Below are 56546 nucleotides of genomic sequence, written 5' to 3'. Positions count from 1 at the left end.
ACCGGCAGGTTCGAGATGTCGAACGCACCGATGAAGGGACCGAAGGGCTCCGCGAGCTTGAAGACCACGGTTTGCGCGTCGGGCGCGGTGATCGACTCGCAGCGCCCGAAGATCGCCTTGGCGCGCGGGTGCGTGAGCGGCAGGAATTCCTTCACCGTGTAGACCACGTCCTCGGAGGTGAGCGGCTTGCCGTCGTGCCACTTGGCGTTGGGCTCCAGCTTGAAGGTGTAGGTCTTGCCGTCGGGCGAGATGGTCCAGCTCTTGGCCAGGCTGGGCAGCGGCTTCAGGTTGACGTCGTAGGTCAGCAGGCTCAGGAAGATCTTGCCGGCCACCATCTGCGTGGGCGTGAGCTGGCTGATGGCCAGGTTCAGGATGGGCGGCTCGGGCTGCACGATCGAGTTCAGCGTGCCGCCGCGCGTCTCGCCGTGCGCGTGGGTGATGCCCAGGTTGAGCTCGAGCATGCCCATGGCGCCGGCGGCCATCAGGAACTTGTTGAAGTCGCGTTTCTGCATGAAGGGTCCTCGAAGGATGGTTTGAATTCAGGAGGTGGCGAGCCGCATGGCGGTGCCCCGAGATCGCTGAATTCAGTTTAGGGAAGGGCCCCCCGCGTGATTGCAGGGATCGAGCCGAGTTCTGTTCCGTGCGGGCCATCCGGACCGGCCGCGGCGCCGCGCGAAGCCGTGGCACATGTCTTGCATGCTGCGTTGTCCTGCCATCGGGGAAGCCCGATGGTCAAGCCCATCGGACGAGGCCACCATTCGAGCCTCCTCCAGCCGGCCAGGAACTGCATGATTCGAAGCAACACTTTCCACGCCTACCAGTCCATTCCGAGGCCGGTATCGATGATCGTGGTCGAGCATGACCCCGAGCCCTCGCTGATCGTGCCCTCCCACTCGCACCCGCGCGCACAGCTCGCGTATGCGGTCAAGGGCACCTTCACGCTGCACACGCCCACCGGCGCGTGGTTGGTACCGCCCAACCGCGCCGTGTGGGTGCCCGGCGGCGTGGTGCACGAAATGCACGCGCGCGGGCAAGCGGTGTCGAACCGATCGCTCTACATCCAGCCCGACGCGTCGCCCAACCTGCCCACCGAGTGCTGCGTGATCGAGGTGTCGCCGCTGATGCGCCAGCTGGTCATCGACGCCATCGGCATTCCGCTGCTGTACGACGAAGCGGGGCGCGACGGGCGCGTGATGCGGCTCATCCTCGACGAGATCTGCGCGGCGCCGAAGGTGCCGCTGCACGTGCCCATGCCGCAGGACCCGCGGCTGCTGCGCATCTGCCGCGCGCTGCTCGACGATCCGGGCAGCGACGGCGATCTCGAGCACTGGGCGCGCCACGGCGCGCTGGGCCGCCGCACGCTCACGCGCCTGTTCCGCGACGAGACCGGCATCACCTTCACCATGTGGCGCCAGCAGCTTCGCCTGATGGAGGCCTTGCGCCGGCTGGCCATGGACACGCCGGTGACCACCGTCGCGATGGACCTGGGCTACGAAAGCCCGAGCGCGTTCACTGCGATGTTCCGGCGCGTGATGGGCAAGACGCCCAAGCATTACCTCGGGCGTTGCGACGCCGACATGGCCTGACGCAGTGCCGCAACAGCGTGAAGTTCACAGCGCCAGCCGCGTCAACGACCACGCCACGGTACCGAGCTGCGCCGCGTTGAGCATCATCCCGGCGATATGGAGCTTGCGGAACTGCAGGATCGACGTGTCTGCAGCCGGAATGCTGCCGCGCAGCATGTCCATGCGCGGAATGATGATCCAGCGGCGCAGCGCGAACGCCAGGCCGGCAATGAAGGCCATGCCGACGGAAAAGACCGGCTTGCCCGACCACGCATAGCTGAGCGCCGCCGCGCTGGCCGTCAGCATCACGGCGACGTAGTACACGTTGAACAGCCCGCGGATGAAGCGCGAGTCCAGCGGGGTGTCGTGCTTGAGCACCAGCAGCGGCAGCGAGCCCATCATGAAGAACCCCATCCAGACGAGCAGGATGACCGTCGCTATGAGCGAAATGACGATGGGAAGCATCTGAACTCTCCGCAGTATCGAAGCGTGTCCTTGCGCCGGACCGCTGCGCGAAGCTGGCGCCGCGGCCGGCTAGGCGCGCGCCGTTGCAGCGGTCCTGCTGCCTGGCGAAGGATACGCGCCAAGGCGGGTGGAGAGGAAGTCCAGGAGCGCGCGCATGGCGGCGCTGTTGTGCCTGTTCTGGAGGTACACGGCCGACAGCCACATGTCGGTTCGCGCGTAAGCCTCCAGGCCCACCACGAGCTCGCCGCGGTCCACATGCGGCTGCACGAGCAAGGCCGGCAGGTACACCATGCCGTAGCCCTGCAGCGCGACCTGGATCAGCGGCGTGACGTCGGTGGATTCCATGCGGGGCTTGACCGGCACGTCGAGCACGTCGCCGTCGACGTCGAAGCTCCATTCGGGATGCGGCCCGGCGCCCGAGAGCGCCAGCGCGTGGTAGTCGCCGAGCTCCGAGGGATGCTCGGGCATGCCGTGCTTCTTCCAGTACGCGGGCGAAGCGCACAGCATCAGCGGCATCTGCCGCAGCTTGCGCACGATGAGGTTCTCGTCGGCAACGGGGCCGAAGCACAGGGCGAGGTCGATCGCTTCCTCGGCCAGGTCGACGGCGCGGCCGGTGAGCTGCAGGTTGACGGTGATGTCGGGGTAGTGGCCCATGAACTGCGCGAGCAGCAGCGGCAGCTCGCCATGGCCCATGCCGTTGGGCGCCGAGATGCACATTTTTCCCGAAGGCCGGCTCGCGCGTTCCTTGAGGTCGGCGCGGGCCAGCAGGATCATTTCGATGACGGGCGTGCTGCGCTCCAGCAGCAGGGCGCCCGCGTCGGTCATGCTCACGGCGCGGGTCGTGCGGTTGAGCAGGCGCACGCCGAAGCGCGTCTCGAGTTCGGCCACGTACTTGCTGACGCTGGCCTTCGACATGTCGAGCCTTGTGGCCGCGCGGGAAAAGCTGCCGACCGCGACAACCTCGTGGAAGGTGCGGATGAGGTCGAAGCTGTCCATGGTGGTTCCTGGCTGCGTGCGTTACGGGTCTGAGGGTTGGCGGATGGGCTTGTTCGGGGCAGGCATGCCCGAATCAGCGAGATTTCCTTGCCACGACTGGCCGCGATTTTTTCGGGGCCTTGGCCTTGGTGGCCGGGCGCGCCTTGCGCTTCGCGTTGCCCTGCACGTCACGGTCGATCGCAATGGCCCGAACGAACAGGGTGACCGCACTGGCCGCCCATTCAGTGAGTTGCGCCGACGACGGCCTGGCATTCGCGTGCGTCAGGCACCTGAGCTGCGCGTCGTTGCGAACGAGCGAGAGGAACAGCGTCGCGGCGATGCTCGGCGCCAATCCACCGAGATCGGCGTCTTTGGCGGCGACCGCCTGCACCAGCGCTTGCGCCACCGGCACGGCCATGGCCGCCGGCCCCGACACATAGAACTTGCTGGACAGATCGGGGAAGCGCCGCGCCTCCGCGATCGCGACCCGGCACAGCGCGAGGCTGTCTTCGGACAACACGATGCCGAGGTAGGTGCGCGCGAACGCCTGCAGCGTTTCCTTCAGCTTGCCGGGGCGATGGCTGATGTCGCGCATGGTTTGCATGGAGGCATCGATCTGCGCGGTGAGCACCGCGGCAAACAGCGCTTCCTTGTTCGCGTAGTGCGCGTAGACGGTGGCCTTGGAAACACCGGCTTCCTGCTGGATCATGTCCGTCGTCGCCGCGCTGAAGCCGTGGCTGAAGAAGACCTTGCGCGCGGCCTGCAGCACGGTGGTCGCCTTCGTGCGCGTTCCCGTTTCTTCTGAGCCTGGCGATGGCGCCTCGGGCGCCATGGCGCGGGCGGAGCGGGGGGTCCTGGATGGTGTGGGCATGGGGTGGAGAAGTCGCAGTCGGCGAACACGTTGCGTGCCAGAATCGTACCGTACCGCTCGGTTCAATGCAATCACCACCCCGCCTGCAAGGCTTAAGGCGGGGCCCTCTGGCTTCCCGCCGTTTTCAGGCGCGGCTCCACGCCACCAGGGGCTTCCAGGCGGCTTGCAACAGCACGCCCGCAATGCAGATGCAGGCGAACGCCGCGAGGATCACGAAGTAGTCGAGCGCGCCCGTGAACAGTGCCTCTTGCGAGACCAGCTGCGAGAGCCGCGCCAATGCCATCCGTGGCGCGAGGGCGGGGTCGCCGTGCGCCGAGAAATGCCGCGTGGCCTGGTCGAGCCACTGCTGCACCGGCGGCGACGTCATGGTCTCGCCGAAGCGCGTGTAGCGCACGGCGCTGCGCCATTGCAGGCAGAGCGTGGCCAATGCCGTGCCCGCGGCCACGCCGAACTGCCCGAGCATGTTCTTCACCTGGATGGCGTGCGAGAACGTGAGCGGGTCGTGCTGCACATTCCTGAAGGTCTGGATGGCGGTGGTCGGAAGAACGAGGATGACGAACGCGCCCATGCAGAAGAGGGCCGGCACGGCGCTGAGCCAGGGGTTGGCCGCTTCGCTCAGGCCGGCGAGGCGCACCGCGCCGATCACGAGCGCGACGAAGCCCGCAACGTAGTAGCGCGTCGGGCCCTGGTGGCCCTTGAGCAGGCGCGACAGCACGATCCAGGTGGCCACGCCGCCGAGCGCGCCGATGCCGATGAAGCTGGTGGCCCGCTCCAGCGGCACTTCGAAAGCCCGCTGCAGCAGCACCGGCAGCATGTAGTTGTCGGCACCGAGAACCAGGTACGCGAGCGCGAACATGGCCAGGCCCACGAGGTAGCGGGCAGTCAGCAGCGGGTTGAAATGGATCAACGAGCCGCGCGATCCGCGGCCGTTCCTTGCGAGGAAGATCGCAATGCCCGCCACCCCCGATGCAATCGCGGCCCACAGGCGGCCAGGCGATTCGAAGTAGTGGAACGCCGCCTGCTGCAGGCAATGCAGCACGACGAAGCTGCCGGCCATCAGCCCCGTCAGGCCGGCAGGATCGACTCGGGAGCGCGCATCCGGCGGCACGACGGACGCATCGTCGAGAACGAAGAAGGCCAGCAGCAGGAGCAGCGCCGCAGGCACCAGCAGCACCAGGAACGACAGGCGCCAGTTGTGCTGCGAGAGCGCGAACCCCACGAGAAAAGGGGCCAGCACCAGGCCCCACGCGATGCCGGCTGCGTAGAAACGGATGCCGGTGAACCGCCGCGGCGACGGCGGAATGCGGTCCACGATCAGGCGCCCCGCGGTCATGAAAGAGGCACAGCCCAACGCCATGGTCACGCGGCCCAGCAGGAACGCCGGCAGGCTGCCGCTGGTTCCGCAGACCAGCGCACCTGCCGCAAACGCGGCGGCCGACGACATCATCAGCGTGCGCCAGCCGAAGCGTTCGACCAGCCAGCGATGAAGACAGATGACACCGATGGCGACGACCGCGTAGGCCGTGGCGACCAGGCTGTACTCCTCGGGGCTCGCGCCGATGTCGCCCATCACCGGCGCGGCGCTGAAGGCCACCGTGCCGGTCTGCAGGAAATCGGCGAGCGGCAGGAGGCCGATGAGGGCATGGAGCCAGAAGCTTCGGCGTTGGGCTGCATGCATATCGGTCGTTTCTTCTCGCGGGCTACAAGACGGGTTTCCGGGTGCTTGTGGCGAGCGCTGGAATCAGGAATCTTGTTCGGTGGATCGGTGCTGGAAAGTCTGCGCGCGATTCGGCGCTGCACTCCGTCGGAATGGGAATCGCGCGGTTCGCGGCCTTGAAACAATCGGCGCGCGAGAAACGAAGCGCGGGGCCGTCGAATCTCGCCTTGCCGTTCAGGCTGCATGCGCCGCGCTTGGCGCCGCGTGCGGTCATTTCGTCGCACCCGGATAGCCTTCGACACGCCGGTGCGGCACAGTCGCACCCTCGACTTCATTGCCCGGAAGGAGCACCCGAATGATTCGCAAAGAACGCCTCACCGCCAAGCTGGAGGGAGACTTCGTGGTGTTCCTCATCGGCATGCGCATCAACCAGCCCTTGAAGGTCCACAAGTGGCTGCCGGTTGCGGCGGCCATGCCCCGCATGCTCAAGGAGCTCTACCGTCAGCCGGAGCGCGGCCTGCTGCATGCCGAGTTCTGGTTCTCGCGCACGATCGTCGTGCTGCAGTACTGGCGCTCCATGGAGCAGCTGCTGGCCTATGCGAAAGACAAGGAAGCGGAGCACCTGCCGGCCTGGCGCGCGTTCAACAAGTCCGTCGGCACCGATGGCTCGGTGGGCATCTGGCACGAGACCTATGCGGTCTCGCCGGGCACCTACGAGAACATCTACGTCAACATGCCGCCGTTCGGGCTCGGCCGCGCCGGAACGGCGCAGAGCGTGGTGGAAGCCAATCGCTCGGCGGCGGCTCGGCTGAAAGCCACGAGCGCGCAGGAGTGAACTGACACCCTCCTTGCGCCCCCACCCGCCGGCGCGGCCGGGGTTTTGTTAACTATCGGCGTACTTTTGGGTGCGGCTGCGCCCGTTCGAGACACAAGATGCCCAAGGCGCCGCTGGAGGCCGAGGAGATAATTGTGTCCCGATGAAACCGTGTCTTCATGCCCTCGATCACCCCGTCATCCGCCTCGCGATGACGGCGATCGGCATCGGCATCGGCACTGGTGTCAGCACTGGTGCCGGAATTGACATCGGCATCGGCATCGGCATCGGCATCGCCGGCGGCAAGGCGCCGCAGCCGATGCCCCCAGGCCCGGCGCGTTGAACCTCACCCATGAGGCCCGTCAGCAAAGCTTGTCGGCAAGGCGGCCGATGGATCGCAAGGCTGTGGCTGGCCTTGTCGCTCGCCGTGCTGGCTTGCGCGCACGCCAGCGAACCGCCGACAGCGGACACGGTGCCCCCGCACGATCGCGCACGCCACTTCACCCAGGCCGAGCTGCTGTCCGTTCCCGGCATCGGCTACGCCCTGCCTGCGCAACGCATCGAGGATGCGGCGTTGCCGAGCGAGGGCTGGAAAAAGGTCGATCTCCCATACACCGCCGGCCGTGAACTGGTCCCCAGCGCGGCGGGCGGCGAGCGGACCGTCACCGACTGGTACCGCATCGACCTGGCCGGACTGCCGCCCTCGACGCAGCCGCGCCTGCTCTATCTGCCGCGCTGGAAGACGCTCGGCCACATCGCGGTGTACGGCGACGGCGTGTTGCTCTACCAGTCGCATGGCAGCCCCATTCACAACGGCTACAACCATCCGCTGCTGCTGCCGCTGAACGCCACCGCCAATGCGCAGCCCCCTTCGTCGGTGCTGATTGGCGTCAATCGCCTGCGCAGCAGCGGCAGCGGTTTCTCGACCGTGTGGGTGGGCGACGAAGACGCGCTGAGCTGGCGCTACCAGGTGCGCCAGTTGCTGCAGGTGCAATTGCCGTTCATGGGCAGCGCCGCGTTCCTGGCGGTCGGCCTGTTCGCGTTCGCGGTGTGGCTGGGCAAGCGGCGCGAATCGCTCTACCTGCTGTTCTTCGCCATCTCCGCGCTGGCCTTCCTGCGCATGCTGCACTACTACGTGGGCGGCAGCTACATCCCGCTGTCGGACGACTGGTTCGAATGGATGACCGTGTCCAGCCTGCTCTGGCTGATCGTGGTCATCCACCTGTTCCTGCAGCGCCTGCACCAGCAGCCCTCTCGCTGGCTGACCCGCCTGGCGCTCGCGTTGACGCTGGCCTGCAATGTCGCGACGCTGCCGCACCTGTCGGCGTCGATCGTCAGCCTCTACCTGTTCACGCCGCTGCTCAACCTCATGGTGCTGCCGGTTGCGGTGCTGATCTTCGCGGTGAACCTGCGCAAGGCGCTGCGCGCGCAGTTGCCCGAAGGGCGCCTGGTGGCGGGCTGGACTGTCTTCGCGGTGGTGTTCACTTCCTACGACGGCCTGCTGCAGAACAACCTGGTGAGCCCGGAGGCCGTGTACACCTCGCCTTACGCCATCATCGGCCTGTTCTTCGTGTTCTCGTACATCATGTTCCAGCGCTACACCGACGCGTTCGCCGAGGTGGCGCGGCTGAACACCGGCCTGGCCCGGCGCCTGCAGGAGCGCGAGGCCGAGCTGGACCAGAGCTACCAGCGGCTGCGCGTCATCGAGAACCAGAACATGCTCAGCGCCGAACGCCGGCGCCTGATGCAGGACATGCACGACGGGCTGGGCTCCACGCTCATCAGCGCCATCCGCTCGGTGGAGCGCGGCGCCATGAGCGATGCAGAGATCTCCGTCGTGCTCAAGGGCTGCATGGAAGACCTGAAGCTGGTGATCGACTCCATGGAAAGCGTCGACGCCGACCTGCTGCTGCTGCTCGCCACCTTGCGTTTTCGGCTGGCGCCGCGCATCGAGAGCGCGGGCGTCACGCTGCGCTGGGAGGTGCAGCCCGTGCCTGCGTTGTCCTGGCTCGACCCGAACAGCGCGCTGCACATCCTGCGGATCATGCAGGAGTGCGTGGCCAACGTGCTGCGCCACACCCAGGCCACCACCATCGGCGTCAGCACCGCGACGGTGGACGGCGGCGTGTGCGTGCGGATCGAAGACAACGGCGCGGGCTTTTCGGTGGACGAGGCCTTGCGCCGCGGCGGCCGCGGTCTGCACAACCAGCACCGCCGCGCGCTGGCCATCGGCGGAACGGTGAGCTGGGAATCGGGGAGCGCCGGCACGCGCTTCACGCTGTGGTTGCCGATTCATCGCGAGCTCGACGCCGACAAGATCGTGCGCCGCTTCGGCTCCTGAGCGTCGCGATTCGCGACGATCTTGTTACTCCCTGCTTGCGCTCCCGCGCCCCTAAATTTGCCCCCACGCCACCCGGCGTTCGAACGACTTCGAAAGGGCAAGAAAAATGAGCCAGACCTACACCGGCGGTTGCGCATGCGGCGCGATCCGTTATGAAATTTCAGGCGAGCCGATCGTGCAGAACCACTGCCAGTGCCGCGACTGCCAGCACAAGAGTGGTACCGGCCATGGCTCGTACCTCACGTTCCCGCGCGGCGGCGTGAAGCACAGCGGGCAGGCGACGCTGTGGGACCTGGCCGGCGACAGCGGCAACACCAAGACCCGCGCGTTCTGCCCGGCCTGCGGCTCGCCCGTGTACATGACCTTCGCGGCGATGCCCGACATCTTCACCGTGCACGCCGCGAGCCTCGACGACGCGGCGCGTTTCCAGCCGCAGCTGGTCACGTACGCCGTTCGCGCCCATGCGTGGGATCTGCTGGACCCGGCGTTGCCGAAGTTCGACAGGATGCCGCCGATGTGAGCCCGCCGGAAGTCGGCCGGCGGTGTGGCCTCAGCCGATCTTGTTCACCCCGCACCACCGCGCCATGAACACCGCCAGCACCGCCGTCACCTGCATCACGCTGTCGATCGACACCCACTCGTCGATGCCGTGGATGTTGGCGCCGCCCGAGGGGCCGTAGCAGATGGCGGGCGTCTCGCCGTAGAGGTTGAAGAACTTCGCGTCGGTGGTGCCGGTGAAGGCGGTGGGGGTGAGCACCTTGCCGACGATGTCCTGGTGGCACTTCGACAGCGCCACGACGATGGGCGCGTCCGAGGGCACCTCGCAGCCGTCCGCCTGGAAGCCCTCGTACACGATCTTGTAGCTCAGCGCGGCATGGGCCGGGTGCGCCTCGTAGGCGGCGGCCAGCAGCGCCTCGACCTCGGCCTTCACCTTCTCCACCTTCATGTCGGGGTAGAAGCCCAGGCGCACGTCGGCGCGGCAGGCCGAGGGCACCGATGAGGCCCATTCGCCGCCGCTGATCTTGCCCAGGTTGAAGTTCACCGGGTGGTTGTGGTGCGCGAAGGTGCGGTAGCGCGCGCTCGGTGCGTTCCACTTGTCCTCGAGCTTCTTCAGCTCGTTGAAGAGGTACATGGTGAAGTCGATGGCGCCCACGCCGGTCTGCGCGATCGAGGCATGCACGGGCTTGCCCAGCACCTCGATGGCGAGCCACAGCACGCCCATCTGGCAGGTCATGACGCCGTCGGCCGCCACCGGCTCGGTGATGACGGCCGCGTCGGCGCGGTAGCCCTCCACCAGGCAGGCCAGCGCGCCGTTGCCCGTGCATTCCTCTTCGATCACCGACTGGAAGTACACCGGCGACGCAGGCTCCAGCCCCAGCGACTTCAGCGCCTTGTAGGCCATGGTGTACGCGATGATGCCGGCCTTCATGTCCGACGAGCCGCGCCCGTACAGCCGGTCGCCCTCGACCTTGCCGGAAAACGGCGGGTGCGTCCACAGCACCTCGGCGCCCGTGGGCACCACGTCGATGTGGCCGTTGAAGATCAGCGAGTTGCCCTTGAACGGACCGGTGGGGCGGTGGATGCCCACCACGTTCGTGCGGCCGTCGTACGAAACGATCGAGGGCGAATAGCCCGGGTGGGCGCGCAGCTTCTCCTCGTCGATCTGGAACTCGTCCACCTGCAGGCCGAGCGCGCCGAAGGCGTCCGCCATGAAGCGCTGTGCGCTCTGCTCGTGCCCGAGAAGGGAAGGGTGCGTGACCAGCTCGCTCAGCATGGTGACGGCTTCGTCGCGCAGGGCATGCGCAGCGGCAACGATGGCGGCTTCGTCGGCCTGGATGGGGGTGGCTTCTTTCATGAACCCATTCTTTCAGCGGGGCGCCGCGCGCACCGTTGGGAATGGGCCTCGGACTGTCGCGGATGCGCCGTTCTGAGGGCTGGCGCATCCGCGACGGTGGCACGCGCGGTCAGGCGGCCATGGCAGCCTGCCTCGGCGAGGCCTTGGGCGCCGAAGGGCCGGCGGTGTCGAGCTGCTTCACCAATGCCGCCCAGCGCACGCGCGCGGACACCACGCTTTCTTCCTTCACATGCCCGAAGCCGCGGATCTGCTCGGGCAGTCGCGCGAGCGACAGCGCGGTGTCGTAGTCGATGCGGTCGAATCGCGCGAGCAGGTCTTCGACCATCGCGCGGTAGTCGCAGATCAGCTGGCGCTCCATGCGGCGCTCGGCGGTGCGGCCGAACACGTCCAGCGCCGTGCCGCGCAGCCCGCGGAACCTGGCCAGCAGGCGGAACGCGCCCATCATCCAGGGCCCGAAGCTCGTCTTCACCGCGCGCCCTTGGGCATCGCGGCGGCCCAGCACCGGCGGTGCCAGGTGAAAGCGCAGCACGGGCTTGCCTTCGAACTGCTCGCCTAGCTTTTCCATGAAGCGCTTGTCGGTGTACAGGCGTGCGACTTCGTACTCGTCCTTGTAGGCCATGAGTTTGAACAGGCCCGACGCCACGGCCTTGGCAAGCAAGGCGGTGCCGCGCGTGCGTTGCTCCACGTCGCGTACGCGCTCGACCAGCTCGGTATAGCGCTGCGCATACGCGGCGTTCTGGTAAGACGTGAGGAACGCCGTGCGGTCGGCCACCAGTACCTCGAAGCTCTGCGGCCGCTGCAGGGCCACCACCTTTTGCGGCGTGGCCTCGCGCGTGACCGCCGCCAGGTCCAGCGCGGCCTTGCGGCCCCAGCGGAAGGCCGTCTGGTTCGCCTTCACGGCCACGCCGTTGATCTCGATGGCCTTGTTCAACGCCTCGGCCGACAGCGGCACAAAGCCTTTCTGAAATGCAAAGCCCAGCAGGAACAGGTTGGCCGCAATCGCGTCGCCCATGAGCCGCGTGGCCAGTTGCGTCGCGTCGATGAAGTCGGTGCGGCCTTCGACCGATTCCTCGATCAGCGCGCGCACCTGCGCCGCCGGAAACTCCCAGTCGGGCTGCTGCGCGAAATGCCCGGTCGGCTGCTCGAAGGTGTTGACCAGCGCATAGGTGCGCCCCGGCCGCATGCGCGCGATGGCGTCGGGCGCGCCGGCGGTGAGCATGTCGCAGCCGAGGATCAGGTCGGCCTCGCCGGTGGGAATGCGCTGCGCCTTCAGCTGCGCCGCGTCGCGCGCAATGCGCACGTGCGAGGTGACGGAGCCGTTCTTCTGCGACATGCCCGTCATGTCGAGCACGCTCACGCCCTTGCCCTCGAGGTGCGCCGCCATGCCGATCAGCGCACCGATGGTGATGACGCCCGTGCCGCCGATGCCGGTGATCAGGATGTTGTGCATGCCGTCGAGCGCGGCTTGCACGGGTTCGGGCAGCGGCGCCTCTTCGGCCGCGGCCTTGGCCGCCACCGGCGCCTGCTTGCGCGGCTTCACGCCTTCCACCGTCACGAAGCTCGGGCAGAAGCCCTTGATGCACGACTCGTCGGCGTTGCACGCGCTCTGGTCCACGCTGCGCTTCAGGCCCAGGTCGGTCTGCTTGGGCAACAGCGCGGTGCAGTTCGACTGCTCGCCGCAGTCGCCACAGCCTTCGCACACCGCGTCGTTGATGAACACGCGCCGCGCGGCCTGCGGGAACTCGCCCTTCTTGCGGCGGCGGCGCTTTTCCGCTGCGCACACCTGGTCGTAGATGAGCACGGACACGCCCTCGCACTCGCGCAGCTGGCGTTGCACCGCGTCCATGTCGTCGCGGTGGTGCACGCTGAGCACGAAGCCGTCGCGCTCCGGTGGCAGCACGCTGCGGTCGGCCCAGCGCGTCGGGTCTTCGGCCACCAGCGCCAGGCGCTTCACGCCTTCGGCGGCCACCTGGTGCGCGATGCGCGGCACGTTGATGGGGCCGTCGACCGGCTGGCCGCCCGTCATGGCCACCGCGTCGTTGTAGAGGATCTTGTAGGTGATGTTCACACCCGCCGCCACGGCCGCGCGAATGGCCAGCGAGCCCGAGTGGTAGTACGTGCCGTCGCCCAGGTTCGCGAACACATGCCGGCGCTTGGAGAACCACGCCTGCCCCAGCCACGGCGCGCCTTCGCCGCCCATGTGCGTGGTGGTCTTGTTGTGCTCGGGGTAGATGGCCGTGGCCATCACGTGGCAGCCGATGCCCGCGAGCGCCAGGCTGCCTTCAGGCACCTTGGTGGAGGTGTTGTGCGGGCAGCCCGAGCAGTACCAGGCCGGGCGCGACGGCGTGGCCCCGGCCTTGCCGAGCACCACGTCCTTCGCGTCGAGGATCGCGAGCCGCATGCGGATGCGGTCGCTGGTGTGAAAGCGCGCCACGCGCCCCGCGATGACCCGCGCGATCTGCGCCACCGAGAAATCGGCCGTGGCCGGCAACAGCCATTGGCCGCGCGGGTGCGCGCCCCATTCGCCTTCTTCGTTGAACTTGCCGATGACGCGCGGGCGCACGTTCTCGCGCCAGTTGTAGAGGTGCTCCTTGAGCTGGTACTCGACGATCTGGCGCTTCTCCTCGACCACCAGGATTTCTTCGAGCCCTTGCGCGAACTCGCGAATGGAGTCCGGCTCCAGCGGCCACGGCATCGACACCTTGAACAGGCGAATGCCGATGCGCGCGGCCTCGTCCGCGTCGATGCCCAGTTCTTCGAGCGCTTCGAGCACATCGCGGTACGACTTGCCCGAGGCCACGATGCCCAGCCGCGCCTTGGGCGAGTCGATGGTCACGCGGTTCAGGCGGTTGGCGCGCGCATAGGCAATGGCGGCGTAGATCTTGTAGTCCTGCATCAGCGCCTCCTGCTTGCGCGCCTGCACGCCCAGCGTGTCGGTCGACAACCGCGCATGCACGCCGCCGGGCGGAAACACGAAGTCCGCGGGCAGGCGCGTGTGCACGTCGAGCGCGCCGGCCGCGATGGAGCCCGACGACTCCACCGTGTCCGCCAGCGCCTTGAAGCCTACCGGCAGGCCGGCGAAGCGCGACATCGCAAAACCGTGCAGGCCCAGCTCGATGTATTCCTCCACGCTCTGCGGGTAGAGCATCGGGATCATCGAGGCCGCGAACAGGTGGTCGCTCTGGTTGGGCAGCGTGGAAGAAGACGCGCCGTGGTCGTCGCCCGCCACCAGCAGGATGCCGCCGTGGGGCGAGGTGCCCGCGTGGCTCATGTGCTTGAACACGTCGCCGCAGCGGTCCACGCCGGGCGCCTTGCCGTACCACATGGCAAACACGCCATCGACCGCGCTCTCGCCCGTGAGGTGCACCTGCTGCGTGCCCCACACGGCGGTGGCCGCCAGCTCCTCGTTCACGCCGGGCAAAAACTTGACCGCGTTGGCCTCCAGCTGCGGCTGCGCCTTCCACAGTGCTTCGTCCAGGCCGCCGAGCGGCGAGCCGCGGTAGCCCGAGACGAAGCCCGCGGTGTTCAGCCCCGCCTGCTGGTCGCGCCATTTCTGCACGAGCATGAGGCGCACCAGTGCCTGGATGCCGCTGAGGTAGATCCGGCCTTCGGTGGCCGTGTATTTGTCGTCCAGCGCAACGCTGGCCAGTTCGTGGGATGCCATGACTGAAAAAGACTCCGGGTAGGACTCGTGGGATGCGGGCGTGGCCCCGGTAAAGGGCCGGCCCGCCGGTTGCCGCGCCGGGGTAGACGGCGAAGCAGCAACGATTCTTCCGCTTTGCGACCGGAAAGTGCTTCTTCGTTTTGGCGGAACGGCGCGCTTTCCGGAAGATTCGTCTTTTGCGGATGCGATTGACCGAAAGTCTTTCGGCGCCGATCGCCGCGCCTGCCGGGGCGACCCGCTGGCCTGACAATGGCGGCCCCCGCAGAACCCGGAGACGCCAGAGACCCATGAGACCCGACCTCGATTCGCTGGCGCTTTTCCTGCGCGCCATTGAGCACGGCAGCCTGTCGAAGGCCGCAGCCGAGAGCCACATGGTGCTGTCGGCCGCCAGCCGGCGCCTGGCCATCCTGGAAGGCCACCTGGGCGTGGCGCTGCTCAACCGCACCTCGAAGGGCGTGACGCCCACCGGCGCGGGCGAGTCGCTGGCGATGCATGCGCGCCAGATCCTGCGCGACGTCGACCGCATGCGCGCGGACCTGTCCGACTACGCGCAGGGCGCCACGGGCCGCGTGCGGCTGCATGCCAACGCATCGGCCATGGGCCAGTTCCTGCCTGACGACGTGGCGAGCTTCAGGCAGCGCTACCCAGAGATCCGCGTGAGCGTGGAAGAGCACCGCAGCGTGTACATCGTGCAGGCCATTCGCGACCGGCAGGCGGACGTGGGCGTGATCACCAGCGAGGCCGCCGACCCCGCGCTCAACTTCATTCCCTACCGCACCGACCGCCTGGTGGCCATCGTGCGGCAGAAGCATCCGTGGCGTGGGCGCGAGGTGTCTTTCGAGGAACTGCTGGACTTCGATTTCGTGGGGCTCGAAGACGACTCGGCCATTTCGCGCACGATGGAAGACGCGGCGATGAGCGCGCGCAAGGTGCTGCGTTTGCGTGTGCGCGTGAAGAGCTTCGAGGCGGTGTGCCGGATGATCGAAGCGGGGATGGGCGTGGGCATCCTGCCCGAAGGGGCGGCGGTGACTTACCGCAAGGAGATGAAGTTGCGCTTCATCAACCTGACGGACGCTTGGGCTTCACGTCGCATGTATTTGTGCACGCGACAGGAGGCGTTGAGTTTTCCGCAGCGCCGGTTGGTCGATCATCTGCTGGCGCGTGGGATGCCGTAGGGGTCGGGTGCGGGTGCGGGTGCGGGTGCGGGTTCATTCGGGGCGGCGCTCACGCCGACGGGGTACCTTGCTCCGCGAATGTCCCCCGGCCTGCGGCCTCCTCCTTTATTTCGCTGCGCAAGGCACCCCATCGACGTGAGCTTTCAGCTCAGCGGAGGAACGCCGCGCACGTTGCGCTTCGCGTGATCGGCCGGCGACGATGCTGTTTCGGCTGCCGCGCCATCGCACTTCGCGTTCTCTGATTTCGCCTCGCTGAAGTCGCTGGCGTGCGCTGGCCTGGATGCGTGCCGAGTCTGGATTTTTGTGTCTTGCTCGGAAGCAAATGTGGCCTTGCGTGACGCGCTCGCACAGCGCCCACGAGGCCGCGCGCGGCGCATTGCGGAAGCTGCATTTGTTGGCGGTTGCAGAGACTTCCATGTCGCATGGAACGGCTACTTCGCAGGGCGCTTCACTAAAGTGAATGCCCCTGTCACTCAATACCCCAACAAGGGAACAAGGAAGGAGCAAAACACAACCACTGAGACGTTTGAAGGCTGCTTGCCTCGCGGCAGGTTGTCGGTGCGAAAGCAGCGATGCAAATGCGAGGTATCAAAAGGCGACGGCCGAGGTGCTCGTAACACCTCGACCGTCTGACCAAAGACGTGCATTCACCTGTAAAGGACCGCACAAAAATGGCTACCAAGACTATAGCCCGGCCTCGCACGCCGGTATCCCCCGACGGGACCGCCCAGGACCCGACGGATCTTCTGGAAGACACGCTCGCCCAACTCGAAGCCCTGCTGTGGGTCTGCCACGGCGAAGACACCGACTGGTGCAGCGGTGACGGACCTCGGCAACTGGACAACCTGCTTTGGCTCGCGGCCAAACTGGCGCGGGAAGCCGGGGAGCTGTTTCAGTTGAGCGAGAAGGCGCGAAGCAACAACGCGCCTGAGACCGGCGGCTAGCAGCCGGTCTGGCGGGCTGCGAATCTCGTGGCCCGTCCGTGGAGCGACGGCCGGAAGCCCAGGGGTGGCGTCGCTCCCCGGCAATGCACATCAGTCTGTTGCTGGCTCTTCGTCGCCGTAGAACTTCACGCCCAGCTGCATGCGCTCACGGCCGCCTTCCACCCGATGCCGGTTCGCGTCGCGCAGCGAGTAGACGCAGCCGCAGTACGCCTGCTGATGGAAGCTCTCGCGCTTGCTGATCTCGGTCATGCGCGCGGAGCCACCGCCCTTGCGCCAGTTGCATTCCGACTGCATCAGGCCGGGGTACCTGGCCGCCGCACGCACGCCGCGCTCGGGCTCGTGCGCCATGCCCCGGGCCCGTTCGAACCAGTTGTCCCGGTCGCAGTCCGCATCGATGAAGTGCACGCCGAACTGCCCGGCGAAGCGGATGTTCTCGTTCTTGCGCAGCTCGTATTCCTTGAGCGGATGGATCTTGCGTTTGTAGAAGAAGATGGCGTAGCCGATGCCCGAGGCCAGCGTGGCTTCCATGACCTCGCCCGAGCAGGGCGCGCAGCAGGAATGCAGCAGCACCTTGTCGTGGCCGCCGGGCAGTGGAAGCGGTAGGCGTTCGACGGTGGTGTTCATCGGCTGGCTCCTCGCGCCATGGCGATGGCTGGCTCGCGGGCCAGTTCGATGAAGGCGCGCACGTAGTCGATGGCGGTGTCCGCCTCGCGTGCGCCCAGGAAGATTTGCTTGGCGATGCCACGCTGGCCCAGCCGCACGGGCACCACGTCCATCTTGGCCGCATATTCTTCGACCAGCCAGCGCGGCAGGGCGGCCACGCCACGGCCGCTGGCCACCATCTGCAGCATGATGTCGGTGGTTTCGATCGCCTTGTGGCGCTTGGGCGTGACACCCGCCGGCAACAGGAACTGGCTGTAGATGTCCAGGCGCTCGATGTCCACGGGGTAGCTGATGAGCACTTCCCGCGTCAGCTGCTGGGGCTTCACGTAGGCCGCCGAAGCCAGGGCATGGTCCTTGGCCACGACGAGCACCTGCTCGTAGTCGAACACGGGTTCGAACTTCAGCCCCGGCTTGACCAGCGGATCGGGCGTGACCAGCAAGTCGATCTCGTAGCCGAAGAGCGCGCCGATCCCGCCGAACTGGAACTTTTGCTTGACGTCCACGTCCACGTCGGGCCATGTGGCCAGATAGGGTGAAACCACCTTGAGCAACCACTGGTAGCAAGGGTGGCATTCCATGCCGATGCGCAGCGCACCGCGCTCGCCCTGCGCGAACTGGCCCAGACGCTCTTCGGCCAAGGCCAGTTGCGGTAGCACCCGGTTCGCCACCGCCAGCAGGTACTGGCCGGCCTGCGTCAGGCGCAGGCTTCGACCTTCGCGCAGCCAGACGTCAGTGCCCAGCTGCTGCTCCAGTTTCTTCATGCTGTGGCTCAGGGCCGACTGGGTCAGGCTCAGCACGCCCGCGGCGGCCGTCAACGACCCTTGTTTTTCGACCTGCTGAACGATGTTGAGGTGGATGCGTTCAAGCATTCAGATGAGCCATATTCATGGATGTGTGAAATAAAACCATTTTACTTCATTGTTTCCCATCGTTAGCATCCGCTCCCATTGCTAGTTTGTATTCGTCGCAGAGGCCATCACCATCATTCACAACCTCGAATTGCGCGGGTGCGCGAGCAGGTTTCGGCGTTGAACCGTGCTGTCCGCTCCACCCCCAACAACGATCCCTGGCGCATGGCGGCTTTGTCCGCCGGACGGCCCGGGGCAGGTTGGATCTCGCCTGAGCCTCGCGCATGAGACTGCCCTGCGGCCGAAACGGCGCGTGGGCCAGGCACCTGCAACTGCTGCATGGGGTCTGCGCCATTCTTGAACACGGGATGGGAGCCAACGGCGAGCCACACGCTGACGCAACCGTCGAAGTCATGCTGCCGCGCGCGCGAAAACTGCGGGGCTCCTGGCGCCGGTAGATCAATTCTTATGAAAGCAAAAATGACACGTCCACTCCGTGTAGTCGCAGTTTCCGGCGGACTTCAACGCCCCTCCAAGGCTGCAGCCCTGTCAGAGCACCTGCTGGACCTGATCGCCGACGAAGTCGTGTGCGAACAACGCCTGGTCGAGCTGGGTCAGCTCGCACCGCAGCTTGCCGGCGCGGTCTGGCGCTCCCAGCTGCCGGACACGGTGGAGCGCGAACTTGCCGGGGTCGAGCAAGCTGACGTCCTGGTGGTGGTGACACCGGTCTACCGCGGCTCCTACACGGGACTGTTCAAGCACTTCTTCGACTTCATCGATCAGGACGCCCTGATCGACAAGCCGGTCTTGCTGGCTGCCACCGGCGGCAGCGAGCGCCATGCCTTGGTCATCGACCACCAATTGCGGCCGCTGTTCAGCTTCTTCCAAGCACGCACGTTGCCGCTGGGCGTCTACGCGACCGACACGGATTTCGTGGACTACAGCCTGCAGGACGAGGCCCTGATCCAGCGGGCCCGACTGGCGGTCCAACGGGCATTGCCGTTGGTCGAATTGACGCGCCATGCAAGGTCTGCCATCACCGGCGAAGTGGTCGCGGCCTGAAAAAAGAATTGTCTTTAATCTCAAAAATCAGCACACCAGATCACAATGAGCAAACAATTCAAATTCAGCATTAAGAGCATTGTTTTCGATGAAAACTATCACCCATCGGACAATACGCGCATAACCACCAATTTTGCCAATTTGGCTCGCGGAAGCAGCCGCCAGGAAAACTTGCGCAAAACCTTGAGGATGATCGACAATCGCTTCAACAGCTTGGCGCATTGGGACAATCCGGCGGGAGATCGCTATTCTGTCGAGCTTGAAATTATTTCCGCCGAGATGAATATCGATGCCGAGAGCGGCAATGACGTATTTCCTTTGATCGAGATACTGAAAACGAACATCATCGACAAAAAAACCGACAAGCGCATCGATGGTATTGCCGGAAACAATTTTTCTTCGTACGTGCGCGATTACGATTTCAGCGTACGGCTCCCAGAGCACAACATCGACAGATCCGAGTTCAGCGCCCCAGCCGATTTCGGCGACCTGCATGGAAAGCTGTTCAAGCATTTCTTGAACTCGGATGCTTACCAGGAGTGCTTCGATAAACCACCGGTCATCTGCATCAGCGCCTCAAGCAGCAAGACCTACCATCGGACTGAAAATCGGCATCCCATCCTGGGCGCCGAGTACCAGCAGAATGAACTTTCCTCGACGGACCAATATTTCGCAAAAATGGGTTTGCGGGTTCGCTTTTTCATGCCGCCAAACAGCGTTGCACCTTTGGCTTTTTACTTCGTCGGCGATTTGCTGGGCGACTACACTGATCTTGAGCTTATCGGCACCATCAGCACGATGGAAACCTTTCAAAAGATATATCGGCCCGAGATCTACAACGCCAACTCTGCAGCGGGGAGTTTCTACCAACCCAGCTTGAAGAATGCGGATTACTCATTGACTCAAATTGTCTATGATCGAGAAGAGCGTGGCCAGTTGGCTGTCAAGCAGGGCAAGTTCACGGAAGAGCACTTCATCAAGCCGTACAAGAGCGTTCTTGAACAATGGGCTGCCAATTTCGCGCTCTGACCAACCAAAACATACAGACCAACTTTATGAAAAAACCATTGCCCGCCTCGTCGATCACGTCCGCCTCGGACTCCCCACCATCGAGCGCTGTCAGCCAGCTGTTTGAGTCCTCCATCGCGGGCAGTCTGCCGAAGCCGGCCTGGCTGGCCGAAACCAACAAGCTCTGGCCGCAATGGATGGCCGAAGGCGACGCGCTGCGCCAGGCCAAGGCCGACGCGACCCTGCTGTGGATCAAGGCGCAGGAAGACGCGGGCCTGGACATCGTGGGCGACGGCGAGCAGTCGCGCCAGCACTTCGTGCACGGCTTCCTCGAACAGGTCGAGGGCATCGACTTCGAGCACAAGGTGAAGATGGGTATCCGGGACAACCGCTACGACGCGATGGTGCCGCAGGTGGTCTCCGCGCTGCGCCTCAAGGGCCGCGTGCATGCCTTCGAGGCACAGCTGGCGCGCGCGCACACGAAGAAGAAGCTGAAGTTCACCCTGCCCGGCCCGATGACCATCGTCGACACCGTGGCGGACCGCTTCTACGGCGGCAATGCCGAAGGAAGGATCAAGATGGCCTTCGCGTTTGCCGAACTGCTCAACCAGGAAGCCCTTGCGCTGCAGGCCGACGGCGTGGACATCATCCAGTTCGACGAACCCGCGTTCAACGTCTACATGAAGGACGCCGCTGACTGGGGCGTGCAGGCGCTCGAGCGCGCGGCGCAGGGACTCACCTGCACGACGGCCGTGCACATCTGCTACGGCTACGGCATCAAGGCCAACACCGACTGGAAAAGCACGCTGGGCGAGGAATGGCGCCAGTACGAGGCGGTGTTCCCGGCGCTGGCAAGAAGCAGCATCGACCAGGTGAGCCTGGAATGCATCCACTCCCACGTGCCGCCCGACCTCATGAAGCTGCTGGCCGGCAAGGACGTGATGGTCGGTGTGATCGACGTGGCCAGCGACGTGGTGGAAACGCCCGAGGAAGTGGCCGACGCCATCGGCCGGGCGCTGGAATTCGTGCCGAAGGAGCGCCTGTTCCCGTGCACGAATTGCGGGCTGGCGCCGATGGGGCGGGATGTGGCGTGGCGCAAGCTGCAGGCGCTGGCAGAGGGAACAAGGCTGGCACGGGAACGGCTGACCGCAGCTTGATTCTGAAGAGCTTCCTCGCTCCATTCCGAAGATCGCGCGTCGTCGTGATGCGCGACGTTTTCAGCCCGCCCGTGCACGACCGGCTGAAACTGGCCTGTACCTGTGGTGGGCGGCGTTGCGCCGAACGACAGCAGTTGGCCGATTGAACACGGAACTGGAGGGCACCAGCCAACATCGGCTTGTGGCCCGACCATGCGACCATGGGCGAACCGCGGCCGGCATCGCTTGGCCCTGAGCGGTCGCCCGCATCTCCGGGTTCAATGGCCAGCCCCGCCACATTGGCTGGCCCTCCAAAGCCATCAACTCCCCGTTCCCCGTAGAGCTTGAAGTCATGCAGCGATGCTGCACAGAGCGGCTCCCGCCACCTTGACTTGGTTGCGCCCGGCCGATTTGCCGTCGTAGAGCGCCGCGTCGGCTTCTTTCAAGGCATTCACGAGAGCATCCGCGCCCGTGAAGGCGTGTGAAATCCCGAGCGTGATCGTGCAATGCAGCGGGTGGTCGACCCCTTCGACAACGGTTGCCGCGTTTTCGATGGCCGTGCGCAAGCGTTCCGCCAGTTGCGTGACCCCGCGAACCTCGGTGTTCATGCAGACGACGACGAATTCTTCTCCGCCGGTGCGCACCGTCAAATCGCCCTCGCGCACGTGGGTGCGCAGAACGTCCGCCACACGGCACAGCACCTGGTCCCCCGCTTGGTGACCGTAGCGGTCGTTGATGCGCTTGAAGTGGTCCACGTCGGCCATCACCAGATAGGCCGAGACGGCCCCGCGCGCTCTGAAATACCGTTGCAGCGCCTCCGTGAGTCCGCGGCGATTGAGCAACTTCGTCAGGGGGTCGCGCGCGGCCACGTCGCGCAACTCGTCGGTCAACTGGCGCAACACCAACCAGATGATCGATGGCGGCAGTACGGTGGCCAGGAATGACATATAGACATAGAACACGAGCTGAAAACTTCCGCCCATGCGCAACGCGTCCAGCCCCATGCCCAGAAGGTTCACGAACTTGACTGCATTGAGAAGGCAGATGCCGCTGATCAGCACCGCGAAAAATATCATCTCGCCGTACAGGTCTCGGGCGAACGTGAGCACGCCATAGATCACGGTGACGGCCATGACCAGGAACAGCAGCGCCGACATGCCGGAGAGCATGGCGTATCGGGCGACCGGGCCGAAGCTCCATTCCACCAGCACCTGCGCCACGGTGTAGATGCCCGCCATTGCAAGCAGCGGTCGCCACAAGGGGACGGATCGGCCAAAGAACCGCATGGCGCCCAGCCAATACGCCACCGGCGCGGCGAGCGTGAGCGTGTGATTGCCGACGCTCATCAAACTCCAGGCGGGGCCTCCTTCGGCAAATTGCAGTGCATATGCCAAACCCAGCAACAGGTTGCCCATCGCAAAGAAGTCCATGCCCATCTTGTTGCCGTGCAGGCGCTTGCTGATGAGAAAGAACATCGCCGAGAAGCACAACAGGTGTGCGCACAGCATGCCGATGAGAATGGTTGAGACCATGTTGATGCCGAGAGAAGGGGCAGAAGAACTGGCTCGGAAGGCCAGGTGACATCGAACCGGCGCTGAGCGGAAGGCCCTGGCAGCCATTGCCAGCAGGAAGTTCGACGGCTCGACGCCCGGTGTCCGAATGTGGCGATATTGTGCCGCTTGCGAACGAAAGTTTCAGTTTCCCGGAAGCAGCCGCTGCTGCGGAAGACTTGAGGATGAATGGTGCAAGCCCGTGCCTCGACGGGAGACCATCATGGAAACTGCAGGAAGTGCCACACCGTGATGCACCCGAAGACCCGGTGCCCGGATCGGTTCGCGATGGCGGCGTCCACCCGAGACGCGCTACAGGCGTGAATCAAGCGTGCTGAATCGACACCGGATGATTTCCGCTTCTCCAGCAGGTTTCACGGCACGCCCCGCGGCAGAACGGAACGGCCAGCGCCGCAGCCGCGCTCACCGTGCGCAGGGCATCGGGTGTGCCCCGCAGCGAAAAGAAAGAAGAAGGGGGCGCAGCCCCGGCGGACATTCGCGCGGGGGAGTACCCGGTGTCCGGTGCACGCGCGCCGAACAACGGCGGTGCACAGAACAAAAGCAAAGGATCAGCGCAGCGCTTCGACCAGATCCAGCACCATCCGGTCGCCACCGAACTTCTCGACACCCTGCGTCAGCAGCGCATCGACAGCCAGCGCAATGCCGTGGCCGGAAGACGACTGCTCCGCCATGTCGTTGTAGTACCCCAGGTCCTTCTTGGCATTGGCCATCGAGAACTTCAGCGAATCGGTGCTGCCCGTCAGCAGCTTGGGCTTGACGCGTTCCAGCGCCACGCCGTTGCCGCCGCCCTTGGCCAGCACGTCCACGAACACGTCGGGCGCGACGCCCGCGCGTTGCGCGCAGGCCGCGGCCTCGCACAGCAGCGCCACCGTGCCCAGCGACACGAAGTTGTGCAGCAGCTTCATCGCATGGCCGGCACCGATGCCACCCACGTGCGTGACGTTCTCGGCAAAGCAGCGCAGCAGCGGCAGGCACGACGCCAGCACGTCGGCGTCGCCACCCACCAGCAGGTTCAGCCGGCCTTCGGCCGCTTCCTTGGCGGTGCGGGTCATCGGCGAATCGATGAACTTGCCGCCCTTGGCGCTCACGGCCTCGGCCACCTTGGCGGTGGAGGCCGGCACGGCCGTCGAGCAGTCGATCACCACCGTGCCCGCGCGCAGCGTGCTCAGCGCACCGGTGTCGCCCAGCATCACGGCCTCGACCTGCGGCGTGCCCGTGACGCACAGGATCAGCACGTCGACCTGCGCGGCCAGCGTGGCCACGTCCTTCACCGACGTGGCGCCGGCCTTCAGCAGGTCGTCGATCGGCTGGTTGCCCGCGTGTTCCAGCACGGTCAGCTTGTGGCCGTGCTTGACGATGTTGCTGGCAATGCCGTGGCCCATCAGGCCGACGCCGACGAGGCCGACGTTGCGCGGCGTTTGTTTTTCAGTGGTGGTCATGGGTGAGTGTCATCCGTGCTTGATTGCGATGGTCTTGAGGGTCGTGAATCCGAGCAGGGCCTCGAAGCCCTTCTCGCGGCCGAAGCCGCTGGATTTCACGCCGCCGAAGGGCAGTTCTACACCACCCGCCGCACCGTAATTGTTCACGAAGACCTGGCCGCAATGCAGCTTGTGCGCCATGCGCAGCTGGCGCGCGCCGTCGCGGGTCCACACGCCGGCCACCAGGCCGAAGTCCGTGCCGTTGGCCAGGCGCACCGCCTCGGCCTCGTCGGCGAAGGGCATCACGGCCAGCACCGGGCCGAAGACCTCGCGCTGCGCCAGGTCGCTGTCGTGCGGCACGTCGCGGAACAGCACGGCCTCTTGATAGAAGCCGGTGGCCGAGGCGTTGGGCGACACCGTGCCGCGCGCCGCCACCTTCATGCCGCTCGCCTCTGCCGTGGCGACCATGTCGCGCACCTGGCGGAACTGCTTTTCGTTGATGAGCGGGCCCATGTCCAGGTCTTCGGCGGGCGTGCCCGCGCGCACGGCCGTGAAGCGCTTGGCCAGCCGCTGCACCACCTCTTCATAGACCGACTGTTCCACCAGCACGCGGCTGCCCGCCGAGCAGGTCTGGCCCGCGTTCTGGATGATGGCGTTGACCAGCACAGGCTCCGCCGCGTCCAGGTCGGCGTCGGCAAACACGATCTGCGGCGACTTGCCGCCCAGCTCCAGCGTCACCGGGCAGTGGCGCTCGGCCGCGGCCAGGCCCACGCTGCGCCCGGTCATGGTCGAGCCGGTGAAAGAGATGTGGTCGATGCCCGGGTGCGCGCACAGCGCCGCGCCGGCTTCCTTGCCGTAGCCCGTCACCACGTTCAGCGCGCCGGCCGGAAAGCCCACCTCGGTCGCGATCTCCGCCAGGCGCAGCAGCGAGAGGCTGGCGTCTTCCGCCGGCTTCACCACGCAGGCATTGCCCGCGGCCAGCGAGGCGCCCACGCTGCGGCCCGCGATCTGCATCGGGTAGTTCCAGGGAACGATGTGGCCCGTCACGCCGTGCGGGTTGCGCACGGTCAGCACGGTGTAGCCGCGCTCGTAGGGCAGCGTGTCGCCGTGCAGCTTGTCGCAGGCGCCGGCGTAGTACTCCATGTAGCGCGCCAGCGCGGTGGCGTCGTTGCGCGCCACGCGCAGCGCCTTGCCGGTGTCGCGCGCCTCCAGCTGGGCCAGCTCTTCATGGTGTTCCATGACGGCGGCGCCGAGCTTGGCGAGCAGCCGGCCGCGCTGCAGCGCGGTCATCGCGCCCCAGGGGCCGTCGAAGTTCTCGCCCATGGCCTGGCGCGCGGCGCGCACGGCGGTGTCGACGTCGGCGGCCGTGCCGCGCGCGATCTCGCCAAATTTCTGGCCGTCGCTCGGGTCGATCACGTCGATGGTGGCGTTGCCTTCGGACGCCACGTGGCGCCCGTCGATGTAGTGGGTTGCGTTCATGTGATGTGTCTCCTTGCGATCAGCGCCATGGGACGCTGCAATGTCACTTTGGTTCCGGCCAGGGCTTCTGCGCTTCGCGGATCTGCTCGAAGGCGCGGCTGAATTGCAGCACGCCCAGGTCGTCGAAGCGGCGCCCGGCAATCTGCAGGCCGATGGGCAGGCCCTCGGCCGAGTAGCCGCAGTTGATGGACGCGGCCGGTTGCTCCGACATGTTGTACGGCACGGTGAAGCCGATGTGCTCCAGCGGCCGCATCGGGTCGTTGGTGGGCGAGGCGTGGTCCGCCGGGGCGGGCAGGTTGGGCGACACCGGCGACAGCACGAAGTCGCAGGCCTTGGTGGCGGCCACCGTGGCCACGCGCGTGGCGATGAACTGGCTGTACGCGTCGAAGATGTGCGCGCCCGAGAACCCGGCCGCGCTCTCGGCCCATTCGCGGATGTACGGCAGGATCTTCGCGCGCTTTTCCGCGCTCATCGCCTGCATGTCCAGGCACGAGCGCATGCGCCAGAAGTGGTCCATGCCTTCGAGCATCTTCGGCGTCATGAAGGCGCCGATTTCTTCCACCTGCGCGCCGGCCGCCTCGATGCGCTTCGCGGCGCGGCGAACGGCTTCGGCAATCTGCGGGTCGAGCGGCAGGCCGCAGCCTGCGTCCATGTGCAGCGCCACGCGCTTGCCCTTGAGGAACGACGGGTCGACCTCGAAGGCGTTCCAGTCGATCGTCGGCGCGGGCAGTTCCGAGTAGTCGCGGTCGTCGGGCTGCGCGACCGAGGCCATCATCAGCGCCGAGTCGGCCACGGTGCGCGTCATGGGGCCGGCGCAACGGCCCATGTAGGGCGTGCTCAGCGGAATGCGGCCGAAGCTGGGCTTGAGCGTGTAGATGCCGCACCAGCTCGCCGGCAGGCGCAGCGAGCCGCCGATGTCGGTGCCCACGTGCAGCGGGCCGTAGCCGGCCGCGGCAGCCGCACCGGCGCCCGCGCTGGAGCCGCCGGGCGTGCGCGACAGGTCCCACGGGTTGCGCGAGAGTTCATGAAAGCTCGACAGGCCCGAGGACAGCATGCCCAGGTCGGGCATGGTGGTCTTGGCGACCAGCACCGTGCCGCCTTCCTTCAGGCGCGCGGCCGGCGGGGAGTCTTGCGTCATCGGCACCAGGTCGTACGCGGCGGTGCCCAGCGGCATCGGGTCGCCTTCGGTCGCCAGGTTGTCCTTGATGGTCACGGGCACGCCGTCGAGCGGGCTGCGCGGCGTGCCGGCCAGCCAGCGCGCCTCGGAGGCGCGCGCCTGTTCGAGCGCCAGCTCGGGGCGGAACAGCCACGTGGCGCGCAGCTCGGGCTCGTAGGCGGCAATGCGCTCGTTGACCGAACGCGTCACTTCCACCAGCGACAGTTCCTTGGCCGCATAGGCCGCGCGCAGTTCCTGCACGCTCAGGGCATAGAGGGGCGTTGTCATCGCATCAACCCCACGAGATGGCGGCCAGGTCGTTCACCACGATCGGCATGCTCGGCCACAGGCCCTTCACTTCCTTGCGCGCGATGGTCGGGAACACCGCCTGGTACAGGAAGCCGTTCACCGCATCGGTGGCCAGCTGGCGCTGGGCCTCGGCCAGCAGGTCGGCGCGGCGCTTCTTGTTCTCTTCGTTCTGGATGGTGACGAACAGGTCGCGGAACTTCTTGGAGTCGTAGCCCCAGTAGTAGTCGGCCTCGGTGTACTTCACCAGGTCGAAGGGCTCCACGTGCGCGACCATCGTCAGGTCGAAGTCATGCGCACCGCCGAAGGTGCCGCTGAGCCACTGCGCCCACTCGACGTTCTGGATCTTCACGTTGATGCCGATCTGCGCCAGCTGCGCCGCGATCATCTCGCCGCCTTGCCGCGCATACGAGGGCGGGGGCAGCTGCAGGCGCAGCTCCAGCGGCGTCTTCACGCCGGCTTCGGCCAGCAGTTTCTTCGCCTTCTCGATGTCGAAGGGGTTCATCGACGTGGTGTCGATGAAGCCCGGCGCACCCATGGCGTAGTGGCTGCCGATGGGCTTGCCGAAGCCGTCGGCCGCGCCCTGGATGATCGCGTTGCGGTCGATGGCCGCCAGGATGGCGCGGCGCACGCGCACGTCGTCCAGCGGCTTCTTGCGGTTGTTGATGGTCAGGATCACCTTGCCGCGCGTGCCCACCTCGATCACCTGGAAGCGCGGGTTGCCCTTGAACTGCGCCACCGAGCGCGTGCCCGCGCGCGGGAAGATGTCGATGTCGTTGGCCATCAGCGCGGCCGTCTGCGCCGCCGTGTCCGACATGAAGCGGAACACGAAGCGCTCGGTCTTCGCCAGGTTCGGGTCGCGGTAGGTCGGCGACTTCACCAGCGTGCACGAGGCGCCACGCTGCCAGGCGCTGAGCTTGTAGGGGCCCGTGCCCACCGGGGCGGTGGCGTTGGTCTCGGCGCTCTTGGGCTCGACCAGGCAGGCGGTCGACTGGCCCAGCATGAAGGGCAGGTCGGGGTTGGGCAGCGTGCTGTTCACGCCCACCGTGTGGTCGTCGAGCACGACGGTGCCGATCTCGCTGAAGAAGCGCTTGTCCTTGTTGGTGCTCTTGGCGCCGCCGGCGCGGTCGAAAGAGAACTTCACCGCGGCCGCGTTGAAGGGCTCGCCGTTCTGGAAGCGCACGCCCTTGCGCAGCTTGAAGACGAAGGTCTTCATGTCGGGCGACGACGACCAGCTCTCGGCCAGCATCGGCGTGACCGAGCCGTCGGCGTTCACCTTGGTCAGGGTCTCGAAGATGTTGTATTGCGTGATTTCCGCAATGGCCGATGCGGCGCCGGTCGTCGGGTCCAGGCCCGGCGGTTCGAGCGGCATGCCGATCGTCAACGTGTTCTTGCCGGCCTGCGCGCGGGCCTCGGGCAGGAAGACACCCGGGATTGCCGCCGCCATGGCGGAAGTCATGAGTGTGCGTCGCTTCAACATTCGATAGTTCCCTGGAGGTGAGATGAAAAAGAACGCCCGCTTCAGCGGGACGGCGTGTGCAGAACCGCGGAAAGCAGCGTGCGCGTGTACTCGTGCTGCGCGTGCTGGAACAGGTCGGCCGGGCGGCCGCGCTCCACGATGCGGCCCTTGAAGACCACGCAGACTTCGTCGCACAGGTGGTTGACCACCGCGAGGTCGTGGCTGATCAGCAGGTAGCTCACGCCGAACTGCTGCTGCAGGTCCTGCATGAGGTTGAGCACCTGTGCCTGCACCGACACGTCGAGCGCGCTGACGGGTTCGTCGGCGACGATGAGCTTGGGGCGCGTGATGAGCGCGCGTGCAATCGCAATGCGCTGGCGCTGCCCGCCCGAGAACTCGTGCGGGTATTTGTCCATGTCGGTGGTGCGCAGGCCGACGGCGGCGAGCGCTTCCGAGGCGCGTTCGCGCTGTTCGGCGCGGCTGGTTTCGGCAAGTGCTTCCAGCGGCTCGGCCACGATGCGCGCCACGGTCTGGCGCGGGTCGAGCGAGCCGTACGGGTCCTGGAACACCATCTGGAAGTCGCGCCGCGCGGCGCGCAGTTCGGACTTCGACAGCGCGTGCAGGTCGCGGCCTTCGAGCGAGACGGTGCCCGACGTGGGTGTGTCCAGCGCCATCACCAGGCGCGCGATGGTCGACTTGCCCGAGCCCGATTCGCCCACGATGCCGACGCTCTTGCCGGCCTGCACCTCGAAGCTCACGCCGTTGAGCGCCTTCACGGTGGGCGGCGGGCCGAAGAGCTTTTCGCGCGGCAGCGCGTAGTGGCGGTAGAGGTTGTTCACGGCCAGCAGGGGCTGGCCGGCGGTGGTGGGCTGGCTCATCTGGCGAATCTGGCTCATGCGGAGAGGACGGGAGTGGCCGTCCTGGTGTTCAAGGCGGCGATTTCGCCCAGCCGCAGGCAGCGCACCGTGTGGTCGCCGGGCAGCAGCGTGGCCTGCGGCCGCGTGCTGTGGCACAGGTCGATGGTGTGGGCGCAACGGCCCGCGAAGGCGCAGCCGCGCGGCATGTCGACCAGCTCGGGCACGCTGCCGCGAATGGTCGGCAGGCGGCCGGCGCGCACGGCGCCCAAGGCAGGCCGGGCGGCGAACAGGCCGCGCGTGTAGGGGTGGGCACGGCCGGCAAAGACCGTGTCGGTCGGGCCGCTCTCGACGGCGCTGCCGCCGTACATCACGAGCATGCGCTTCACGCTGTTGGCGATCACGCCGAGGTCGTGCGAGATCAGGATCAGCGCCATGCCCATTTCCTTGACCAGGCCCTGGATCAGGTCGAGCACCTGCTTCTGGATCGTCACGTCCAGCGCGGTGGTGGGCTCGTCGGCAATCAGCAGGTCGGGCCCGCAGGCCAGCGCCATGGCGATGCCGATGCGCTGGCGCTGGCCGCCGGAGAACTGGTGGGGGTAGGCATCCAGGCGCGAGGCCGCGTCGGGAATGCCCACGCGGTCGAGCAGGCTCAACGCCTCCTTGCGCGCCTGCGCCTTCGTCAGGCCGCGGTGCAGCTGCAGCGGCTCGCCGACCTGGCGCGCGATGGTGTGCACCGGGTTCAGTGCCGTCATGGGCTCCTGGAAGATCATGCCGATGCGGTTGCCGCGGATCTGGCACATCTGCTTCTCGGGCAGGCCGACGAGCTCTTGCCCGTCGAGCTTGATGCTGCCCGTGACCTGGGCGCTGGACGGCAGCAGCCCCATGAGCGACATCACGGTGATCGACTTGCCGCAGCCCGACTCGCCGACGATGCCCAGCGTTTCGCCGCGCTCCAGCGAGAACGAGATGCCGCGCACGGCCTGCGCCGGCCCGCGCTGGGTCTGCAGGCCGATCTGGAGGTTGTTGACTTCGAGGAGGGGCATCGTCGTGTTCTCAGCGTGCGCGGGCAAGGCGCGGGTCGAGCAGGTCGCGCAGGCCGTCGCCCAGCAGGTTCAGGCCGAGCACGGCCAGCGCGATCGCCATGCCCGGGAAGACGGCCAGCAGCGGCTGCTGGAACATGAGGGTCTGCGCTTCGCTGAGCATGCGGCCCCACGAAGGTTGCGGCGGCTGCGTGCCCAGGCCGAGGTAGGAGAGCGCGGCTTCCGCCAGGATGGCGATGGCGAAGCGGATGGTGATCTGCACGATCAGCACGGCCGAGATGTTCGGCAGCACGTGCTGCATGGTGATGGCGAAGCTGCCCTTGCCGCAGGCGCGCGCGGCGGCCACGTACTCGCGCGACCAGATCGCATTGGCCGATGCCCGCGTGATGCGCGCGAAGGTCGGGATGTTGTAGATGCCGATGGCCACGATGGCATTCACGATGCCCGCGCCGAACACGGCCGTCATCATGATGGCCGAGAGGATCGCGGGGAACGCGAGCGTGAAGTCCGACAGCCGCATCACTGCTTCCTCGACCCAGCCGCGCCTGGCGGCGGCCAGCAGGCCCAGCGCGGTGCCGGCGACGAGGCCGATGCCTACCGCGATCACGCCCACCAGGATGGACGCGCGCGCACCCACCAGCAGCAGCGACGCCACGTCGCGGCCGAACGCGTCGGTGCCCAGCCAGTGCGACATGGAGGGCGCCTGCATCTTGTTCGCCATGTCCATCGCGTAGGGCGACCAGGGCGTCCACACGAAGGAAACCAGCGCCGCCAGCAGCAGCAGGGCGGCGAGCACGCCGCCGATGACGAAGCTGCGGTGCTTCACCGCGCGTTGCCAGAAACCGGGGAGCTTGAGCGCCGCAGCGCTTGGAGCCGTGATCGCGTTCATATGTCGCTGGCCTTGATGCGCGGGTCGATCACGGCGTAGAGCACGTCGACCACGAAGTTCACGATGACCACCATGGCCGCGAGCAGCATCACGCAGTTGCGCACCACGATCAGGTCGCGGTTGCTGATGGCCTGGAAGATGAGGCGGCCCAGGCCCGGCAGGTAGAACACGTTCTCCACCACGATGGTGCCGGCCAGCAGCTCCGAGAACTGCATGCCCATCACGGTGATGACGGGGATCATCGCGTTGCGCAGCACGTGGGTCCACAGCACCATGCGCTGCGACACGCCCTTGGCGCGCGCGGTGCGCACGAAGTCTTCGCGCATCACCTCGAGCACCGCGGAGCGCGTGATGCGCGCGAGGATCGCGGCCTGAACAACGGCGAGCGACAGCGCGGGCAGCAGCAGCGACTTGATGCCCGCGAAGATGCCTTCGCCCCAGCCCTCGAAGCCGCCGGCGGAGAACCACTGCAGCTGCACCGAGAACACGAGGATCAGCAGAATCGCGAACCAGAAATTCGGAATCGCGATGCCGACCTGCGCCATGCCCATGAGGCCGACGTCGCCCAGCTTGTTGTGGCGCGCCGCGGCGGTCACGCCGACCAGCAGCGCAATGACGACAGTGAGCGCCATCGCCATCATGGCCAGCGGCACGGTGAGCGCGAGGCGCTCCAGGATCAGGTCGAGCACCGGCGAGCTGTAGGCGTAGCTGTCGGCGAGGTTGCCGGTGAGCAGGCCGCCGATCCAGTGCCAGTAGCGGGTCCACGCCGGCAGGTCGAGGCCGAGCTTGGTGGCCAGGGCCGCGACGGCCTCGGGCGATGCGTCGGGGCCCATGAGCATCTGCGCGGCGTTGCCGGGCAGGATCTCGAGGACGAGGAACACGATGACCGACGCGCCGACCAGCGTGCCCAGCAGCGTCAGCGAACGCTTCAGCAGGAACAGGCCCATCTCAGTCTCCCCGGCCGCGAAGGGATGGGCAGGGCGTCATGCCGAGATGCAGTCGGCAATCGCGCGGCCCACGTCCACCGTGTTGGCCGTGCCGCCCATGTCGCGGGTGCGCGGGCCTTCGCTCAGCACCGTCTCGATGGCAGAGACCACCGCGGCCGAGGCTTGCGCGTACACCGGGTCGTTGTTGCCGAGGTGGTCGAGCATCATCGCGGCCGACCAGATCTGGCCGATCGGGTTGGCGATGCCCTTGCCCGCGATGTCGGGCGCCGAGCCGTGCACCGGCTCGAACAGCGAGGGGAACTTGCGCTCGGGGTTCAGGTTGGCCGACGGCGCGATGCCGATGGTGCCGGTGCAGGCCGGGCCCAGGTCGGACAGGATGTCGCCGAACAGGTTGGAGGCGACCACCACGTCGAACCAGTCGGGGTGCTGCACGAAGTGCGCGCAAAGAATGTCGATGTGGTACTTGCTGGTCGCGATGTCGGGGTGGCGCTTGGCGATTTCGGCCAGGCGCTCGTCCCAGTAGGGCATGGTCACCGAGATGCCGTTCGACTTGGTGGCGGCCACCAGGTTCTTGCGCTTGCGGCGGCTGGCCAGCTCGAACGCGTATTCGATGATGCGGTCCACGCCCACGCGGGTGAACACCGCCTCCTGAATGGCCATTTCGCGCGGCGTGCCTTCGAACAGGCGTCCGCCCACCGAGGTGTATTCGCCTTCGGTGTTCTCGCGCACCACCAGGAAGTCGATGTCGCCGGGCTTGCGGTGTGCCAGCGGGCCGGGCACGCCGGGCATCAGGCGCACGGGGCGCAGGTTCACGTACTGGTCGAAGTCGCGGCGGATCTTGATCAGCAGGCCCCACACGGCGATGTGGTCGGGCACCTTGTCGGGTGCGCCCACCGCGCCGAAGTAGATGGCGTCGTGGCCCTGGATCTTGTCGGCCCAGTCGGCCGGCATCATCAGGCCGGTGCGCACGTAGTGGTCGGAACCCCAGTCGAAATGGTCGTAGGAGAAGTCGATGCCGAAGCGCCGGCCGACCGCGTCGAGCACGCGCAAACCTTCGGGCATGACCTCGACGCCGATGCCGTCTCCGGGAATGACGGCAATCCTGTGCTTTTTCTGCATTGACTCAACCTGTTCCAAGTTCGTTTCGATGGGGCGCCGGCGCTCGTGACACCGAGCCAAGCAAAAATTCTAGGAGCGAGAGGCACGCAGCCGAAGGGGGTTGGCACCCAAAGCGCATTGACAAAATCAGAAGGCATCGCAGACGGGTTTCTCAGGGTGTGCTGAGATTCTTGTGTCACGAAACTGACTTTGACTTCTAAAAATTAGAAGGCCAGGCGGGCCGGCAAGGGCACGCGCAGCGGCCGTCGGCGGCGGATTCATGAAGGTTTTCTGAAGCTTTGCGCCCAGGCCCGCCGGATACTCCACGCGCTCGCGCAGCGCTCCCCCGGGGAGACCGCGGCCAGGAGACCCATGAAGCTTTGGACCGTCGTCATGCAGGCATTCGCGCGGCGCGTGCGGCACTGGCTGCAGCCCTCGCTGGTGCGGCGCCTGCTGCTGGCGCAGGTCGCCGTGGCCGCGCTGCTGTGGTGCGGCACCGTGGGGCTGTTCCTGTACGAGTCGAACCGCACGCCGGAACTGGTGCGCTTCGACAAGGTCTTCGTCAGCATCATCGAGACGGCGCAGAGCCTCGCGCACGACCCGGCCCGCCAGCAGGACACGCTGAAGGCCTTCGACATGGCGCTGCTCGAGACCTCGGGCGATTTCACGTCCGGCTCGGACAGGGCGCCCATCATGCAGGTGTGGCAGCAGGGCCGGCTGATCTACACCTCGAGCGCCACGGCACCGGTGATGCAGACCTCGGCGCCCGGCCCGGTGGAGCGCGTTCGCGCCGGAAACCGCGTGTGGCGCGCGCGGACCATGGTGTCGCCGTTGCTCGACACGCGCGTGCTGCTGGCCGAGCCGCATTCGCTGCGGCTGAACATCACCGTCGAAAACCGCGTGTACTACCTGCTGCCGCTCGCCATCAGCCTGCCGTTCCTGGTGTTTCCGGCCTGGCTGTCGGTGATGCTGGCATTGCGGCCATGGCGCGAGGTGACGCGCGAGACCGCCGCGCGCGGCCCGGCCGACCTGACGCCGCTGTCCTTCGAGCCGGCCCACAAGGAACTGCAGCCGCTGGTGCGCAGCATCAACGGGTTGCTGCGCAGCGTGCGCGACCGCACCTCGCGCGAGCGCGGGCTGATCGCCGATGCGGCCAACGAACTGCGCACGCCGCTCGATGCGATGCGCGTGAACGTGGAGGCGCTGCAGGCGCAGACCGCCGACGAAGGCCAGCGCGAGCTCATGGCCAACCTGCTGCGCAGCAACGACCGTGCGGCGCGTCTGGTGACGCAGCTGCAGCAACTGATGCACAGCGACGAGATGCCGCAGCGCGCACTGCCGGTGAAGCTGGACTTCGGCGCGCTGGTGCGCGAACGGGTGGAGCTGGTCGAGAGCCTGGCGCGTGCGCGCGGCATCGTGCTGGACTTTCGTTGCGACGCGCCGGTGGCCGTGTGCGGCGAGCGCGAGAGCCTGATCTCGATGGTCGGCAACCTGGTGGAGAACGCCATCAAGTACAGCCCGGACGGGGCCACGGTGACGGTGCGCCTCTCGCGCGAGGCGGGGAGCCAAGAGCATGGAGGACACGCGATCTTGCGCGTGGCCGACCACGGACCGGGCATTCCGCCGGCCCTTCGCGAGCGCGTGTTCGACCGCTTCTTTCGCAACCCCGACCAGACGCAGTCGGGCAGCGGGCTGGGGCTGGCCATCGTGAAGTCGGTGCTGCTGGCGCACGGCGGCGAGGCCGAGCTGGCCGACGGTGACGGCGAGCGCGGCCTGCGGGTCACGGTGCGCCTGCCGCTGGCGGCGGACTGACGGGGCTTGCGCCCGCCGTGGGCGTCCGTACCATGGCCCGATGCGAACACTCCAACTCCCCACCGGCGGTGCGATGCCGGTCCTCGGCCTCGGCACCTGGCGCATGGGCGAAGACCCGGGCCGCCGCGCGGCCGAGGTGAAGGCGGTGCGCGAGGCCATCGCGCTCGGCTACCGGCTCATCGACACCGCCGAGATGTACGGCGAAGGCGGCGCGGAAACGGTGGTCGGCCAGGCCGTCGGCGAAGCGGTGCGCGCGGGCGACGTGCGGCGCGAAGAGCTCTTCGTGGTGAGCAAGGTCTACCCGCACAACGCCAGCCGGCGCGGCACGCGCGAAGCCTGCGAGCGCAGCCTGCAGCGGCTGGGGCTCGAGGCCATCGACCTCTACCTGCTGCACTGGCGCGGCAGTCATCCGCTGCGCGACACCGTCGCCGCGATGCAGTCGCTGGTGGCCGACGGGCGCATCGGCCACTGGGGTGTGAGCAACTTCGACACCGACGACATGGAGGCGCTGATGCACGCGATGGGAGACGGCCCCGGCTGCGCGGCGAACCAGGTGTACCTGTCGCTGGGCGAACGCGGCCCCGAGTTCAGCCTGCTGCCGTGGCAGCGCGAGCGCGGCATGCCGCTGATGGCCCACAGCCCGATCGACCAGGGCGCGCTGGCGGCGGACGAGGGGCTCGGTGAACTGGCCGGCCGGCTCGGCGTGACGGCAGCGCAACTGGCGCTGGCCGCGGTGATTTCGCGGCCCGGCGTGGCGGCGATTCCGAAGGCGGTGCGCGGCGCCCACCTGAAAGAGAACCTGGCCGCGGCCGACTTGCGGCTCGATGCGGCGACTCTGGCCGAGCTGGACCGCCTGCACCCGCCGCCGCGGCGCAAGGCGCCGCTGGCGATGATCTAGAGACGATCTAGAAAAATCTCAATGCGCCTCGGCCTGCTTGGCCGCGGCGATCACGGCCTGCTCGTCGTGCTTCGCGCCATTGAGGAACAGGTTCAGCAGCACGGCCACGATCGACGCCAGCAGGATGCCCGACTCGATCAGCGAGTGGATCGCGTGCGGCATCCATTGCTTGAAGTTGGGCGCGATCAGCGGGATCATGCCGACGCCGATCGACACCGCGACGATCATCGCGTTGTGGCGGTTGGTCTTGAAGTCCACGCCCGACAGGATGCGGATGCCCGTGGCGGCCACCATGCCGAACATCACCAGGCCCGCGCCGCCTAGCACCACGGTGGGCAGCGACTCGACCAGCGCGGCCATCTTCGGCAGCAGGCCCAGCACGATCAGGATCGCGCCGCCGGCCACGCACACGTAGCGGCTCTTGATGCCGGTGACGGCCACCAGCCCTACGTTCTGCGAGAAGCTGGTGTACGGGAAGGTGTTGAAGATGCCGCCGATGAGCGTGCCCAGTCCGTCGGTGCGCAGGCCGCGCGCCAAGTCCTTCTGGCTGATCTTGCGGTCGGTCATTTCGCCGAGCGCCAGGAACATGCCGGTCGACTCGATCATCACCACGATCATGATGAGCGTCATGGTGAGGATCAGGATCGGGTCGAACTGCGGCATGCCGAAGTGAAAGGGCAGCACGATGTCGACCCACGCGGCACGGCCGACCTTCTCGTAGGTCATGAGGCCGGTGACCGACGCCACGACGGCGCCGATGACGATGCCCAGCAGCACCGAGATGTTGGCGATGAAGCCCTTGGCGTACTTCACGATCAGCAGGATCGACACCAGCACCAGCGCGGCCACGCCGAAGCCCGAGAGGTCCGCGTACTTGGGGTTGGGCACGGTGGGCATGATCGCGAAGCCCTTGGGCACCGCGGGAATGGAGCTGCCGGGCGAGGTGACCTCGGCGAGCCACCTGGCATACACCGGGTCGACCAGCGCGGGCGCCGTCGGGCCCACCGGGTTGCCGAAGATCCAGTTGATGCCCACGCGCATCAGGCTGATGCCGATGACCGCGATGATGGTGCCGGTGACCACCGGCGGAAAGAAGCGCAGCATGCGGCTCACGAGCGGCGCGATCAGTATCGACACCACCCCCGCGCCGATGATGGCGCCGAAGAGCAGCTGCGCGCCGTTCTGGCCCGGGTTGGCGTTGGCGATGGCGACCATCGGCGCGACCGACGCGAAGGTCACGCCCATCATCACGGGCAGCTTGATGCCGAAGAACTGCGTGGCGCCCAGCGCCTGGATCAGCGTGGCGATGCCGCAGCAGAACAGGTCGGCCGAGATCAGCAGCGCCACCTCGTCGGGCGAGAGCTTGAGCGCGCGGCCGACGATGAGCGGCACCGCGACGGCGCCCGCATACATCACCAGCACGTGCTGCAGGCCGAGGGCCGCGAGCTTGCCCGAAGGCAGGCGCTGGTCCACGGGGTGGACTTGGGAGAGGGAGTTGTCGGCCGTCATCGTTGGGCTCCAGCTGCTGCGAGAAGGAAGGCGGGCGACACGGCTTGCCATGCGCGCACCCTGTTTGTGTACGCGAAACTGTATACAATTAATGCGACAATCCGGACTCAGGTAAACCCGCATCCGCCTGGGGGGCTTGTAACCGGCTGCTAAGCCATCGGATAGGGGCCCTGCGCGCAGGCCCGCGCGTGGTAGCCCTTGATGCCCACGTCGCGTGCCAGCTGGCTGCGAAAGTCGCGGCCCTCGCGCAGGCACTGCAGCACATGCGCGAAGTCGTGGCGCGGCCGCCACCCGAGATCGCGCCGCGCCAGCGCATTCACATACACCCGGTCGAGCTGCGCGGGCAACGTCCATCCCTGCCTTGCATAGAGCGCCTCGCAGTCAGGGAACAGGCGGTGCAGCACGCGCGGCGCGCTCTCGCGCAGCATCGGCAGGTCATCGCGCGTGAAGGGCGTGGTGGCCGAGACAATGTAGCGGCCGAAGCCGATGGCCCTGGCGCGCCGCACCGCGAGCAGGTGCGCATCGACCACGTCCTCGATGTCGACACGGCGGTGCAGCAGCTCGTTGGCCTGCATGTTCTCCAGCGCATGGAGGCTGCGCGCGACGGCATCGTCGTCGTCTTCCGGAAAGAAACGCGAGGTCTTCAGCACCACCACCGGCAGGCGCTGCCTGCGATGGAACAGCTCGCACAGGCTCTCGGCGGAGGTCTTCGTCGCGCCGTAGATGTTCTTGGGGATCGGCGTCACGTCCTCGGTGATCCACGCGGCGGGCATGCCCTCGGCCGGCGTGAGCGCCGCGCCGAAGGTGCTGGTGGTGCTCGTGAAGACGAAGGCCTCGACGCCGGCCGCCGCTGCTTCCTCGAGCAGCACCAGCGTGCCCGTGATGTTGGTGTCGACGAAGCCCTGCAGGCTGTGCGTTGCCACGTGGGGCTTGTGCAGCGTGGCCGCATGGACCACGGCGCGCACGCCCTTCATGGCATCGCGAACGAAGGCACGCTCGGCGATGGAGCCGGTGCGGTCGGTGAACGGGGAGGGCGCGATGTCGATGCCGCGTGCATCTTGCGAGCTGGCGCGCAGCGTGCGCATCAAGGCCTCGCCGAGGTGGCCGGCGCTGCCGGTGATCAGGGTCGTCATGGCCGCGAGACTACCGCCGGGTGGCGGCGCGGTCCACGCATAAGTTATGCGCGGACCCGGCGAGGATCAGCCCCGGCCGCGGGCCTCTCGCACCGTGAGTCCCGACGCCGCGTGCTTGGCCTCGTGCTTCGCGATGGCCGCCTCGCTGGCCACGTCTTCGGCGTGCCTGAACATGCCCGGCGGAATGCGCACCGCCCCGATGGACAGCGTGGTGAGCGGCGTGAAGCGGACCACGCCCTGCCGGTCTTCGCCCTCGATGCCGCCGGCGCGCCGGTCGGCCTCGTCGTAGAGGTCGCGCGCCAGCCGGTTGAAGTCGTCGATCACGCCGGCGCAGCGTTGCTGCCAGTCGGGGCTCTGGAACAGCACCAGGAAATCGTCGCCGCCGATGTGGCCGACAAAGTCGCGGTGCGCGTTGGCGTGCTGCGTGGCCAGCCGCGCGAGCAGCAGGATCATCTCGTCGCCGCGCCGGTAGCCGTAGTGGTCGTTGAACACCTTGAAGTTGTTCAGGTCGGCGTAGCAGGCGACGAAGTCGGCGCCGCCCTCCAGCAGCCGGCCGATGTGGATGTTGGTGGGCAGGTTGCCCGGCAGGAAGCTCAGCGGGTTGGCGTGCCGCGCGGCCTCGATGCGCGCCTCGGTCACGGCGCGCACGAGCTGGTCGCCGGTGCCCAGGCCCACGTAGCGCTTGCTCTGCGTGACGATGAAGCCTTCGCTCAGGTAGCGCTGGTCTTCCGACATCAGGATGCCCATGAGGCTTTCGACGTTGTCCTCGCGCTCCACGATGCGCGGCGTGCCGCTGCCGTACGAGAGGCAGGGACGGCGGCCGTGCACCTCGCGGAAGTACATGCGCGCGTAGTCGTTCATGAAAGAACGGCGGTTGATCAGCGCAACGGGCGTGCCCTGGTCGACCACCGCGAGCGCATGCAGCTCGGGGTGGTCCTGGAAGGTGGCCGAGACCTCGTCGACAGGTGTGAGCGGGCTGAGCGCCGGCGCCTGGATCACCGAGAGGCTGCGCAGCACGTTGGGCTGCGAAGGCTGGGCGGCGTGCGGCATCACCGCGATGCGGGTGTCGCGAATCACCGCGGCCACCGGCTCGGGCAAGGCCGGCTGCAGGGCGGGCGCCGGGTGGCCGAAGAGGTAGCCCTGGCCGTGCGCAATGCCGAGGTCGCGCAGCACGCGCAGGTCCTGCGCGTCTTCCACGCCTTCCGCGACCAGCTCGGTGCCCAGCGCATTGCCCAGGCCGACGATGGTGCGCACCAGCTCCACATTCTGCGGGCAGTTGGCGACGCCTTGCGTGAGCAGCTTGTCGATCTTCACGTAGTCGGGGTGCAGCTCCTTCCAGCGCCGCAGGTTGGAATGCCCTTCGCCGAAGTCGTCGAGCGCCACGCGCGCGCCCAGCGCATGCAAGGCCTTGACGGCCTGGCGCAGCGCCTCCGGATTGCCGGCCGCCCGCTGCTCGGTGAGCTCGATGGTGACGTCGCGCGCCGCCACGCCGTGCTGCGCCAGCATGCGCTCGAGCCAGCAGGCCGAACCCGCGCTGCTGCTCTCGCTGACGTCACCCGCCTCACTCACCTCACCCGCCTCGCTCATTGCCGCGGTGAGCGCATCCGCGCTCATGTTCACGAAGAGCCGGCCGGGCTCGGCCTGGCGGCCCCACTCGGCGAGGATGACTTCGGCGCAATGCAGCTCGAACTCGGTCAGCCGCGATTCGTTCGCCGCCAGTGCCAGCAGCGCCAGCGGGCTGTGCAGCGCCGTGCCGGCGGGTCCGCGAATCAGTGCTTCATGGCCGAAGACCGTGCCCCGGCGAAGGTCCACGATCGGTTGGAAGAAAGGAAATATTGCGGGATGCGAGGCGGGAGCGTCGCTGTGCCGAAGTTGCCGGGGCATGCTGTAGAAATGGTCGTCCATGGTGCTGCCGCAGGAATGCGGAGCCCGTCCGGGATGCAGCATGAGGCATTTGTATGACAAGCGCTCGGGCCGCGTCCCGGGCACGCGCGCTTTCGAGCGAGGGTGTGGCCGTCAGGCCACGGTCGTGACGATGCGCCCCGCGCGGCCGCCGGACAGCGCGATGCGTTCCCACAGCACGTGCCCCGACAGGATCGGCATCAGCGGGTCTTGCGTGGCGCCCGTCGCGATCTCGAGCGACGCGAGTTCGCCGTCATGCCAGCCGAGGCCGTCGAGCGTGGCCTCGGCCTCGAGGATTTCCTGCGAGGCATAGCCGATCAGCGAACGGCCCATGAACTCGGCGGCGTCCGCGCGCCACTCGGCCTGGCGCGGCGCCGACGCGGCCAGCAGCCGGTGCGTGCGGTCGCAGATCAGGTGCACCTTGCGCGTGGAGGACTCGACCAGCCGCTTCAGCGCGGCGTCTTGCGCCAAGTCGCACGCCGCCGCAAGCAGGCGGTGCGCCGCGGCCTGCTGCGCCGCCGAGAGCGGCAGCTGCCCGCGCTCCCAGCGCGACACGGTCGCCTGGTTCACGCCCATCAGCTGCGCGAAGTGCGTCTGCTTGATGCCGCGCAGCAGCCGCATCTGGCGCAGCGCGAGGCCGAGGTTCTTCTGCGGTGCCATGCGCGGGCCGGGCTTCAGGCCAGCAGCGCCTTGACCAGGTCGAGCTGGCGGTCGGGCTTGTCGGTGCCGAGCTCGAGGCTGGCCTCGATGCGTTCGAGGTGCTCGGTCATGCTGGTCACCGCGGCCTCTGTGTCGCCCTTGCGGCACAGGCGCAGGAACTCCGCGTGCTCGTCCGACGAGCAATGCGGGTCGTTCGACGAGTGGTACAGCATGGCGATCAGCGAGCTGCGCGCCACCAGTTCGCGCACCAGCTCGGCCAGCGTGCGGTTGCCCGTGGCCTCGGCCAGCGCCACGTGGAAGTCGCCCAGCAGCTTCTCGCGCACCGTGCCCATGGTGGTGGTCTGGCGCAGCGCGGCGCGCTCGAACTTGATGTGCTGCTCCAGCACCTGGTAGTCGCGCGGCCGTGCGTTGGCGATGAACAGGCGCACCACCTCGCTCTCGAGGATGCGGCGCACCGCGAACACCTCGCGCGCCTCTTCCACCGTGGGCTGGCTCACGAAGGCGCCCTTGTCGGGAATCATCTCGATCAGCTTGTCCTTCGAGAGCATCAGCAGCGCCGCGCGCACCTTGGTACGGCTCACCGAATAGACCCGGCCCAGGGCCTCTTCGCGCAGCCAGGTGCCGGGGGGCAGGCGCTTTTCGACGATCGCCGTGGCGATGTCGTTGGCGATGCTTTCGATGGAGCTGTTCTTGTCGGCCGCGGGCGCGCCCGCTTCGGCCGGAGCGGGCACGGCGGGGGTGACCGGATGGGCCGGGGTCGTGGGAGTTTTGGAGCTGGCGCGGGGCATGCGCGGATTGTGGCCTAGCGCGTTGCGCGATCCACAGGTGAAGGCGTCTCGCCTGGATGGAGGTGCGTTGCCGGGAACATCCCTGGCTGGCCGGCGCGCCAGCCCGCCTGCCGGAACCAGTCCGGGTCGTGCAGGTGCCTGAAGACGAATGCCGTATCGCCGGAGCCACGTCGTTCCGCGCACACGGCAAGGCGGTGGTTGTCGTCGAGCGCCCCCAGGCCGAATTGCCAGCGCTCGGGCGCGTCGTCGGCCGCCGCAGGGTCGAGGTGCAAGCGGATGCCCGGTGAATCGAAAGAGAACCTGAACTGGTCGAGGGGCAGCGACAAGCCGATGCCGCGAGCCTTGATGTAGCTCTCCTTCAAGGTCCAGAGCTCCCAGAATCGTGCGGCCCTGCCGGCGTCGTCCAGGCTGGCCAGCATCGCTCGCTCTTCGGGCGCAAAGTTCTCGGTGACTTCGAAAGGAGCGTCACGCGCGACGAACTCGGTGTCCAGCCCGATGCGGCGGTTGCGCGCCACGCCGATGGCGATCAGATGGTCCGTATGGGAAATATTGAAATCGAGGCCATGCGCCAGCGCGTGTGCGTTGGCGATGGCCGGACGCCCGTGCGCATTGGCACGAAAGCACCATTCGGCCGGCGCGAGGGGGATATAGCGTGAAAGCACATGGCGGACCATCGAGCGCGTGGCCAGGTAGCGGCGCCTGTCCTTCGCGAAGAAAAATCGCGCGCTTTGCGCGATCTCTTCCGGGTTCAGAACCGCACTCGGCCCCGATGCGCCCTCGAGCACGCGAGGGTCGTCCGTGCGGCATGCCCAGACATGAACCGCGTCCCCGTCGGCGAACGCGGGGTCATGTGCCGTCACTGGCGATCCCGGCAATCTTGTGCATTGAAGTCATGGAAAGTCGCTGGACGCCGACACCCTGTCCCAAGGGGTCAGCGCGGCAGCGTGAAGCCCTCGAGCGCGCCGATCATCGTCTTGGGCAGCGGCTTCGCCAACTCCCCGCGCTTGCTGGTGCGCAGCTTCAGCGTGACGAGCGACTCGATGAGCTTGGTGCCCGCCGCCACGCCGTCGACCACCGGCACGCCGAGCACCTGCTCGATGTGCGCGCACAGGTCGGTCATGCCGGCGCAGCCGAGCACGATGCAGTCGGAGCCGTCTTCGGCCAGTGCGCGCCGGCATTCCTCGACGATGCGCTCGCGCGCATTCGAGCCCGGCTCCTCGAGCTCGAGCACCGGCAGTTCGCAGGCGCGCACGTTGGCGCAGAAGCGCTCCATGCCGTAGATCTCGGCCAGGTGCCAGGCCTGTCCCATGGTGCGGCCCAGCGTGGTCACCACGCTGAAGCGGCTGCCGATCATGCTGGCCAGGTGCATCGCGGCTTCGGCGATGCCCACCACGGGGCCGCCGGCCAGTTCGCGCGCGGCCTTCAGGCCCGGGTCGCCGAAGCAGGCGATCACGTAGCCGTCGATGCCGTCGCGCTCGCCTGCCGCAATCTCCTGCAGCAGGCCGGGCACGGCCAGCGCCTCGTCGTAGTGGCTCTCGATGGAGACCGGCCCCATGGCCGGGCTCACGGCCACGATCTCGGTGCCGGGGTGCGCCACCGCGCGGGCGCAGGCACCGATCTTCTCGGTCATGCTCCAGGTGGTGTTGGGGTTGATGATCTTGATGCGCACGGCGTGGCCCTTTCTCTTTCTATCTCTTCAGTTCAAGTCTTGCGGTTGCGGTTCAGCAGCACGTACAGGATGAAACCCAGGCCCATGCCGATGAACCACGCGTAGTTGGCGGCGCCGCGCAGCGTCGGCACCATCACGCACAGGATCGGCACCAGCGCCGAGGGCACCAGCGCCTGGATCGCCTTCGGGTTGTAGCCGCCGCTGTACCAGTATTCGCCCTTCGGGCTCATGGTGTAGAGCGCGTCCACGTCGATGCGCTGCTTGCGCACGATGTAGAAGTCGGCAATCAGGATGCCGAACAGCGGACCGATGAACGAACCCAGCACGTCGAGTGTGTAGTGAATGACCTCGGGGCTGTTGTAAAGGTTCCAGGGCGTGAGAAACACCGAGCCCACCGCGGCGATCATGCCGCCCGTGCGCCAGCTGATGTGCTGCGGCGCCACGTTCGAGAAGTCGAAGGCCGGCGAGACGAAGTTGGCCACGATGTTGATGCCGATGGTGGCGATCATGAAGGTCAGCGCGCCCAGCACCACGGCCGTGGTGCTGTCGATCTTGCCCACGGTGTGCACCGGATCGGTGATGAGCTCGCCGAACACCGGCAGCGTGGCCGCCGTGGTGATCACGGTCAGCAGGGAGAAGAACACGAAGTTCACCGGCAGGCCCCAGAAGTTGCCCTTCTTCACCGCGTCGAAGCTCTTGCCGTAGCGCGAGAAGTCGCCGAAGTTGAGCATCGGGCCGCTGAAGTAGCTCACCACCAGCGCGATGGCCGAGAGCATGACCGGCAGCGCGTCCCAGCCCTGGAACTTGATGCCGCCCAGGTTCAGGTCGATCTTGCTCCAGCCGGCCTTCCACACCAGCCAGCCGCACAGCACCGCCATGACCACGTACACGGCCGGGCCGGCCCAGTCGATGAACTTGCGAATGGCTTCCATGCCGTGCCAGAACACGAAGGCCTGCAGCACCCACATGACCATGAAGGCGACCCAGCCAAGGGTCGACAGGCCCACGAAGCCGTGCTGCGCCACGTCGGCGTACGGCGCGAGGCTGGGGAACATGTGCAGCGCCAGCACCATGAAGGCGGCCGACGCGAGGTAGGTCTGCACGCCGTACCACGCCACCGCGATCAGCCCGCGGATGATGGCCGGAATGTTCGCGCCCAGCACGCCGAAGGGCGCGCGGCACACCACGGGGTAGGGCACGCCGGTCACCTGGCTGGGCTTGGCCACCAGGTTGCAGAAGAACTGCACGATCACGATGCCCACCAGCAGCGACACCAGCACCTGCCAACTCGACAGCCCCAGCGCGAACAGGCTGCCGGCCGTGATGTAGCCGCCCACGCTGTGCACGTCGGACATCCAGAACGCAAAGATGTTGTATTGGCCCCAGGTCTGCTTCTTCAGCGGCGCAAGGTCCTCGTTGGTCAGGCGCGGGTGGTAGCCGGGCTTGATGAGGGCGTTCGATTCCGCGTGCGGCGCAATGCCGGCTTCGCTTGCCCCCGCGGGGGCCTGGCTGACGACTGTGCTCATGGTCTTTCCTCGTGCGAGTGAGTAGGGATTCGAGACCCGTTCCTGACGCAAATTTCGCATCGGATTTCGAATGCGTTATTTGTATACAAAAACTGCACGCAATCAAGAGCATTCGGGAAATCATATATCCGTAGATTCCCTGATGCTCTTTCGCCTTTGAGCAGGTTTGGAGGGGCGTAACGGCGCTCACCCGCAATGGCGCTCTTTACTTCGGCTGAGTCGAAGACGGGCTGTTCGTCTCCATCGGTTGCAATGGCGCCGGCATGCTGAAGGGCAGTATGTTCGGGAAGCTGCTTGGCGAGATGGCTTGCGGTGCGCAATCGCCCGAATTGGCCGATGCGCTGGGTTTCGAGCGCCCGTCCTGGTTGCCCCCGGAGCCCATTCGTCGGGTCGCTGTCGTCTCCGCCATTCATTACCAGAAATATCGAGCCGGCCTGGAGCGCTGAGTCATCCATGCCAACGTCCTCCACGCAAACAAGGAAATCAAACCGTTCGTCGCCGACGAGCGTGTTGGCGGTAAAAAAACTTCATCGAACGCAAGATGCCTGCCCTTCCCGAGGATCACATTCCCCGCGTCAGTCCTGCGCGCGCAATGCCACGTGGAAACCACGAACACGAGCCTGCGCCATAGGCTTGGCTACCAACTGATCGCTCGTCTGGGACAGTGTCCCTGTTGCGGAAGGGCAAGCGCAAAACTTCTCTTGTGACACAGCAAGACTAGGAGTCGTTATCTTCGTCGGCCCGTCAGGTGTCTCGATGGCGAGCTCGAAGTCGGTCCACAGTGTCGCGCGAAGGAACCGCATGCCGAATTCACCTTGCGAGCTCCGCGGCGATGCCCTGGGCACCGAACCAGATGTCTTTGCTCAACGCCGCAGTAACGGTAGCGAACACCAGGGCCCGCCCTTCGCGCACTGGCCGCGAGTCCGAGCGCGAAACGTTCTCGCAGAGGACCCAGGTGATGAACTGGCCCTTGATGGGAGCCCAACTCAATCCTTCGAGCCGATGGCCGTAGAGCGTGCATGCCGGAACCAGGGCCATGCCCAGGCCACGCTGTGCCAGGCCCAGGCAAAGTTCCAGCGTGTCCGTCTCGGCCGCCAACCGGAACGCCAGCCCCTTGCGCTCCAGGGCATGCTCGATCTGGGTCCGCAGGACATTGGGCTTCCTGGGAAGGACCACCTTCCTGCCATCCAGATGAGCGACGGGAACGGGCCGATGTGCGCTCAGCGCTTCATCGTTCTTCGCGACGATCACGATCGGCTCACGGACAAGCGGGATCTGCCGGTAGGTTCCTACTGGCACCGTGCCCGAGGGCACGATGCTTAGGTCGAGCAGGCCGACCACCATCGATTCGCGCAGCAAGTTGCTCACGCCTTCGTGAAGCTGCAGCGCAATGCCCGGATGTTCCTTCAGAAGCCTTTCCGCGAAGGGCGCGGTAAACAAGTGATGCCAGGCCGGCGGCGTGCCGATCGCAAGCTGTCCGGCGGCCGTCAGTCCAACCTGCTCCTTCAGCAAGGAGAACTGCTTCAACAAGGGGCGTGCGCGCGCTGCGAGGATCTGCCCCGCCTCGGTCAGGTGCACGCCACTTTGCGTCCGCGTCAGCAGAGGCGCCCGCATTTCATGCTCGAGGGCGCTCATGTGCCGCGACAGGGCAGGCTGCGAGAGGTTCAGACTTGCTGCAGCCTTGTTGATGCTTCCGAGTTCGGCCACACGAAGGAAATAGTCGAGCAGGCGGTTGTCCATGGGGGCGGCGGCGAGCTATGTATGAATCGGTTAACAGCTATCGATGAATAGCATTATTCAGCATAGCTCTGAATTCCTAAGATCGCGGCATGAAAACCACGGTACAAGGCGACGAACGTTTTCTCTCCTCGGACATCTTCGAGGTGAAGAAAGCCCCCAGGGCTCCGCGCAGGGACGGCGGCACATGGTCCGAGCGCGGCCGCGACGTCGGCATCTATCACCGCTGCGACGTGCTGGTCGTCGGCGGCGGCCCTGCGGGAACCGCGGCGGCGGCCTCGGCAGCCGCGACGGGTGCGGACGTCACGCTTCTGGAGCGCTACAACCACCTCGGCGGCCTGTCGACGGGCGGACTGGTGATCTGGATCGACCGTATGACGGATTGGGACGGCCGGCCGACCATCCGCGGCTTCGCAGAAGAACTCATGACCCGGCTGCCGCCCGACGGCATCGCCGGTCCGTCTTCGAATGAATGGGGGTCCAGGGATCCCCTGCGCGCCGCCTACTGGGCGCAAAGAACGGCCGCGTTCCACGGCATGGTGACCTGGTCGCCCACGATCGATCCGGAGCGCCTGAAGCTCTTGTCGCAGCAGATCCTGATCGAGCGCGGCGTGCGCCTGGTGTATCACTCGTGGGCCGCTGCGCCGATCGTCGAAGACAACACGGTGTGCGGCGTCGTCTTCGAAAGCAAGGAAGGCCGGCAGGCGATCCTTGCGAAGGTCGTCATCGACTGCACGGGCGACGGCGACATGTTCGCCCGGGCCGGAGCCCCGACTTCGAGCGACATCGATCAGGACGACGTCCATCACTGCATGAACACGTCCTGGCTGTTTGCCGGCGTCGACATGACCCGTTGGATCGAGTTCAGGGTGGGGCAACCGGAGCAGTTCACGCAGTTCACCAAGGCCGGGCGCGAGGCCCTGGGTCTGTTCGAGCGCCCGTTCGTGTCATGGCGCAACGATGTTGCCTTGTTCATGGGGCCCCGCCAGACGGGCTACTCCGGACTGAACGTCGACGATCTCACCGAGGTGGAGGTGCGCTCCCACAAACTCATGGCGGCGCACCTGGACTTCTATCGCGCACACGCACCAGGTTTTGAAGGCGCGTTCATGATGCTCAGCGCGCCTCAGCTTGGCGTGCGCCATACGCGGCGGCTCGTCGGATGCGGCAGCGTCCTGCGCGAGGACTGGCCGACCGGGCGCGTGCATGCCGACGAGATCGGTGTCACACCGGCGGTCTCGCCCAAGTTCCCCAACATTTCGATTCCCTATGGCTGCCTGGTGCCGCGATCGCTCGACGGGCTGCTGGCGGCGGGGCGCCACATTTCCTGCGATCGCAATTCGCATGGATTCATGCGCGAGATTCCCCAGTGCTGGGTCACCGGGCAGGCGGCCGGCGTGGCGGCTTCGTTGTCCGTCTCTCAAGGCGTGGCGCCACGCGCCGTCGAGATCGGTGCGGTCCAAGCCGAACTGCTGCGCCAGGGCGTCGTGGTCCGCAAACTAGAACGCAAGGCTGCGGACACTGCAGCACACCAGTCCGAATCGACTGCGGCTTGAGCGCACCAAAACAACTGAAGGAGACAAGTGATGGATCGCAGACAGACATTGACGTCCCTGTGCGCGGTAGTGGGGTGGCTCGGTACCGGCCTTGCGGCACACGCGCAGGACTTCCCGACCAGGCCGCTGAGCATCCTGGTAACTTACCCCGCAGGCGGGCCCGCGGACTTGATGGCACGCGCGCTGAGCGAAGTCATGAGCGAGCGGCTGCGCAAGCCCGTCATCGTGGACAACCGGCCCGGCGGAGGTGGCCAGGTCGCCGCAGCCGCGCTGCTGCGGGCCCCTGCAGACGGGCACACCCTGATGATTGGGGATACGTCGACTCTCGGTATCAACAAGTTCATCTATCCCAACTTCGGGTACGACCCCGTGGCGGACCTGGCGGCGGTCTCACCGTTGATGCTCATGCCGATGGTGCTCTACGTACCGAAAGCAAGTCCGTTCAACAGCGTGGCCGATCTGGTCGCCGCCTCGAAGCGGCGGCCTTTGAACTACGCCTCGCAGGGAAGCGGCAGTCTGGGCCATCTGCTCGGAGAAATGATCAGAGGCGACAGCGGCGGGCAGTTCAATCACATCCCGTACAAGGGGTCCGCGCCTGCCATGACTGATCTGCTGGGGGGCCAGGTCGATCTCCTGTTCGATGGCGTCGGCCCAGGCCTGCCTTACGTGTCCACGCAGAAGCTGAAGGCACTTGCCGTGGCCGGGCCCCGGCGGCTGCCCGAACTGCCCGATGTTCCGACGATGGCGGAGGTAGGACTTCCCGCAGTCGGCCTCTCGTTGTGGCTGGGTGTGGTCGTGCGCGCAGAGACGCCCGCGTCGGTTGTGCAGCGCCTGCACGATGAGATCGCCCATGCGATGACGCAACCCAAGGCAGTGAAACGCTTCAGCGACCTCGGGTTCCAGTTCATGAAGATGTCGTCTGCCGAGTTCGGTCAGTTCATCAAAAGCGAGTCTTTGAGGTCGGCGGGCATCGTCAAGGCGCGGCAGATCGTTCTTGAATGAGTGCACAGCGCCAGCCGCGCGTTTCATGGACATCGAAAGGAAAACCTTGCTGCAAGGCAAAACCATCATCGTGACCGGCGCCTCGTCCGGCATCGGGGCCGCGACGGCAGCGCTCGCGCAATCGCTAGGTGCGCGTGTGATCTCCGTGGACATCAAGCCCAACGCGTCGCCGGTCGGCCGGTTCATCCAGGCCGACTTGTCCGACATGGCATCCATCGATCGGCTCGTGGCGGCCTTGCCTCGTGGGGCGAACGGACTGGCCAATATCGCTGGCTTGCCTCCGACCCATCCGGCCGAGCAGGTACTGAAGGTCAACCTCGTCGGTGCGAGGTACCTCACCCTGCAACTCATACCGAAGCTGGCCGACGGTGCGTCCATCGTCAACCTGGCCTCACTGGCCGGGCTCGGTTGGGCCGAGGCGAAAGAGGCGGTGCTGGCCAGCAGCGAACTCGAATTCGCGGACGTGGCGGCCTTCTGCCGCAGCCATGCCATCGAAGGGTCGCGCAGCTACTTCTTCTCGAAGGAAGCGCTGATCGTCTGGACCTTGCAGAACCGATGGACCTGGCGGTCGCGCGGCATCCGCATGAACGCGGTGAGTCCCGGCCCGGTCGACACCCCGATCCTCAAGGATTTCATCGAGACCCTCGGCGCTCGCGCCGAGGAGGACATGCGGTTGATGGACCGGCCCGGCACGCCGGCCGATATCGCACCAGTCGTTGCCTTCCTCCTGTCGGACGGCTCGGCGTGGATCCGCGGGACCAACGTGCCTGTGGACGGCGGGATGTATTCCAACGTCCTGCTCGAAGCCCATGGCCTGTAAAGGCTCCTGAACTACAACCTGAAAACCAAAAGGAAATTGAGATGATCGCCATCACCGGTGCAAATGGAAACTTGGGACGCCTTGCCGTCCAGGAACTTCGGGATCGAATCCCGGCAGATCAGATCGTCGCGCTCGTGCGCAGCCCAGAGAAGGCGCTGGACCTCCTCGCCATGGGTGTGCAAGTGCGCGAGGCGGACTACGATCGCCCGGAAACGCTTGTCGAGGCCCTCGAGGGCGTGGAGAAGGTCTTGCTCGTATCGGCCGTCGTCCCGGGCAAGCGATTGGGTCAACACAAGGCGGTCATCGACGCCGCCATGCAAGTCGGCGTCAGGCTGATCGCCTACACCAGCATGCTGCGGGCTGAAACCTCCGCGTTGGCACTCGCGAAGGAGCACTGGGAAACTGAGCAATACCTGAAGAACTCCGGCCTCGAGTTTGTTCTTCTGCGCAATGGCTGGTATCTGGAGAACGACACCGAGGCGCTCTCGGCGGCCCTTGCTCAAGGCGCCATCATCGGCAGTTCCGGAGACGGTCGATTCTCTTCCGCGTCGCGCGCGGACTATGCAGCCGCAGCGATTGCGGTCCTCACCCAGCCCGGGCACGAGGGAAAGATATACGAGCTCGCGGGCGACCAATCCTTTGCCATGCACGAGCTTGCCGCGGAGGTATCGAAGCAAGCGGGCCAGGCCATCGTCTACAAAAACTTGTCGGCAACCGATTTCGCGGCAGTGCTGCGCAACGTCGGGTTGCCAGAAATGATCGTCGATGTCGTCGTCGATGCCAGCGTGAAGGCGGCGCAGGGCGAACTGGAGAGCGCGTCTCGCGATCTCGCTCGGCTCATCGGCCGATCCACGGTATCCGTCGCCGAGGCGATAAGAGGGGCGCTTCAGGGCCGGTTGCAAGCCTAGTGTGGTGAGTTAGAAGTTCGTTGAACTATTGTTGAACGCCGAGGTCGCTCGTGTACCGTGTGTACACGACGAGGCTGCCATGGGCGGAAGACCCAAAGCGACACTGGTTTTGACGGACACCGAGCGTGAGGAACTCAAGGCCCTGACGTTGCGGCGCAAGACAGCGCATGCCTTGGCGCTGCGCGCGCGCATCGTGCTGGCCTGCGCCGACGGGCACGACAACAAGGTGGTCGCGGTGCGCCAGCGAGTTACGCCGCAGATGGTCGGCAAGTGGCGAGCACGGTTCGTCGAACATCGCCTGGATGGCCTGCTGGACGCGCCGCGCTCTGGTGCCCCAAGAACAATTGACGATACCCGCGTTGATGCGGTGATCGCCAAGACGCTGGAGAGCGTGCCGCGCGGGGCGACGCACTGGAGCACCCGCACCAGGGCGAGTGCGACGGGACTGTCGCAGACGGCCGTCTCGCGCATCTGGCGCGCCTTCGGCTTGCAGCCGCATCGCCAGGAGACGTTCAAGCTGTCGAGCGATCCGATGTTTGTCGAGAAGGTGCGCGACATCGTCGGCCTCTGCATGAATCCACCCTTGATGGCGATGGTGCCGTGCGTGGACGAGAAAAGCCAGATCCAGGCTCTGGATCGTACGCAACCCCTGCTGCCGCTCGCGCCTGGCATCCCCGAGCGGCGTGCTCATGACTACGAGCGTCATGGCACGACCACATTGTTTGCGGCGCTCGACATTGCCACTGGGTCGGCCATCGGCGAGATGCACCGTCGCCACCGCAGCAGCGAGTTCCTGCAGTTCCTGCGAACCGTCGAGGCCAACGTCCCGCCCGTGCTGGACATTCACTTGGTCATGGACAACTACGGTACACACAAGACGGCTTCGATCAGATTGTGGCTAGCCCGGCATCCGCGCGTTCATGTGCATTTCACGCCGACTTCAGCGTCATGGCTCAACTAGGTCGAGCGCTGGTTCGCGACACTCACGCAACGCTGCATTCGTCGCGGCACGCACCGCTGCACGTGGGCTGCTGCCGGTCTCATGGACACCGACCTAAGCTTTTTGAGCTTTCTCGAACTCTATCGGACTGACGTAGCCGAGCGTCGAATGACGACGCGTCGGGTTGTAGAACCGCTCGATGTAGTCGAACACATCGGCGCGGGCCTGTTCCCTGGACCGGTACACCTTTCTGGCCGTGCGCTCAGTCTTCAGTGAACTGAAGAAGCTCTCCATGGCCGAGTTGTCCCAGACCTCGCCCGCGCGGCTCATGCTGCACGTGATGCCTTGCTCCTTGAGCAGCTCCTGGAAGTGCTCGCTGGTGTATTGGCTTCCTTGGTCGGAGTGATGCAGCAACGCGACCGGCTTGCCCCGGCGCCACACGGCCATCATCAATGCATCGGCCACGAGTTGCGAGGTCATGCTGTCCTGCATCGACCAGCCGACGATGCGACGCGAGTACAGATCGAGCACCGCAGCGGCATATAGCCAGCCCTCGGCCGTCCAGATGTACGTGAAGTCGGCCACCCACTTCTGGTTGGGCGCATCAGCCTGGAACTGACGGTCCAACACGTTGTCGGCGATAGCGCTGCGCTGGCCTCGGTCCTGCGGCAAGCCTCGGCGTCGCGGCCTCGCACGCAGGGGCCTGCTCACGCATGAGCCGTTCAATGCGGTGCAATCCGCATCGTTGACCCAATGCCAGCACGTCATGCCACACGCGCCGGGCGCCATAGGTGCGGTCGCTGCCCAGGAAGCTCTGACGAACCTGGCTGGCGAGCACCTCGTCTTCCAGACTGCGTTGGCTTCGGGGCCTGCTGAGCCACGCATAGAAGCCGCTTCGCGAGACACCGAGCGCCTCGCACATCATTGCCAACGGCCACGTCCCTCGGTGTTTCGCAACGAAGCCAAACTTCACATCGACTCCTTGGCGAAGTAGGCCGCCGCTTTTTTCAACAGGTCACGCTCCATGCGCAGCTTGGCGTTCTCCTTCCTCAAACGCTCCAGCTCAGCCTGTTCGGGCTTCATCACGCCCTGACCAGGAAACGCCTGCTGCGGGTCGAGTGCAGCCTCGCGCACCCACTTGCGCAACACGTTCTCGTGCACATCGAGGTCGCGTGCGGCCTGCGCCACAGACACGCCTCGTTCCTTCACCAGCTTGACTGCTTCGAGCTTGAACTCTCGGCTGAATTGCCTTCTCGTTCCCATAAACCACCTCCGGTTTCATCTTCCACCTTAACAAGGTGTCTTTGAAACCGGCAGCAGCCCAACGCGACAACTCGAGCAGACCATCCAGGAGTACCTGGACATCAACAATGCCAAGCCGAAGCCCTTCGTATGGTCGAAGACTGCAGATGACATCCTCGTCGAGAGGTCTTGTCTGCGAACTTCTAACCCACCACGCTAGGGCAAAGCGTCGCGCTTGGCGAAGATGCTTGCCATTTCCGCAGCGTTCTCGGTTCCCCATGTGCACAGCGGGACGATCGCGTCAGCCAAACTGCGACCGAGGGGGCTCAGCGCGTAGTCAACGCGCGGTGGCACCTCCTTGTAGTCGGTCCGCACCAGCACGTAATCAGCCTCCAGATCCTTTAATTGCTGGATCAGTACCTTGTCGCTGACGCCTTGGACCAAGCGCTTGAGCTCGCCGTAGCGCTTCGGGCCGTTGCGCAGGAAAAACAGGACCAGTGGTTTCCACCTGCCGGAGATGATGCGGAGCGTGGCGTTGAGCCCGCAGCCGGTATCGCAGATTTCTGAGGATGTCGTCATTTTTGGTACTTACCTAAAAGTGCATACTTGTCGTTAGGTTATCAGAACTCCATACTTGTTCTCAAGCAGTTCCCTGCTTCCGAGCAACTCCCAACCATGGATTCATGACATGACCAGACTGAATGGAAAAACCGCCGTGATCACCGGCGGCGCTACCGGCATCGGCCGCGCCGCGGCAAAGCGTTTCATCGAGGAGGGCGCCTTCGTCTTCATCTTCGGCCGACGCCAGGATGCGCTCGACGCCGCTGTGGCCGACCTCGGGCCCAACGCCCGCGCTGTGAAGGGCTCGGTCTCGGATGAGGCTGACCTCGACCGGCTCTACGCGGCGGTGAAAGCCGAGCGCGGCGCCCTCGACATCGTTTTCGCCAATGCGGGCGCGGGAGGCCCGCTTCCGCTCGGCCAGATCACCGCCAAGCACATTGACGAAACCTTCGACACGAATGTGAAGGGGACGATCTTCACGGTCCAGAAAGCGCTGCCGCTGATGGGGGCGGGCGGGTCGATCATCTTGACCGGATCGAGCGCCGGCACCACGGGCGCCCCAGGGTTCACCGCCTACAGCGCGAGCAAGGCGGCGGTGCGCAACCTCGCTCGAACATGGGCGGAGGACCTGAAGGGCACCGGTATCCGGGTCAATGTGCTGTCGCCCGGGGCGACGGCGACTGAACTCGCGAAGGAAGCCCTGGGCGAGGAGGGCCAGAAGGCCTACGGTGCGATGACTCCGCTCCAACGCATGGCCGATCCGGCGGAGATCGGGGCCGTTGCCGCCTTTCTCGCGTCGTCGGACAGCAGCTTCATGACCGCCAGCGAAGTTGCCGTCGACGGCGGCCTGGCGCAACTCTGACCCGCACGCCCGGCCGGTCGCTCCGTTCGATATTCGGAGTCCGTCGGGCGTGGTAACCCAAGGAAAATACATATGAGCTACGCAATTATTGGCTTCGGCAAGATCGGCCAGGCTCTGGCCAAGGCGTTTGCCCGCAACGGGATCGAAGTATCCGTTGCGACCACGCGCGAACCGGAGAGCTTTGCATCCGCTGCGGCCGCGATCGGACCTGAGATCATTCCCAAAAAACTGGCGGAAGCCGTCAAGGCGGACATCGTCTTTTTGGCTGTCCGTTTCGAGGCGCACCGGGATGTCGCGAAGGCGCTGCCGACCTGGAAGGGAAAGACCATCGTCGATGTGACCAATGCCTACGGCGTGTCCCCTGAGGAACTGGGAGGCCAACCTTCTTCCAAGGCCGTCGCGCAGGCCTTCACCGGCGGAAAGCTGGTCAAGGGCTTCAACCATTTGGTCGCTACCGTCCTTGACCAAGATCCGGCCGTTCACGGCGGCAGGAGAGTCGTGTTCCTGGCGAGCGACGATGACGGTGCAGCAGCGGAGATTGGTGCGCTTGCGGAAGATCTCGGTTTCTCGGCGATCAAACTTGGCGGGCTTTCGGAAGGCGGACTGCTTGTGCAGGCGCGCGGAAATAGCTGGGGTCAACTGATCTTCAAGGACTTGGTCAAGTTCGACTGATGAATCGCCAGATGTCGCCTCGTGTCTTGATCTCGGCCGAATGGCAGCCACCACATTCTCGGCGGCCGGTCCGCAACCCATGCGGTGAAATCGGATGAGGTCCTGATGTAATGGAAACGGAGAGCCTGATGAGCATCGAAGCGAACGTCCAGACGGTGAAGGATTTCTTCTCAGCGATCGGCCGTGGCGACAGGGAACGTCTGCTGGCTCTGGTCGCCGAGGACATCGAGTGGATCATCCCGGGCGACGATTGGCCATTGGCCGGAACGCGCCACGGACACGCGGGCCTGGCGGATTTGCTTGAGACCGCATCCAAGTCGATAGAAACGTCCACGGAACCCCGGGAGTTCATAGCGCAAGGAGACAGGGTCTTGGTCGTCGGCTTCGCCAGGGGCAAGATCAAAGCAACGAACAAGACGTTCGAGGACGACTGGATCTTCGCCATTACGGTCCGGGACGGCCGACTGACGAGCATCCGGGAGTACATCGACACGCAGGCACTGGCGCGGGCCTCGCAGATGGACGCGGCCGGGCCGGCGTAGTGCTCCATTTGCGACCCTCGGGTCGGGGGCGACGGTGGATCATCCGTGGATTCCCCCTCGCACGCCGCGCACTCTTCAAACGCCCAAACGTAACGGAGATCCTGATGTACGCCCAATCCAAGCTGTTTGAGTGTAAGCAGTCAATGAACCACGCCCTTGTGCGTAGTGTCGGCGCCGATGCGCGCAGGGAGGGTTACGCGTCGCCGAGCTCGATGTTCCAGGGCAGCAGCGCCTCGTAGTCGTCGACGGTCTGCGCCAGCGGCAGCTTCTTGAACAGAGCGACGAGGTACCGATAGGGCTCGACGTTGTTGGCCTTGGCCGTTTCGATCAGCGAGTAGAGATTGGCGCTCGCGTTGGCACCACCGACGGTGTCGGCGAACAGCCAACTGCGCCTTCCGACGACGAAGGGCCGGATCGCGTTCTCCACTGGGTTGGAGTCCAGCGGCCAGGCTCCGTTGTCCAGGAACCGCACGAGCTTGGGCCACTGTCCATGCAGGTAGTGCAGCGCCTCGCCCAGCAGGCTCGACGGCGCCACGCTGTGCAG

At 66.2% G+C, this 56546-nt stretch carries 50 protein-coding genes and 2 pseudogenes (1 of these 52 running past the window's edge); 21 read left to right on the top strand and 31 right to left on the bottom strand.

The window, feature by feature from the left end:
* Positions 1 to 512, bottom strand: partial view of an ABC transporter substrate-binding protein gene (locus BM013_RS23175; RefSeq protein ID WP_093130009.1) — the 5' portion only. It extends 1078 nt beyond the left edge of the window; 512 of the gene's 1590 nt are visible here — the first part of the coding sequence; its start codon is at positions 510 to 512; the stop codon falls past the left edge of the window.
* A 276-nt stretch (positions 513 to 788) separates the two neighbouring features.
* Between BM013_RS23175 and BM013_RS23170 the strand changes: the two genes are divergently transcribed.
* The gene (locus tag BM013_RS23170) at positions 789 to 1586 is read left to right on the top strand and encodes an AraC family transcriptional regulator (protein ID WP_256220014.1); all 798 of its coding nucleotides are present in this window, start codon (positions 789 to 791) and stop codon (positions 1584 to 1586) included.
* A 24-nt stretch (positions 1587 to 1610) separates the two neighbouring features.
* On the opposite strand, the gene BM013_RS23165 is transcribed toward BM013_RS23170, so the two are convergent.
* The 4 genes from BM013_RS23165 to BM013_RS23150 form a co-directional block, all read right to left on the bottom strand.
* Positions 1611 to 2030: a hypothetical protein gene (locus BM013_RS23165; protein ID WP_093130008.1), complete on the bottom strand. Its 420-nt coding sequence runs from the start codon at positions 2028 to 2030 to the stop codon at positions 1611 to 1613.
* 69 nt (positions 2031 to 2099) lie between these two features.
* A complete protein-coding gene (locus BM013_RS23160) occupies positions 2100 to 3026 on the bottom strand; it encodes a LysR family transcriptional regulator (RefSeq protein WP_093130007.1) in 927 nt (308 codons plus the stop codon).
* Positions 3027 to 3099: 73 nt separating this feature from the next.
* On the bottom strand, positions 3100 to 3774 hold the full coding sequence (locus tag BM013_RS23155; protein ID WP_256221617.1) for a TetR/AcrR family transcriptional regulator: 675 nt from the start codon (positions 3772 to 3774) through the stop codon (positions 3100 to 3102).
* A gap of 226 nt (positions 3775 to 4000) precedes the next feature.
* Positions 4001 to 5554 (bottom strand): MFS transporter, encoded by a 1554-nt coding sequence (locus BM013_RS23150; protein WP_093130005.1) that lies wholly within the window; start codon positions 5552 to 5554, stop codon positions 4001 to 4003.
* Positions 5555 to 5888: 334 nt separating this feature from the next.
* Between BM013_RS23150 and BM013_RS23145 the strand changes: the two genes are divergently transcribed.
* The 4 genes from BM013_RS23145 to BM013_RS23135 all read left to right on the top strand — a co-directional run bounded on the left by BM013_RS23145 (position 5889) and on the right by BM013_RS23135 (position 9208).
* Positions 5889 to 6368 (top strand): DUF4188 domain-containing protein, encoded by a 480-nt coding sequence (locus tag BM013_RS23145; protein WP_093130004.1) that lies wholly within the window; start codon positions 5889 to 5891, stop codon positions 6366 to 6368.
* 142 nt (positions 6369 to 6510) lie between these two features.
* On the top strand, positions 6511 to 6690 hold the full coding sequence (locus tag BM013_RS40600) for a hypothetical protein (RefSeq protein ID WP_143098322.1): 180 nt from the start codon (positions 6511 to 6513) through the stop codon (positions 6688 to 6690).
* 129 nt (positions 6691 to 6819) lie between these two features.
* Positions 6820 to 8688 (top strand): sensor histidine kinase, encoded by a 1869-nt coding sequence (locus BM013_RS23140; RefSeq protein WP_256221616.1) that lies wholly within the window; start codon positions 6820 to 6822, stop codon positions 8686 to 8688.
* Positions 8689 to 8794: 106 nt separating this feature from the next.
* Complete coding sequence (locus BM013_RS23135) at positions 8795 to 9208, top strand: GFA family protein (protein WP_093130002.1); 414 nt, start codon at positions 8795 to 8797, stop codon at positions 9206 to 9208.
* A gap of 30 nt (positions 9209 to 9238) precedes the next feature.
* Here the strand turns inward: BM013_RS23135 and BM013_RS23130 are convergent, their stop codons facing one another.
* Entirely contained in the window at positions 9239 to 10543 is a 1305-nt protein-coding gene (locus BM013_RS23130) for an ArgE/DapE family deacylase (RefSeq protein WP_093130001.1), read from the bottom strand.
* A gap of 109 nt (positions 10544 to 10652) precedes the next feature.
* Entirely contained in the window at positions 10653 to 14207 is a 3555-nt protein-coding gene (locus BM013_RS23125; RefSeq protein WP_093130000.1) for an indolepyruvate ferredoxin oxidoreductase family protein, read from the bottom strand.
* Positions 14208 to 14494: 287 nt separating this feature from the next.
* Here BM013_RS23125 and BM013_RS23120 point away from each other — a divergent pair, with 287 nt between their 5' ends.
* Together BM013_RS23120 and BM013_RS23115 are read left to right on the top strand one after the other, a co-directional pair.
* Positions 14495 to 15382: a LysR family transcriptional regulator gene (locus BM013_RS23120; protein ID WP_093129999.1), complete on the top strand. Its 888-nt coding sequence runs from the start codon at positions 14495 to 14497 to the stop codon at positions 15380 to 15382.
* Between the two features lie 671 nt (positions 15383 to 16053).
* On the top strand, positions 16054 to 16326 hold the full coding sequence (locus BM013_RS23115) for a hypothetical protein (protein ID WP_093129998.1): 273 nt from the start codon (positions 16054 to 16056) through the stop codon (positions 16324 to 16326).
* Positions 16327 to 16416: 90 nt separating this feature from the next.
* On the opposite strand, the gene BM013_RS23110 is transcribed toward BM013_RS23115, so the two are convergent.
* Together BM013_RS23110 and BM013_RS23105 are read right to left on the bottom strand one after the other, a co-directional pair.
* Positions 16417 to 16950: an epoxyqueuosine reductase QueH gene (locus BM013_RS23110; RefSeq protein WP_093129997.1), complete on the bottom strand. Its 534-nt coding sequence runs from the start codon at positions 16948 to 16950 to the stop codon at positions 16417 to 16419.
* Positions 16947 to 17858, bottom strand: coding sequence for a LysR family transcriptional regulator (locus tag BM013_RS23105; protein WP_093129996.1), 912 nt, complete (start codon positions 17856 to 17858; stop codon positions 16947 to 16949). The genes BM013_RS23110 and BM013_RS23105 overlap by 4 nt, the downstream gene beginning before the upstream one ends.
* Positions 17859 to 18317: 459 nt before the next feature.
* On the opposite strand from BM013_RS23105, the gene msuE reads away from it, so the two are divergent.
* The 3 genes from msuE to BM013_RS23090 all read left to right on the top strand — a co-directional run bounded on the left by msuE (position 18318) and on the right by BM013_RS23090 (position 21064).
* The gene (gene msuE, locus BM013_RS23100; protein WP_093129995.1) at positions 18318 to 18899 is read left to right on the top strand and encodes an FMN reductase; all 582 of its coding nucleotides are present in this window, start codon (positions 18318 to 18320) and stop codon (positions 18897 to 18899) included.
* Positions 18900 to 18944: 45 nt separating this feature from the next.
* On the top strand, positions 18945 to 19928 hold the full coding sequence (locus BM013_RS23095; protein WP_093129994.1) for a DUF1852 domain-containing protein: 984 nt from the start codon (positions 18945 to 18947) through the stop codon (positions 19926 to 19928).
* 98 nt (positions 19929 to 20026) lie between these two features.
* Positions 20027 to 21064, top strand: coding sequence for a methionine synthase (locus BM013_RS23090; RefSeq protein WP_093130320.1), 1038 nt, complete (start codon positions 20027 to 20029; stop codon positions 21062 to 21064).
* A gap of 329 nt (positions 21065 to 21393) precedes the next feature.
* Here BM013_RS23090 and BM013_RS23085 read toward each other — a convergent pair whose 3' ends face one another.
* The 10 genes from BM013_RS23085 to BM013_RS23040 form a co-directional block, all read right to left on the bottom strand.
* Complete coding sequence (locus BM013_RS23085; protein WP_093129993.1) at positions 21394 to 22575, bottom strand: GGDEF domain-containing protein; 1182 nt, start codon at positions 22573 to 22575, stop codon at positions 21394 to 21396.
* A 587-nt stretch (positions 22576 to 23162) separates the two neighbouring features.
* Positions 23163 to 24053: an NAD(P)-dependent oxidoreductase gene (locus BM013_RS23080; RefSeq protein WP_093129992.1), complete on the bottom strand. Its 891-nt coding sequence runs from the start codon at positions 24051 to 24053 to the stop codon at positions 23163 to 23165.
* A 9-nt stretch (positions 24054 to 24062) separates the two neighbouring features.
* Positions 24063 to 25511 carry an aldehyde dehydrogenase family protein gene (locus tag BM013_RS23075; protein ID WP_093129991.1) on the bottom strand — a complete coding sequence of 483 codons (1449 nt, stop codon included), beginning with the start codon at positions 25509 to 25511 and terminating at the stop codon, positions 24063 to 24065.
* A gap of 43 nt (positions 25512 to 25554) precedes the next feature.
* Positions 25555 to 26955 carry an amidase gene (locus tag BM013_RS23070; RefSeq protein WP_093129990.1) on the bottom strand — a complete coding sequence of 467 codons (1401 nt, stop codon included), beginning with the start codon at positions 26953 to 26955 and terminating at the stop codon, positions 25555 to 25557.
* A 4-nt stretch (positions 26956 to 26959) separates the two neighbouring features.
* Entirely contained in the window at positions 26960 to 28453 is a 1494-nt protein-coding gene (locus tag BM013_RS23065) for an ABC transporter substrate-binding protein (protein WP_093129989.1), read from the bottom strand.
* A 41-nt stretch (positions 28454 to 28494) separates the two neighbouring features.
* The gene (locus BM013_RS23060; protein ID WP_256221614.1) at positions 28495 to 29328 is read right to left on the bottom strand and encodes an ATP-binding cassette domain-containing protein; all 834 of its coding nucleotides are present in this window, start codon (positions 29326 to 29328) and stop codon (positions 28495 to 28497) included.
* A complete protein-coding gene (locus BM013_RS23055) occupies positions 29325 to 30332 on the bottom strand; it encodes an ABC transporter ATP-binding protein (RefSeq protein WP_093130318.1) in 1008 nt (335 codons plus the stop codon). Before BM013_RS23055 ends, BM013_RS23060 begins: the two co-directional genes overlap by 4 nt.
* Positions 30333 to 30342: 10 nt before the next feature.
* Positions 30343 to 31218, bottom strand: coding sequence for an ABC transporter permease (locus BM013_RS23050; RefSeq protein ID WP_093129988.1), 876 nt, complete (start codon positions 31216 to 31218; stop codon positions 30343 to 30345).
* Complete coding sequence (locus BM013_RS23045; protein WP_093129987.1) at positions 31215 to 32165, bottom strand: ABC transporter permease; 951 nt, start codon at positions 32163 to 32165, stop codon at positions 31215 to 31217. Before BM013_RS23045 ends, BM013_RS23050 begins: the two co-directional genes overlap by 4 nt.
* A gap of 36 nt (positions 32166 to 32201) precedes the next feature.
* Positions 32202 to 33284 carry a tartrate dehydrogenase gene (locus BM013_RS23040; protein ID WP_093129986.1) on the bottom strand — a complete coding sequence of 361 codons (1083 nt, stop codon included), beginning with the start codon at positions 33282 to 33284 and terminating at the stop codon, positions 32202 to 32204.
* 351 nt (positions 33285 to 33635) lie between these two features.
* Here BM013_RS23040 and BM013_RS23035 point away from each other — a divergent pair, with 351 nt between their 5' ends.
* Together BM013_RS23035 and BM013_RS23030 are read left to right on the top strand one after the other, a co-directional pair.
* Positions 33636 to 35075, top strand: coding sequence for a sensor histidine kinase (locus BM013_RS23035; RefSeq protein WP_093129985.1), 1440 nt, complete (start codon positions 33636 to 33638; stop codon positions 35073 to 35075).
* Positions 35076 to 35115: 40 nt separating this feature from the next.
* A complete protein-coding gene (locus tag BM013_RS23030) occupies positions 35116 to 35973 on the top strand; it encodes an aldo/keto reductase (RefSeq protein WP_093129984.1) in 858 nt (285 codons plus the stop codon).
* An 18-nt stretch (positions 35974 to 35991) separates the two neighbouring features.
* Here BM013_RS23030 and BM013_RS23025 read toward each other — a convergent pair whose 3' ends face one another.
* The 8 genes from BM013_RS23025 to BM013_RS22990 form a co-directional block, all read right to left on the bottom strand.
* Positions 35992 to 37482, bottom strand: a complete 1491-nt coding sequence (locus BM013_RS23025; RefSeq protein ID WP_093129983.1) for a nucleobase:cation symporter-2 family protein — start codon at positions 37480 to 37482, stop codon at positions 35992 to 35994.
* A 149-nt stretch (positions 37483 to 37631) separates the two neighbouring features.
* Entirely contained in the window at positions 37632 to 38615 is a 984-nt protein-coding gene (locus BM013_RS23020; RefSeq protein WP_093129982.1) for an NAD-dependent epimerase/dehydratase family protein, read from the bottom strand.
* A gap of 66 nt (positions 38616 to 38681) precedes the next feature.
* Positions 38682 to 40499 carry an EAL domain-containing protein gene (locus tag BM013_RS23015; protein ID WP_093130317.1) on the bottom strand — a complete coding sequence of 606 codons (1818 nt, stop codon included), beginning with the start codon at positions 40497 to 40499 and terminating at the stop codon, positions 38682 to 38684.
* A gap of 132 nt (positions 40500 to 40631) precedes the next feature.
* Positions 40632 to 41177: a helix-turn-helix domain-containing protein gene (locus BM013_RS23010; protein WP_093129981.1), complete on the bottom strand. Its 546-nt coding sequence runs from the start codon at positions 41175 to 41177 to the stop codon at positions 40632 to 40634.
* Between the two features lie 14 nt (positions 41178 to 41191).
* On the bottom strand, positions 41192 to 41965 hold the full coding sequence (locus BM013_RS23005; RefSeq protein ID WP_093129980.1) for a GntR family transcriptional regulator: 774 nt from the start codon (positions 41963 to 41965) through the stop codon (positions 41192 to 41194).
* Between the two features lie 14 nt (positions 41966 to 41979).
* Positions 41980 to 42750, bottom strand: coding sequence for a 4'-phosphopantetheinyl transferase family protein (locus BM013_RS23000; protein WP_143098321.1), 771 nt, complete (start codon positions 42748 to 42750; stop codon positions 41980 to 41982).
* A gap of 146 nt (positions 42751 to 42896) precedes the next feature.
* On the bottom strand, positions 42897 to 43634 hold the full coding sequence (locus BM013_RS22995) for an aspartate/glutamate racemase family protein (protein ID WP_093129978.1): 738 nt from the start codon (positions 43632 to 43634) through the stop codon (positions 42897 to 42899).
* 32 nt (positions 43635 to 43666) lie between these two features.
* Positions 43667 to 45160 (bottom strand): NCS1 family nucleobase:cation symporter-1, encoded by a 1494-nt coding sequence (locus BM013_RS22990; RefSeq protein WP_093129977.1) that lies wholly within the window; start codon positions 45158 to 45160, stop codon positions 43667 to 43669.
* A gap of 263 nt (positions 45161 to 45423) precedes the next feature.
* On the opposite strand from BM013_RS22990, the gene BM013_RS41825 reads away from it, so the two are divergent.
* Positions 45424 to 45606: a hypothetical protein gene (locus BM013_RS41825; protein WP_256221613.1), complete on the top strand. Its 183-nt coding sequence runs from the start codon at positions 45424 to 45426 to the stop codon at positions 45604 to 45606.
* A 364-nt stretch (positions 45607 to 45970) separates the two neighbouring features.
* Here the strand turns inward: BM013_RS41825 and BM013_RS22980 are convergent, their stop codons facing one another.
* Positions 45971 to 46900, bottom strand: coding sequence for a LysR family transcriptional regulator (locus BM013_RS22980; RefSeq protein WP_093129976.1), 930 nt, complete (start codon positions 46898 to 46900; stop codon positions 45971 to 45973).
* An 89-nt stretch (positions 46901 to 46989) separates the two neighbouring features.
* Between BM013_RS22980 and BM013_RS22975 the strand changes: the two genes are divergently transcribed.
* The 5 genes and pseudogenes from BM013_RS22975 to BM013_RS22955 form a co-directional block, all read left to right on the top strand.
* On the top strand, positions 46990 to 48453 hold the full coding sequence (locus BM013_RS22975) for an FAD-dependent oxidoreductase (RefSeq protein ID WP_093129975.1): 1464 nt from the start codon (positions 46990 to 46992) through the stop codon (positions 48451 to 48453).
* Positions 48454 to 48483: 30 nt separating this feature from the next.
* Positions 48484 to 49455: a Bug family tripartite tricarboxylate transporter substrate binding protein gene (locus BM013_RS22970; RefSeq protein ID WP_093129974.1), complete on the top strand. Its 972-nt coding sequence runs from the start codon at positions 48484 to 48486 to the stop codon at positions 49453 to 49455.
* Between the two features lie 25 nt (positions 49456 to 49480).
* Positions 49481 to 50275 (top strand): coniferyl-alcohol dehydrogenase, encoded by a 795-nt coding sequence (locus BM013_RS22965; RefSeq protein ID WP_177225543.1) that lies wholly within the window; start codon positions 49481 to 49483, stop codon positions 50273 to 50275.
* A 41-nt stretch (positions 50276 to 50316) separates the two neighbouring features.
* Positions 50317 to 51183 (top strand): SDR family oxidoreductase, encoded by an 867-nt coding sequence (locus tag BM013_RS22960; RefSeq protein ID WP_093129973.1) that lies wholly within the window; start codon positions 50317 to 50319, stop codon positions 51181 to 51183.
* 79 nt (positions 51184 to 51262) lie between these two features.
* Positions 51263 to 52207 (top strand): annotated as a pseudogene (locus BM013_RS22955) (IS630 family transposase); the annotation flags it as partial.
* A 30-nt stretch (positions 52208 to 52237) separates the two neighbouring features.
* On the opposite strand, the pseudogene BM013_RS22950 reads toward BM013_RS22955, so the two are convergent.
* Together BM013_RS22950 and BM013_RS22945 are read right to left on the bottom strand one after the other, a co-directional pair.
* A pseudogene (locus BM013_RS22950) lies at positions 52238 to 53386 on the bottom strand (IS3 family transposase).
* 195 nt (positions 53387 to 53581) lie between these two features.
* Positions 53582 to 53944, bottom strand: coding sequence for a winged helix-turn-helix transcriptional regulator (locus BM013_RS22945; protein ID WP_093129972.1), 363 nt, complete (start codon positions 53942 to 53944; stop codon positions 53582 to 53584).
* A 109-nt stretch (positions 53945 to 54053) separates the two neighbouring features.
* On the opposite strand from BM013_RS22945, the gene BM013_RS22940 reads away from it, so the two are divergent.
* The 3 genes from BM013_RS22940 to BM013_RS22930 all read left to right on the top strand — a co-directional run bounded on the left by BM013_RS22940 (position 54054) and on the right by BM013_RS22930 (position 56002).
* Positions 54054 to 54788, top strand: a complete 735-nt coding sequence (locus BM013_RS22940; RefSeq protein WP_093129971.1) for an SDR family NAD(P)-dependent oxidoreductase — start codon at positions 54054 to 54056, stop codon at positions 54786 to 54788.
* A gap of 72 nt (positions 54789 to 54860) precedes the next feature.
* Complete coding sequence (locus tag BM013_RS22935; protein ID WP_093129970.1) at positions 54861 to 55460, top strand: NADPH-dependent F420 reductase; 600 nt, start codon at positions 54861 to 54863, stop codon at positions 55458 to 55460.
* A gap of 128 nt (positions 55461 to 55588) precedes the next feature.
* Complete coding sequence (locus tag BM013_RS22930) at positions 55589 to 56002, top strand: nuclear transport factor 2 family protein (protein ID WP_093130315.1); 414 nt, start codon at positions 55589 to 55591, stop codon at positions 56000 to 56002.
* A gap of 193 nt (positions 56003 to 56195) precedes the next feature.
* Here BM013_RS22930 and BM013_RS22925 read toward each other — a convergent pair.
* Positions 56196 to 56546, bottom strand: a 351-nt coding sequence (locus tag BM013_RS22925; protein ID WP_143098319.1) for an IS66 family transposase, incomplete at its 5' end; no start/stop codon positions are given.

Source organism: Variovorax sp. OK605, from assembly GCF_900115445.1.
In the GTDB taxonomy this organism is placed as follows: domain Bacteria; phylum Pseudomonadota; class Gammaproteobacteria; order Burkholderiales; family Burkholderiaceae_C; genus Variovorax.
This window is presented reverse-complemented; position numbering and strand designations above follow the sequence as displayed.

What these genes read in the sequence shown, in the direction of transcription:
- BM013_RS23170 (WP_256220014.1), top strand. Translation starts at nt 789, where the DNA reads ATGATTCGAAGCAACACTTTCCACGCCTACCAGTCCATTCCGAGGCCG.
- BM013_RS23165 (WP_093130008.1), bottom strand. Translation starts at nt 2,030, where the DNA reads ATGCTTCCCATCGTCATTTCGCTCATAGCGACGGTCATCCTGCTCGTC.
- BM013_RS23160 (WP_093130007.1), bottom strand. Translation starts at nt 3,026, where the DNA reads ATGGACAGCTTCGACCTCATCCGCACCTTCCACGAGGTTGTCGCGGTC.
- BM013_RS23150 (WP_093130005.1), bottom strand. Translation starts at nt 5,554, where the DNA reads ATGCATGCAGCCCAACGCCGAAGCTTCTGGCTCCATGCCCTCATCGGC.
- BM013_RS23145 (WP_093130004.1), top strand. Translation starts at nt 5,889, where the DNA reads ATGATTCGCAAAGAACGCCTCACCGCCAAGCTGGAGGGAGACTTCGTG.
- BM013_RS40600 (WP_143098322.1), top strand. Translation starts at nt 6,511, where the DNA reads ATGAAACCGTGTCTTCATGCCCTCGATCACCCCGTCATCCGCCTCGCG.
- BM013_RS23135 (WP_093130002.1), top strand. Translation starts at nt 8,795, where the DNA reads ATGAGCCAGACCTACACCGGCGGTTGCGCATGCGGCGCGATCCGTTAT.
- BM013_RS23130 (WP_093130001.1), bottom strand. Translation starts at nt 10,543, where the DNA reads ATGAAAGAAGCCACCCCCATCCAGGCCGACGAAGCCGCCATCGTTGCC.
- BM013_RS23125 (WP_093130000.1), bottom strand. Translation starts at nt 14,207, where the DNA reads ATGGCATCCCACGAACTGGCCAGCGTTGCGCTGGACGACAAATACACG.
- BM013_RS23120 (WP_093129999.1), top strand. Translation starts at nt 14,495, where the DNA reads ATGAGACCCGACCTCGATTCGCTGGCGCTTTTCCTGCGCGCCATTGAG.
- BM013_RS23115 (WP_093129998.1), top strand. Translation starts at nt 16,054, where the DNA reads ATGGCTACCAAGACTATAGCCCGGCCTCGCACGCCGGTATCCCCCGAC.
- BM013_RS23110 (WP_093129997.1), bottom strand. Translation starts at nt 16,950, where the DNA reads ATGAACACCACCGTCGAACGCCTACCGCTTCCACTGCCCGGCGGCCAC.
- BM013_RS23105 (WP_093129996.1), bottom strand. Translation starts at nt 17,858, where the DNA reads ATGCTTGAACGCATCCACCTCAACATCGTTCAGCAGGTCGAAAAACAA.
- msuE (WP_093129995.1), top strand. Translation starts at nt 18,318, where the DNA reads ATGACACGTCCACTCCGTGTAGTCGCAGTTTCCGGCGGACTTCAACGC.
- BM013_RS23095 (WP_093129994.1), top strand. Translation starts at nt 18,945, where the DNA reads ATGAGCAAACAATTCAAATTCAGCATTAAGAGCATTGTTTTCGATGAA.
- BM013_RS23085 (WP_093129993.1), bottom strand. Translation starts at nt 22,575, where the DNA reads ATGGTCTCAACCATTCTCATCGGCATGCTGTGCGCACACCTGTTGTGC.
- BM013_RS23080 (WP_093129992.1), bottom strand. Translation starts at nt 24,053, where the DNA reads ATGACCACCACTGAAAAACAAACGCCGCGCAACGTCGGCCTCGTCGGC.
- BM013_RS23075 (WP_093129991.1), bottom strand. Translation starts at nt 25,511, where the DNA reads ATGAACGCAACCCACTACATCGACGGGCGCCACGTGGCGTCCGAAGGC.
- BM013_RS23070 (WP_093129990.1), bottom strand. Translation starts at nt 26,955, where the DNA reads ATGACAACGCCCCTCTATGCCCTGAGCGTGCAGGAACTGCGCGCGGCC.
- BM013_RS23065 (WP_093129989.1), bottom strand. Translation starts at nt 28,453, where the DNA reads ATGTTGAAGCGACGCACACTCATGACTTCCGCCATGGCGGCGGCAATC.
- BM013_RS23060 (WP_256221614.1), bottom strand. Translation starts at nt 29,328, where the DNA reads ATGAGCCAGATTCGCCAGATGAGCCAGCCCACCACCGCCGGCCAGCCC.
- BM013_RS23055 (WP_093130318.1), bottom strand. Translation starts at nt 30,332, where the DNA reads ATGCCCCTCCTCGAAGTCAACAACCTCCAGATCGGCCTGCAGACCCAG.
- BM013_RS23050 (WP_093129988.1), bottom strand. Translation starts at nt 31,218, where the DNA reads ATGAACGCGATCACGGCTCCAAGCGCTGCGGCGCTCAAGCTCCCCGGT.
- BM013_RS23045 (WP_093129987.1), bottom strand. Translation starts at nt 32,165, where the DNA reads ATGGGCCTGTTCCTGCTGAAGCGTTCGCTGACGCTGCTGGGCACGCTG.
- BM013_RS23040 (WP_093129986.1), bottom strand. Translation starts at nt 33,284, where the DNA reads ATGCAGAAAAAGCACAGGATTGCCGTCATTCCCGGAGACGGCATCGGC.
- BM013_RS23035 (WP_093129985.1), top strand. Translation starts at nt 33,636, where the DNA reads ATGAAGCTTTGGACCGTCGTCATGCAGGCATTCGCGCGGCGCGTGCGG.
- BM013_RS23030 (WP_093129984.1), top strand. Translation starts at nt 35,116, where the DNA reads ATGCGAACACTCCAACTCCCCACCGGCGGTGCGATGCCGGTCCTCGGC.
- BM013_RS23025 (WP_093129983.1), bottom strand. Translation starts at nt 37,482, where the DNA reads ATGACGGCCGACAACTCCCTCTCCCAAGTCCACCCCGTGGACCAGCGC.
- BM013_RS23020 (WP_093129982.1), bottom strand. Translation starts at nt 38,615, where the DNA reads ATGACGACCCTGATCACCGGCAGCGCCGGCCACCTCGGCGAGGCCTTG.
- BM013_RS23015 (WP_093130317.1), bottom strand. Translation starts at nt 40,499, where the DNA reads ATGCCCCGGCAACTTCGGCACAGCGACGCTCCCGCCTCGCATCCCGCA.
- BM013_RS23010 (WP_093129981.1), bottom strand. Translation starts at nt 41,177, where the DNA reads ATGGCACCGCAGAAGAACCTCGGCCTCGCGCTGCGCCAGATGCGGCTG.
- BM013_RS23005 (WP_093129980.1), bottom strand. Translation starts at nt 41,965, where the DNA reads ATGCCCCGCGCCAGCTCCAAAACTCCCACGACCCCGGCCCATCCGGTC.
- BM013_RS22990 (WP_093129977.1), bottom strand. Translation starts at nt 45,160, where the DNA reads ATGAGCACAGTCGTCAGCCAGGCCCCCGCGGGGGCAAGCGAAGCCGGC.
- BM013_RS41825 (WP_256221613.1), top strand. Translation starts at nt 45,424, where the DNA reads ATGCTGAAGGGCAGTATGTTCGGGAAGCTGCTTGGCGAGATGGCTTGC.
- BM013_RS22980 (WP_093129976.1), bottom strand. Translation starts at nt 46,900, where the DNA reads ATGGACAACCGCCTGCTCGACTATTTCCTTCGTGTGGCCGAACTCGGA.
- BM013_RS22975 (WP_093129975.1), top strand. Translation starts at nt 46,990, where the DNA reads ATGAAAACCACGGTACAAGGCGACGAACGTTTTCTCTCCTCGGACATC.
- BM013_RS22970 (WP_093129974.1), top strand. Translation starts at nt 48,484, where the DNA reads ATGGATCGCAGACAGACATTGACGTCCCTGTGCGCGGTAGTGGGGTGG.
- BM013_RS22965 (WP_177225543.1), top strand. Translation starts at nt 49,481, where the DNA reads ATGGACATCGAAAGGAAAACCTTGCTGCAAGGCAAAACCATCATCGTG.
- BM013_RS22960 (WP_093129973.1), top strand. Translation starts at nt 50,317, where the DNA reads ATGATCGCCATCACCGGTGCAAATGGAAACTTGGGACGCCTTGCCGTC.
- BM013_RS22945 (WP_093129972.1), bottom strand. Translation starts at nt 53,944, where the DNA reads ATGACGACATCCTCAGAAATCTGCGATACCGGCTGCGGGCTCAACGCC.
- BM013_RS22940 (WP_093129971.1), top strand. Translation starts at nt 54,054, where the DNA reads ATGACCAGACTGAATGGAAAAACCGCCGTGATCACCGGCGGCGCTACC.
- BM013_RS22935 (WP_093129970.1), top strand. Translation starts at nt 54,861, where the DNA reads ATGAGCTACGCAATTATTGGCTTCGGCAAGATCGGCCAGGCTCTGGCC.
- BM013_RS22930 (WP_093130315.1), top strand. Translation starts at nt 55,589, where the DNA reads ATGAGCATCGAAGCGAACGTCCAGACGGTGAAGGATTTCTTCTCAGCG.